The following is a 57,671-nucleotide window of genomic DNA, read 5'->3' as shown; positions in this document are numbered from 1 at the left end:
CGCCGGCGATCCCCGCCTGCTCTGGCTCGGCCGGCAGCCCTACGAGGCCGTGCCGGCGCTGCTGCGCGGCGCGCTCGCCGCCCTTTGCGTCATCGAGGACCAGGACGGCCGCTCGGCCTCGGGCGTGGCCCCGCTGAAGCTGTTCGAAGCGATGGCCTGCGGCGTGCCCGTGATCGTAAGCGACCTGCCGTTCCAGTCCGATATCATCCGCGCCCATGAAGCCGGGCTGATCGTGCCGGCGGCGGCGCCCGGACCCCTGGCGGCCGCTGTCCGCGAGCTCGGCGAGGCGCCGCAGGCCGCCCGGGCGATGGGCGCCAATGGCGCGCGCTATGTCGTGCGGGAGGCGAGCTGGCGCCGCCGCGGCGGCGACATCCACCATATTCTGGAAACGGTCCTGAGCCGTTGAGGCCGCCAATCTCCGCTTGGAAACATCCGCAAGGCCCTTTACACGCCCCGGAAAGCTGAGGCAGGACACGCCCGCACGCAAAAGAATGTGCACCTTCGAAGGGCCGGGAACCCGTTCATGAACGCAGCGAACATCAGGACGGCCGGGCCGCGCCCCGGGACCGTGGTGCTGTCGTTCTCGCGGATCGCGCGCGATCGCCGCGTCCTGCGCCAATGCGAGCTGCTCGCCCAGATGGGCGCCTCCCCGCTCGTGCTGGGCTACGGCGAGCCGGGGGATGAGATTCCCTATGCCTTCGAATGCCTTCCGGTGCCCCGGCCGACGCCGCGGCATCGCGCCAGCACGCTCATTCGCCAGCTGCCCGGCCGCCTCGGCCTCTGGGCTGCCGAGCTCGGCTTCTGGGCAGGCGCCCGGCATCGCTGGGCGCTGGCGCGGCTCATCGCGTCCGATGCCCGCGTCGTCATCGCCAACGACTGGCCGGCGCTCGTCGTCGCGATCCGATGGAAGGCGATGACCGGCGGCTACGTTCACTACGACACGCACGAGTTCGCCACGCTCGAATTCGACGAGCGCCGCGCCTGGCGCATCATCTACAAGCCCTTCGTCAAGCGGCTCGAGGCCGCCGCCATCGTAGCCGCCGACGCGGTCTCCACGGTCGGGCCGCGGCTCGCCGACGAATTGCAGCGCCATTACGGCCTGCCCGAGCGCCCGCTCGTCATCCGCAACATCCCCAACCGGATCGCGCTGCCGCCGGAAAACGCGACGCAGTGGCCGCTGCGGCTGCTCTATCACGGCCAGATCCTGCAGGATCGCGGGCTGGAAGCCCTGATCGACAGCATCCCGCACTGGCGGGTCCGGCACGCGCTGACCATCCGTGGCGATGGCGATCCGGCCTATGTCGAACGCCTGCGCCAGCGCGTCGGGCAGCTCGGCGTGTCGGAGCTCGTGACCTTCGAACCGGCCGTGGCGCCCGAGCGGGTCATGCCGATCGCGGCGGGAACGGCCGATATCGGCGTGCATTTCACCCCGCTCGAAACCAAGCAGCGGCATTTCAGCCTGCCGAACAAGCTGTTCGAATATATCGGCTCCGGCCTCGCCGTCGCGGTCTCGCCCGGAGCGGATCTGCGCGAGATCGTCGAAGGCTACGGCGTCGGCGTCGTCAGCGCCGGCACCAGCCCTCTCGCCGTCGCCGGCGCGATCAACGGCCTCGACGCCACGCAGATCGAGCGCTTCAAGGCCGCTTCCCGCCGGGCGGCGGACGAATTGTGCTGGGAGCATGAGCGCGGCATCCTGCGCGCCAATCTCGAGCCCGTCCTGGAGGGCCGCGTCAGCCCAGGCTGACCCGGAAACGCTCGGCCCAGAGCCCGAGCGAAACGATCCGCCAGAGCGTGAAATCGAGCGGCGCGCGCCCGTCGAGCATGTCGGCGGCGAGACGGCGCGTGCCGGCCGCGTCGAGGAGGCCCGGCAGCGTCCTGAGCGTGCGCTCGACGCCCTCCTCGACCAGCCCCCGCAACGGCCCGCGCATCCAGGCCGCCTCGGGCGTGGCGAAGCCGAGCTTGTCGCGGCGCTCGCTGACCTCGCGCGGCAGCAGATCGGCCATCGCCCGGCGCAGGACCCGCTTGGTATCGGCGCCGACGAGCTTGTGCCGGTTGCCGAGCGCCAGCGCGAAATCGGCCAGCGGCGGATCGAGGAAGGGCACGCGCGCCTCGATGCCATGGGCCATGCTGTTGCGGTCTTCCCAATGCAGCAGCATCGGCAGGTTCGAGGCATGCGCCATCACGAGGCACAGCGAGGCGACGTCGCGCGGCGGCGCAAGCCCGAGCGATGCGGCGGCCGTATCGAGCGCCGTCGGCTGCAAGTCGAGCTCCGCCAGCGCCTGCGACGACAGCCAGCCATGCTGCACCCGGCCGCGATGCGTGCGCCGCGCCAGGGCCTTGGCCCGGTCCGGCGCCAGCGAGAAGGCGAGCCTGGCGAGCTGGCCGCCATAGCCCTGGCCGTGCAGCGCGCGCCGCGCGGCGATCGTCCGGCCGAGCGTCAGCAGGCGCGCCGAACGCGCGAGCTCCGCGAGATAGACCGGGAAGAAGAAATGGTAGCCGGCGAGCAATTCGTCGGCGCCCTGCCCGTCCAGCATCACCTTGACGCCGGCCGCCCGCGCCGCCTCGAAAACGCACCACTGCGCGAAGATCGAGGTCGAGCCGAACGGCTCGTCCTGGTGCCAGGTGATGTCGGAGGCGCGCGCGAACACATCCTCGGCGCGCGGGAAGATGAAATGCGCCCGCGCACCCGTCTTCGCCACGACCGCGTCCATGAACGGCTTCTCGTCCACCGCCTTCTCGGCATAGCAGGCCGAGACCGTATGAAGGCCCGGCGCGTCCGGCGGCAGCATCGCAGCCATCAGGCAGACGATCGAGGATGAATCGAGCCCCCCCGACAGGCAGGACCCGACCGGGACATCGGCGCGCAGATGCAGCCTGACCGAATCGGCGAGCAGGTCGCGGAAGCGCTCGGCGGCGGCCCGTTCGTCGATCGCGCCGAGGGCCGGCAGCGCCACCGCGTGCCAGCGCGCGATCCGGGGCTCGCCCGCGTCCGGGCCCCGCGCCGGGACGGTGCAGCATTCGCCGCCGCGCAATTGCCGGATGCCCTGAAACAGCGTCTCGGCCGTGTGGTCCGACATGCCGCCGGCGAGGAAATCGCGCGCCCGCGCGAGGTTGACCCGGCGCACTCCGCCCGGCAGGTCGAGAAGCTGCTTGATCTCCGAGGCGAAGGCGACGCCGCCTTGCAGGGCGGTCAGGTAGAGCGGCTTGATGCCGTAGCGATCGCGCGCCGCGAACAGGACCTTGTCGCGATCATCCCAGATCAGGAAGGCGAACATGCCGCGCAGGCGCGCCAGGCAATCCGCCCCCCACAGCATGTAGCAGCGCAGCAGGACCTCGGAATCCGACGCGCTGACGAAGACCTCGCCCTGCGCGCTGAGCTCCTCGCGCAGCTCGATGTAATTGTAGATCTCGCCGTTGAAGACGAGATGGTAGCGCCCGGACGCATCCGCCATCGGCTGCAGCCCGGCATCCGAGACGTCGATGATCGCCAGCCGCCGATGGCCGAGCGCGACCGGCCCGGCAGGGCTGCGATATTCCTGCCAGCCGCGCCCGTCGGGGCCGCGATGCGCCACCATGTCGATGCGCTCCGGCGTGACCGGAAACCCCACCGATGCGAAGAGGCCGCACATTCGGTTCGCTCCTGCGTTGTTCCAGGCCGCCGGCCGTCAGCCGCGATAGGCCCTGATCGCGTCGAGGACGGCCGCCGCGGCCTGCCCCGTCCCGTAATCGGCGATATCGGAGCGCGGCTTCCAGTCCGGCACCGTCCACAACCGGTTCCAGCCATGATCGAGCGTCTCGGTCCACTCGGTCTCGTCACGCAGGGTGACGCAGGGACGCCGCGCGAAATAGGCCTCCTTCTGCAGGCCGCCGGAATCCGTCAGCACCAGCTTCGCCCCGTCGAGCAGGCGGACCATGTCGATATAGCCGACCGGATCGATCGTCCGGATCGGGCCGAGCCGCGTCGCATGGCGCGCGATCGCCTGCCGGGTGCGCGGATGCACCGGCAGGACGACGGGCAGCCCGCCGGCGGCGTCGACGATCGCGTCCATCACCGCCTGCAGGCGGGCCGGATCGTCGGTGTTCTCGGCGCGATGCACCGTCGCCAGCGCGAAGCCGCCCTCGCTCAGCCTGAGATCGGCGAGGATGGTCGAGGTCTCGCGCGAGCGCTTCTGCGCATGCAGCATCGCGTCGTACATCACGTCGCCGACATGATGGACGCCGCGCGTGATGCCCTCGGCCTGAAGATTGCAGACGCCGGTCATCGTCGGGCTCAGCAAGAGCGCCGAGACGTGATCGGTCAGGACGCGGTTGACCTCCTCCGGCATGCGGCGGTTGAAGGAGCGCAGGCCCGCCTCGACATGCACCACCGGGATATGCAGCTTGGCGGCGGCGAGCGCGCCGGCGAGCGTCGAATTGGTGTCGCCATAGACCAGGACCCAGTCCGGCCTGCGCTTGATGAGGCAGGCCTCGATGCCGGCCAGCATCTGGCCGGTCATCGCGCCATGCGTCCCGCCATGGATGGCGAGGTTCACCTCGGGCTTGCCGATCTCCAGCTCGCGGAAGAACACGTCCGACATCATCTCGTCGAAGTGCTGGCCGGTATGGAGCATGATCTCGCTGAAATCGTCGCTGGCGCGGATGGCGCGGCTGACGGCGGCCGCCTTGATGAATTGCGGGCGCGCGCCGACGACGGTCAGGACGGTGATGGGAGCCATTGCATTTCCTCACGCCAGCGCCTGCGCAAAGCCGCCGGGCTGCGCGCTGAATGCCGGAAGAGCACGCGATACCGATCGACCGTCAATAGCGGTGCCCATAATACATCGGATGTATATTGAGAACGATCTTGCTGCCGCGCGGCACCTGCAACAAGGCCGGGAAGAGATCATCGTAGTCGATACTGGAAGCGTTGTTCAGGAAGCGCCGGCTTCCGGCGAGCTCCCAACGCCGTCCCATGACGATCGAAAAGCTGATGTCGTACTGGATCCGGAAGGTCGGGTGACGGTCGATGGTGAAGCCATAGGCCGAGACCGTCGGATCGGCGGGCCGGGTCGCCGTCGTCAGCAGGAAATCGCAGAAATGCGCGATACCGTGTTCCGCCGCGTCGACACGGCCCAACGGGACGCGCTCCCCCCGGACCAGAACGTGATCCTGCCAGCCCATGTTGCGGCCGGCGAAGACATCCTGGTTCATCGCGTTGTAGACGGTGTTCGAATTGTGGGAGCACACGCTGTCGACATCGACGCCGAGAGAGCGAATGCGCCGCAATTCGTGCAGCATGCCCTGGATGCCGTCCACGCCGGCGCGGCCGATCAGGCCGAGCGGATCGATATGAAGGCCGACATCCTGCCCGTTCGCCGCGAGAGCGCGGATATGGCCATCGGCCGCCCCGTAGCGCTCGAAGACACCGTCCGGCAGCAGCCGCCCGTAATAGGCGCATTCGCTGTGCAGGATGAAATAGCTGCTCCGGAAGCCGAAGCCGCCCTCGACGCGGCTCATCTTCACGGCCCCGGTCAGGTCGACGTCGACGTCGTGCCGCAGGAAGACGGTGACGCGGTCGGAGTCGCAATGGTCCAGAAACCGCTCCGCCGGCACGACGGCGAACCGATCGTGCCGCTCGGCCAGAAACCCCATCAACGCGACATAGGCGTCGAGATCGCTGATGCCGCCGCTCTCGGTGAAGGCCCGCATCGGGACATTCACGTTGTTCTCGAGCTCGTCTTGCGACATCGCGTCGTTGCAGACGCTCACATAAGGTTTCAGCCGCGCGAGCGGCGGGCGAAACCGGGCCACCAGCTTCCGCAGCATCTAACCGCGCCTTCCCGAATGCGCGCGGGCCACGATGAAGTAATGCGGATCGGCATAGCCTTCCTCCTCGTCCCGCGGGACCGGGTCGCCGGCCAGGGCACGCCGCATCTCCACGGCCATGCCCATCTCCCGCAGCATGCCGACGAGCTTCAGCGGATCGATCGCCGTGCCGAAGGTGCAGCCGTCATCGGCCCGGACCGGCGCGACGAGGCCCTCGGGGCCGAAACGGGACGCAGCCCCGGTGCCCGCCATGCGCGCGGAAACCTGCGCCAGCAGCTCGTCGCCCCACAGATAGCAGCTTTCGCGCGCGAGCCGGTCCAGAACAGCGCCGTCGGCAGCGGGCAGATGCCCGGCGATGAAGGCCCTGCGGCCCTGGTGATAGTCCCCGGCCGGCGCATCGATCGTGCCGCGGCCGATCTCGTAGTCGCGCCAGCGCGCCTGCAGCATCTCGACGACATCGCGATTGCGGAGATTGTTCGCATCCGAGATCAGGAGCCAGCCATCGGGAACGAGGGCGGCATGGGCCGCCGCGAGGATTTTCGGATGGTCGTCGGGGTTGGCCGAGCACAGCACATCCATGATCACGACGAGATCGCTTCTGAAGCTCTCGGGCCGCGTCAGGAAGTCGTTGCAATGGCGCAGGGTCACACCGCCCTCCCCCATCGCGCGCAGCATGCCCGTGCCGCGCTCGAGCGCGACCGGATTGATGTCGACGCCGACGACCTCGGCCCCCAGCCGCGCCATCATGACGGACGACAAGCCATACCAGCAGCCGTAATCCAGGATCCGGCGCGGCCGCTTGCCGAGCCCGCCCTCGAAGAGCGGCTCCAGCACGTAATGATAGGCGGCGATGGTTTCGGGCTTCCGGTAATTGTCGAGATAGGACAGGAAGTTGCGCGCCTCGCGCTCGCTGTCGGCGCGAAGCCCGGAGCTCTCGATGAACCGGGCGATGTCATCGGAAAGCTGCGCCTTGTCGCGGGTCGGTCGGCGTCGCTTCAGCCAGGAAAACATCGTCGGTAACATCCTGCTCCGCCGGTTGAAAATCTGCCCGCCAGCGCGGTCCCGCCCGCATCGGGAAGGCCATGGGCTCTTGCCATATCACCCCGGGAGCGACAAGTCGCTGCCGGGCGGGCCTCGATCGGCCGGGGCCGGCCCCAGCGCGCGAAGCCATTCGGCCGCGTTGTCGGCGATGCATTGGCTGAGATTGTCGACGATATGGAAGCTCACCGCCGGCGAGCGCGCGGCGACCGAAGCCAGGAATTCGCGCGGCAACGACCGCGAGAGATGGCGATGGAACGCGACATCGAGCACTTCCTCGACCTGCGGCAGGATGCCGGCCGCCTGAAGCTGAGCGATGCGATGCCCGGCGACCGCCTCGGGATCCGGCGGGCGTTCCTCGTGGTCGATGATGCAGATGCTGTAGACGAAAGGCCGCGGATCCGCCGCGCTGCGCGCGATCTGGATCGCCTGCATGCCGGCATGACCGACGACGTTGACATAGCGATGTCGAGGCGCCTCGCTCAGCCGCACCAGCAACAGCATCGAGCGATAGAGATTCGCGATGAAAGGCATCTCCAGCGCGATCCCGTCGACATGGATGGCGCCGTCGAGGTGACGGCCGCTGACCAGGCGCTCCGCCCGCACCTGCCAATCCGCCGCCGCGACGGTGACCGACTGCTGCCCCAGCCGGATGAGCTCGGCCGAGGCTCCGAGGAGCGCCTGCCCTCCCAGGGTTTCGAAGCGGGCGATCAGCCGGTCGACCAGCGGCTGGAAGCTGTGCGGCATATAGCGGAACGCTTCGAACTCGGCCCGGTTTCCGCGACTCACGGCGAGGGCGGCGTCGCGCCCGTCCGCATGGCGGTGCAGGCCATAATATTGGTGATAGCCCATCAGATGCCCGGCCGGCCCCGATCGAGGCTCGAAAGCCGCGTCGGCGAGCGCGGCCAGCGCGTCCTGCTTGTCCTGCGTCCAATCGGCGTCCCAGAAATACAGGCTGCGCTCCTGCAAGGGGAAGCCGGCCTCCTCCAGCAGGCGATAGCAGCCCGGATAAACGCTCAGCAGATGCGCGACCATGTCGAATTTTTCCGAAGTCGAACCGTAGCATGGTCGCGCGGCCCAGGCTCCGCCGAGAAAAGGCTCCCGATCGATCACGACGACACGAAGCCCGGCCTCGAGGGCGAGGATCGCCTTGACGAGACCGTAGGGGCCCGAGCCGACCACGACCAGATCGGCTTCGAGAATCTCCTTCGGCCCGCTCCGGAACGGGATCGCGCCGCTGGCGCGCGTCAGAAGCCACCGCATTGCCCGACTAGCGCGCACGATAGGCTTCGATCACGCGCGCCGCGACGCGGCGGGGGTCATGCCACCGCCTGGCGAAGGCCGCCGATGCCAGGCCGAGCGCATGCAACTCCGCCCTGGGCTTCAGCAAGGTGCTCCTCATCACCGCGGCGATCGTCGCCGGATCGGCGTCGATCACCGGCAGCTCAGCGCGCATCGCGGGGTCGACGAAAGCGAGATCGGCCTGGCGCAGATAGGCGATCAGGGGCTTTCCGAGCGCCATCGCCTCGACGCCGAGGCCGCCATACCAGCCGGCGAGCAACTGGTCGATGATGATGTCGGCCTCGGCATAGCGCGCCATCGCCGTCGCGCGCGGCAGGCCTTCGATCAGACGCAGCTCGAACGAGAAGCCCTCGGCCTTGAGCCTTTCGGCGGCGGCGAGAACATGCTGGGTGCCCTTGGCGCCGCGATGGCTCGGGGCATGCGCGAAGACGAGCGGGCCGTCTTCTTCCGGGCGCGGGGGTGCGGCCTCGACGCGGGAAAGGTCGAGATTGGCATAAGGCAGAAAGCGGGCCTGCTCCGGCAGCACATGGAGCAGGTCCGGGTTCAAGGCGAAATGGATCGGCACATGGCGGGCGAAAGCCTGGATCGCGCGCCTTTTCCAGGCATCGGAGCCGGCTGGATAGTAGTCGCTGCCCAGCGCGGTCGCGATCGAGATGTCGAAAAGCTCCAGGGAACGATCGTGCTGGCGCGCATCGTCCCCCTGCCAGCTGACGGCGAGCCGCTTTCCCATCATGGCGAGCAGCGGCAGATCCTTGAGCCAGACGGCGCGGCAATAGAGGCGCCAGACGATATCGAGAGGATTGCTCCAGCTGATCCGGCCGAGATCGGGAAAGGCGTTGGGCACGAGACAGCTTTGCCCGAACGAGAAATGCACCACGTCGGCCCAGCGCATCGCCTGCCACAGCAGGCGCCAGCGCGCGCGCTCGCGCTGGACGATCGAAGGGGAGCGTGGAGCGAGCGCCAGATCAGCGGGGAACCCGCAGGCGGTCTCCTCGATGACCACGCAGCGGCTGTCGAGCCCCAGTTCCCGTTCCGCGGCGGCAAGCTGGGCCGACTGGCCCGCGATGTTCCAGGGACAATGCAGGACCCGCAAGGGGCGGCCCCCGACGGTCCTGGCCTGGCGCGCCTGCTCGACCACCTGGAGCGACTCAATTCCGCCCGTCGACCATGGACGCGATGCCGTCCTCGAAGCTGCGGAAGCGCGACAGGTCGAACCTGGCGGCGAGCTTCCCGAGCTCCGGCACCACCGCCGGAGGGGTGCCCTGCGCCGGGTTCCGGACGATCACCGGAACCTTGTCCAGCGCGCGCCCGATGGCATGGGCCGCATCCTCGATGCTCACGGCCTCCGGCGCCGCGAGGTTGTAGATTCCCGTCCAGCTCTGCTCGATCGATGTCAGCATGGCCTGACAGACGTCCTCGACATGGCTCGGCGCGAATCTCATCCCGCCGCCCTCGGCCGGAAGCGAGACGGCCTCGCCCCGGCGGACGCGGTTGATCAGATCCGGCACCAGGCGGCCGGCCTGCCCGGGACCGTACGGAGCGAACAGGCGCAGCGTCGACAAGGCGAACAGCGTTCCAAAGGGCCGGGCCAGCACTTCGGCCGCGAGCTTCGTCGCACCGAGATTGCCCGGCGGCGCGACGGCCTCGTCCTCCCGCAGCGGCGCCAGGAAAGGCTCGTAGACCGTGCCGCTCGACACGAGGCAGAAACGCGAGACCCGCGCCTGCGCGGCCGCGAGCAGCATCTCCTGGGCGCCGCCGACATTGACACGGAACATTTCCGCCGCGTCCTGCGGGAAGGCGCGATAGGCCCGCGACTGCGCCAGATGCGCGACCGCGTCCACCCCCTCGGGCAGATCGAGGCGCGCTCCCGAGCCGAGCGAATGGACCAGCGCCCCGCAGCCCTCCGGCGCCTGGGCCGCGTCCCGGACGACGACGGTGACGCGATATCCCTCGCCGAGCGCCAGACGCACCAGCGACTGGCCGACGAAGCCGCTGGCGCCGGTGATCAGGAGATGAAGCCGGTCGTGCATCGCATTCAGGCGGGTTTGGTGACGAGGACCGAGATGCCGTTGGGGTTGGCGTCGTTGACCTGCCATTCCTTCGCGCCGAGATCGCGCAGCCACCCCTCGACCTCTTCCTGCGAATGCTGCCAGGCATTATGCGGATGATACCAGTCGAAATTGACCATATTGTTGGTCTCGTAGTCGAACGCCTCGTTCCAGAAACACTTCAGGAAGTTGTAGTAGATCAACCGCTGGACATCGTGCGTCCCGGCGGGAATGCCCAGAACCGGGATCGGCTTCTCGAGCGTGATCTTGGCGTTCAGCCGCGACAACTCACGCCCGAGCTCGGTGATGCCCTCGCAGGCCGCGTAGCATTCGTCCGGCGACAGCGGCATGAAGTTTTCGCGGACATGAGCGTCGCAGAACACCCGCGCCGCGCCCATCTTCTTGTAGACGTAGAAGAAGAACTGGCCGCCCGGCTCGAGCTTGCGATAGAGCGCCTCGACGGCCAGACGCGTATCGGGCGTATGGTGGAGCACGCCGTCGGCGATGATGAAGTCGAAATAGGCGTCCGGGAACGGCGCTTCCATCAGATCCGCCTGAACCACCGAACAATTCGGCAGTTGCCTGGTGTTCCCGAAGGTCGTGAAGGCCGCGGCCGAGATATCGAGCGCGAAGACCTCGCCGGGGCAATTCTCCGCCATGAACTTCGTATTGAAGCCGGAGCCCGGCCCGCATTCGAGAATGCGGCGGCGCTTGCCATGGAACGCCTTGAGCTCGTCGCGCCCGGCGAGGCCGAATTTCTTGCAATACCAGCCGAACAGGAAATCCTCGTGCTCGGGTTCCAGGCCATAGCTTTTGAATCTGCGCCACTTGTCGGAGAAGGTTTCGTTGGTCTTGGCCTGCTCGGCCGCCGCCGCGCGCGCCGTGGTGACCTGATAGGGCAGCTTGTGCCGTTCAGCGAAATCGCTGAGATCCTGCTGGAGAACCCCCGTCAGGAACGACGGCACGCCATCGATGACCGGAAACCAGCGACCGTCGCGGGCCCGCAGCACACCTTCGACGACGTGATCGCCCTCGCTGCGAAACGGCTCCAGCGCAAGATCCCCCGCCGCATATCCGGACGGCGCGAGTTGGCTGACGATCGATGGACGCAAGACGTGTTCCTCCCGGATGAGATGCCGCAAGCTCGCGGCTGTCCTAGACGATGATTCCCGAAAGGGAAATCGGCATTTGCCCGCGCCACGCGGCACGCTCCACCGCGCGATGCACGCCTGCGGACGCGCTGCCGATCGCGGTGTTCTTCATGTCGCCTCGCCAAGCAGCGTGCGATAGGCCTGCGCCTGCAGCGCGACGATCCGGGGCGCTGCGTGAAAGCGCGCGATCCAGCTTGCGCCGAGAGCGCCGAGCTTCGCCCTGTCGTCGCGATCCGCCGCCACCTTGCGCAGCGCGACCGTGATCTCCTCGACCGAGCTCGCGACCAGAAGCGGCGGCGCCTCGCCGAAGAAGCGCTGCGCCGCAGCGACATCGAGCGCCGTCAGGACACGCCGGCCGAGCGCCAAGGCCTCGAACGTGACGCCGCCGAAAGCCGGGAGAGCGAATTGATCGACCACCACATGGCTCGTGAGATAGTGCCGCCAGAGTTCCGGCTTCTGCATCGGATCGACCCAGCTCACCTGCGCCTTAAGGCCCAGTTCCGCGATCAGCGCCTCGCTGGCTCCAAGGTCGCGCCCCCAGCGCACCGCGACGATCTCGCAGGCGATGCCCTCCCGCGCCAGCCCGGCCACCGCACGAAAAAAGCGGTCATTGCCCTTGGACAGGTTCGGATCGCCGTCCCTCCAGTCCTGACGCGCCGGCATGAACAGGCGCAACCGCTCCCGCGGCGGGGCAAGCTCCCGATGGGCCAGGGCGAAGTCGCGCAGCCGCTGGTCGTCGAAAGCATGCGGGAGAGCGACGATCCTCTCCGCCCCGATCCCGAGCCGGTCGGCCGCGGCGAGGCAATCGAGATTGGTCACCAGGACCTGGTCGGCGAGGCCGAACGCCAGGGCCGCCATGCGGCCGGTCGGATGGTCTTCGAACGGCAGGCTGCGCAGCGTCCCATGCTCATAGGCGCAATAACGACGCCCGGCGAGAAGCGGCCAGATTCCATCCAGAGCGTAGCCCTGGATCACGTCGTAATGCGGCATCAGCCGGGCGAAATGCGTGAAGCGCTCCCAATAGTAATCGAGGTCGTCGCGGCAGGCGGGGAAGGGCCGGCCATGGCGCCGCTCCTGCCAGACGCGATTGAGCTCTTCGAAGCCGGCCCCTCCCGCCGCAAGGGCCGCGCGCTCCGGCACATCCGCGTTCCGTCCCAGCCGGCGATCGAGCTTCCTGCGTTCATAGGCCAGTTTCCAGCCGATCTTGCGGCGAAAAAGGCCCAGTCTAGCCTTCCGCGAGCGCGAACAGCGCACGAAGCGTTCGCGGGCCAGGACCTGCCAGAGCCGGTCGGCATCCGCGTCCCCCTGGATCTCAGCCGCCAGATACCGGCAGCAATCCTCGAGCGGTCCGGAGGCGAACCAGCGCGGCCGGCGATAGCCTTTCAGGTCGACCGCGTCCCAATCCGGGAAGAAGGCATCCGCGGGCGCCTTGTCGAAGGAGGCTTCCTCCCATTCGGGCGTCGCCATGATGTGGTAGTAGTCGAAGGAGAGGACATCGGCGGCAATGCCGTGCGCGCGCTGGATCCGGGCGTTGTTGAAGCCGTTATTGGCGATGTTCCCGATATGCAGGACACGCAGCGGGCGCCCGAGCCTGCGCTGGCGGCGCTCCAGCCATGCAAGCGCGGCCTCGCCCGGCGAATCGATCGTCATGAACGGGCGGCGGGAGCGAGCGGCTGGCCGAGATCGCCGCCATAGACGCCGCAGCTCTCGCACCAGGCATCGAACGACAGGAGCGACCAGATCAGCGGCAGCCGGTTCTGCGTCCCCTCCATATGCTGATCGATGGCGCAGGAGACGAAGCCCGGGTCGAAGATGCCGCGGGCCGCGATGCGCTCCGGCGCCAGGACCCTGCGGATGAAGGGCTGCAGCGCGCCGCGATACCATGACGCGTCGGGCGGGCCGAAGCCCATCTTGGGCTTGTCGGCGATCTGGGGCGGCACCCAGCTGCGGATCGCGTCGCGGAAGGCGATCTTCCCGGTCTCGCCATCCGTCAGCAGCGGCCAGTCATAGGTGAGCGCCAGATCGATCACCTCATTGTCGAGAAGCGGCACGCGCGTTTCGAGGCTGTGTGCCATCGAAAGCTTGTCCTCGACCATCAGGAGGCCCGCCAGATAGGTCTTGGCGTCGATATAGAGCAGCCGATCCCACACCGCGTCGGACGGGCACTTCGCCAGGATCGCGCGCATCTCGTCTTCCAGCGTGTAGCCGTCCGAGCGCGCCCGGAACCCCGGCTTGAAGGCGAGTTCGATCTCATGCGTGCCGACGGGGTAGGAATAGATCGCCTGCATGCGGCGAAAGGCATCGTCGCCGGCGTCGTCCGCGCGCTTGCCCCTGCCGAGCAGGCGGGCGAGCAGCGGGCGGGCGGCGGCCTGCTTCGGGAAGGGCTGGCGGACATAGTCATAGCGCGAGACATACCCGCCCAGGATCTCGTCGCCGCCGCAGCCGGAGAGCACGACCTTGCTGTCCGCGGCGACCCGCTCCGCGATCAGGTAGTTGACATAGGCCATCCCCATGCGGGGCTCTTCCAGCGCGGCGACCGTGCGGTGCAACGAGGATACCAGCGCGAGCTGGGGCAGCTCGAGCTCGATATGTTCGATGCCGAGCTCGGCCGCGACCAGCCGTGAGAATTCGCGCTCGTCGACGATCCGGTCGTCGCCGACCTGATCCAGATTGAAGATGCAGGAATAGGCCCTGACGCCGGGGTCCCGGCGATAGGCGCCGGCGACGATCGCGCTGGAATCGATGCCGCCCGAGAGATAGCTCATCACGGGCACGTCGGCGGCCAGCTGCCGCTCGATCGCGCGCTCGAGCACCTCCCTGAGCGCGAGCCCCGCATCGGCCCGCGACATGCTCCGGCGATCGAAGCGGATGTCCCAATATTGCCGGTCACGCCGGCCCGACGGCTCGTCGATGCAGATATGCCCGGCTTCGAGCTGGCGCACGCCCTTGAACAGGGAGCGGCCGGACCAGACGTTCTGCTGCAGGAAATAGGCGTAGACCGACTGGTCGTCGGGGGCGACGGGCAGAAGCCCGGACGCATGGATGCCGCGGATTTCGGAGCCGAAGACGATCCCGCCGCCCGGCAGCTCCGCGAGATAGAGCGGCTTGATGCCGAGCCGGTCGCGCGCCAGCATCAGCTTGCGGCTGCGGACATCCCAGATGGCGAAGGCGAACATGCCGTTCAGCCGTTCGGCGAGCCCCTCGCCCCATTCCTCATAGCCGTGAACCAGGACCTCGGTATCGGAATGGTCGCTGGCGAAGCGATGGCCTTTCGCCTCGAGCTCCCTGCGCAAGGGGCGGTGGTTGTAGATCTCGCCGTTGAAGACGACATGCACCGTGCCGTCCTCATTGGTCATCGGCTGGCGTCCGCCCTCGACATCGACGATGGCGAGGCGCCGGAAGCCGAGCGCGATTTCGGGGGCGGACCAGAAGCCCGCATCGTCGGGCCCGCGATGAACGATGGCGTCGGCCATGCGGACGATCCGCTGCGACGCATCGCCGATTGCGCCGCGATGCAGGATGCCGAGGATGCCACACATGGAAGATCGTCCCTGAAATCAGCTCTGGATGAGGTCGAGCGCGGCCGATGGATCGCGATAGAGCCGCGCCATCGCCCTGGCGGTCTTCATCGGATCATGCCAGCGCTCGACATAGGCGCGGGAGCGGCGGCCGGCCGCGACGAGCTCGCCCGGCGCGCTCAGGATGCGGGCGAGATCGTCCTCGAGCGTGCGCGGATCGATCCGCAGGACCGGCAGCTCATCCCACATCGCGGCCGGCACGAAATCGCGATCCTCCTCGCGGATATAGGCCGCGACGGGCTTGCCCATCGCCATCAGCTCGACGGCGAAGCCGCCATACCAGCCCGCCAGCAGCTGGTCGATCGCCAGATCGGCCCCGCGATAGAGCGCCATCGCTTCGGCATGCGGCTTGTTCTCGATCAGGATGAGCTCGAAATCGAAGCGCTGCTTCAGGCGCTCCAGCACCGGCAGGAGCAGGTTCGTTCCCTTGATGCCGCCGTTGCTGGGCGCATGCACCACCCTGAGGCGGCGCGCCGGATCGGGCAGCGAAACCTCCTGGTCCCAGATCTCGACGTTGCAATACGGCAGGAAGTCGCCTTTCGCGACGAACCGGCCGAGCTCCGGATTGAGATAGAAGACGCGGTCCATCAGCGGCAGCAGGCGCTCGATCATCGCCCGCCGCCCGTCGTCGAGCCCCGTCGTGCAGGTGGCGAAAGCCGGGCAGGCCCCTTCGCGGCACATGGTGATCGCGTTGATCGCGTGGGACCTGTCCGCCTGCCGGACGTCGCAGCCCTGAAGGGTCATGAAGGTCCTGAGGCCGAAGGCGCGGGCCAACCTGACGTCGAGCAGGGCCTTGCGGTCGTCCCACCGGCTTTTGCCGAAAGTGCCGCCCCAGTCCTCCCACAACAGGAAGCTGCGTCCGAAATAGTAATGCACGACGTCGTAGGAGGCCGGGATGCCGAGCGCGAAACCGCCGCGCCGGAGCCTGTTCCGAACGCTCTTCACGCCGTATTCGCTGAGCGTCCGGTCGGCGGGATAGCCGAGCCAGGTGTTGTAGTTGATCACCACGTCGCTGCGCAGACCGAGCTTGCGCTCGGCCCGGGACAACGACCAGGGCTGGTTCCCGACATTGACCGGACCATGCAGGATGCGCAGCGGTTTCACGTCGGCGGTCGTCCTGTCTGCCAAGGGTTGGATACGGGGATGGAGATAGAGCGGCAGCCGGTTATTGCGGCCGTGCCTCGCGAAGCCCGTCATAGACGGCGACGACCTTCTCCCATTCGCGCTCCGGATCGAGTTCCGCAAGCGCCGTACCCGTCGCCTCCCGGAAACGGGCCGCCAGGGCGGGATCGTCGATCAGCCGGTTGATCGCAGCCGCGATATCGGCCGGGTCATAGGGATCGAAGGCGAGGCCGACACCGTGCCGCTCGACCATCTGCCGCGCCTCGGGATGGGCCGCGACCAGCACGGGGAGCCGGGACGCCATGTACTCGAAGATCTTGTTGGGCAGCGCATAGGTGAAGTTGCGGCACAGGCTCGGCAGCGTCCATATCCCGGCATCGGCGCCATAGGCGGCGGCCACCACGTCGCGCGAGCGCACGGGCGGCAGCAGGATCAGCCGCTCAGCCGCGCCGACGCTGCCGGCCAGCGCCTGATAGCCGGGTCCGAACTGGTCGAGCGACGGGCCCCGGATGACGAAGGTGCAGCGCGGCGCGAGCGCCAGCGCCTCGATGATCGGCTCGATCAGGCGCGTCGGGCCGGTGCCGCCCTGCCACAGCAACACGAAGCTGTCGTCCGCAAGGCCAAGCTGCCGCTTGAGCGGCGGATAGCTCTGCGAACCCGCCGAGGGCAGCATCGGGATGTTGCGCACCACGACCGGCCGCCTTCCATGGCCGAGCTCGCTCGCCATGGCGTCCGCAATGGAATCGCAGACCGTGATGACGCTGGAGGCCTCGGCAAGGCACCGTGCTTCCAGCCCCTGCAACTGCTGCTTCCACTGGCCCTGGAACGGCTGGTAGGCCGATTGCCTCGCATCCCAATGGACATTTTCCGAGGTCCATTCGTGAAAATCCGCGATCAGATGGGCGCCGGTCATGCGTGCCGCCGCCAGACCGGCGAATGCCGTGTTCAGATCATGGGCATGATAGGCGAACGGCCGATAATCGAGGGCGCGCTCATAGAGATCATGCGCGAGGAAGCCGGGCGTTTCATTGACGAAGCTCGCCGCCGTCCAGGGCAGGATGTCGAAGCGGATGCCCGGCCCCCAGTCGAGGCCGGCGCCGGCGAGCTCGCCCTGGCCCAGATCCGGGCAGATCACGGTGATCGCGTAGCCGGCGCGCGCCAGCGCGCGTGCCTCCCGCTCGACACGCGGATCGATCCGCAGATCGGAAACGACCAGCATGACGACGTCATGGCCCTCGGCACGGCGGCCCACGCCGGGCCCGAGCGGCCAGCGCATCGCGGCCTTCATCGGCAGCGCCGGCAAGCGCCCGCTGGCCAGGCGGCGCATGAGCCGGGCCCCCGGCATCGTGGCGATGAGCCGGCGCAGCCGGAAATAGCGATCGATGCCGGCATGCAGCACCGGGCGCAGCAGGGCGCGCACCACCGGGGAATTGCGCAATCGTCTCAGCAAGCCGTCACCGGTCCGTCATGCGCCGCGACCGGCCGTTCCGGTCCGGCGCAGCCGATCGTAGATCGCCGGAATCTTGTCCCATTCGCTCTCGGCATTCAGCCGCTCCAGCGCCCCGGGGATGCGGGACCGGATGGCGGCCGCACGCTCGCCATCCTCGATCAACGGATTGATGGCGGCGGCGATCGATTGCGGATCATAGGGGTCGAACAGGGCGCCGACCTGATAGGCATCGACGATCCGGCGCACCTCGACATAGTCGGCCGCGATCACCGGCAGGCCCGAAGCCAGGTACTCGAACACCTTGTTGGGCAGCGCGAAGGTGAAGTTCCGGCACAGCTTCGGCAGCGTCCAGATTCCCGCATCGGCGCCGCGGGCGGCGGCGACGACATCCTGTGACGGGACGGGATCGAGCAGCAGCAGCCGATCGGCCGCGCCGACCCTCGCCGCGATCTCGCGATAGCCGGCGCCGAACAGATCGAGCGACGGGCCACGGATCGCGAAATGGCATCGCGGCATGAACGCCAGCGCCTCGATGATGGGTTCGATCAGCCGTGTCGGCCCGGTTCCGCCCTGCCAGAGCAGGACGAAATCATCGTCCGCCAGGCCGAGCTGCCGCTTGAGCGGCGGGTAGACCTTGCTGGAGGCTTGCGCGATCTGCGGGATGTTGCGCACGACCAGCGGCTTGCGGCCATCGCCGAGCTCTTCGCCCATCGCCTCCGCGATCGATTCGCAAACCGTGACCAGCTCGCTCGCCCGGCGCAGGGCGAAGCGTTCCAGGCATTGGAAGGCCTTCTTCTCGCGCGCCTTGTGCGGAAGCCAGGCATCAGCCTCGACATCCCAGGCGACGTTCTCGGAGAACCATTCGTGGAAATCGCAGACCGCGTGCGCGCCGGTCCGATGTGCGGCCGTCAGGGCGACGAGCGCGGAGGGAATGTCGTGGCCATGGAAGGCGAAGCATTCATGCCGGAGAGCGGCTTCCAGCATCTCGACGCCGAAAAATCCGGGGAAATCATAGATGAAATCGCCGGCCTGGGGCCGCAGCGGCTCGAAGGTGACGCCATCCCCCCAGTCGAGCCGGACATGCTCGCCGTCTTCCATCCAGTAATCCGGCCAGATCACGACGACCTCGTAGCCGGCCTTGCTGAGCGCCCGCGCCTCCCGCTCGATGCGCGGGTCGATGCGCATGTTCGACACCGACAGCATGACGATCCGGCGTCCGGCGGCCCTGGCGCCGATCCCCGCCGAGGGAAGCGAGCGCCAGTGACGCACGAAGCTCTGCGCGGGATCCCGTGCGGGCCCCGCCGTCTCGATCGGCGCGGAGGCCGGCGCCACGGCGGGAGCGGGATCCGCGCGATCGGGGCCGAAAGCACGCCCGATCCAGCGAAAGGCGGTGTTCAGGGAGGACAGGACCATGATGTCGATCAGAGGGAAGCCATGCCGCGTCCGTCCGCGGCGAGACGACGATAAGCGGCGAGTTGGAGCGTGACGATACGCTCCGCCGAATGATAGCGGCTCATCCAGTCCATGTTCCCGTCGCCGTCGCCGGCCTCGTCCGCCGGATCGTCGATCACCCGGATCATGGCCGCGGCGATCTCCGCCGGCTCCCGGCAATTATAGATCGGCGGGGCCGCTCCGAAGAATTCCGCGGCCTGGGACGCATCGATCGCCGAAATCACCCGCCGGCCCAGCATCATCGCCTCGAAGGTGACGCCACCCATCGCCGGAACGACGAACTGGTCGATGACCGCGTGCGCGGCGAGGTAGCTCGCCCACAGCGCCCGCTTCTTCATCGGCGCCACCCATTCGACCATGTCGGCGACGCCCAGCTCCGCGGCGAGGCCGCGGCTCGCCTCCAGATCGCTGCCCCATGCGACCGCCTTGAGCAGGCAATGCCGGCCGCTCTGCCTGACCAGGGCCAGGGCCCTGAAAACCCGATCGTTGCCCTTCGCCCAGCCCGGGTCCTGGTCGACCCAGTGCTGCCGTGTCGGTGTCAGGAAGCTCACCGGCCGTTGCGGCGCAAGCGCCACCTGCGCATGCGCCCTGAAGCGCAGGAGCTTGTCGCTGTCGAAGGCATGGGGAAGGTAGATCACCCGGCCGGGTTCGAGCTTCATGGCCCGGCTGGCATCGATATTGTCGGTGTTCGTCACCAGAACGCATGCAGCGGATTTGTACGAGGCGAGGCACATCCGGCCTTCGTCGGTATCCTCGAACGGAATCTTCCGGATCGTCCCGTGCTCATAAGCGACGAAAGGATGCGCGATGATGAACGGCATCGCCGTATAGGTCGCGTAGCACTGGACGACGTCGTATTTGCTCAGCAGCAGCTTCAGATACGGGTGATACCACCAGTTATAGAACCACTCCAGGCTCGGCATCGGATCATGCGGCTTCACGGCCGCGAGCGCCGAGGCGATGGCGCTCTCGACGCGGCCACGATAGCTTCCGGCGCGGACCTGGTGGCGAGCGCCGTCGCGGGCGATGTCCGCGGTCCGTGCCGCCGCGCCCAGGCGCGTGAGACGGCCGTTGAGAGAGGCGAACAGGCCGGACGGCAGAAGCCGCCTCAGGCGACGCAGCTTTGCCAGCTTCCCCGCGAGGTAACCCATGAGAACCGCATTCGCAGGGTCGGTCACATAGCGGATCGGCCGGCCGGTCGACTTTTCGATGCGATCGACCACGAAGCTGCGGGCCCGGCCGCGCCGGCAGAGCAGCCAGCGTTCCAGCTCCAGCCAGCGCCACAGCCAGCGCTGGCCCGGCGCATCGGAGGCGCGCGCGAGGAGATAACGGACGCAGGCGTCGAAAGGCCCCTGCGCGAACCACCGCGGGCGCCGGAAGCCGCGCAGCTCGACGCTCCACCAGTCGGGATAGTGCTGGTCCGCGATCTCGCCGGCGAAATCGGCGTCCTCCCATTCGGGGCAGGCCATGATGTGATAATAGTCGAAGCACAGCACATCCGCTTCGATGCCGTATCGGTTCTGTATCTTCGCGTTGTTGTAGGCGTTGTTGGCGATGTTGCCGATATGGAGCACCCTGGGCTTGCGGCCATGCGCAGCCTGGAATTCCTCGAGCCAGAGCGCGCTCTCCTTGTCGGACAGCGGCGCGACGGGAGCGTCCGTGGCTCGTGGCGGCCGGGTCATCGCGACCATGCTAACCTTGCGCCTGCATGTCGGCGCCGCTCGCGCGGGCGACGCGGTCCCATGCGACGGGAGCCGGCCCGCAGATGGCCGGCGGCAGCTCGGCTTCCAGTGCATCGACACGGGCGGTGATGGCCGCGAGAAGCCCGGCCGGCCAGCCGCTCGTGTCGACATAGAGGCGCCCCAGCCGCGCGGCGACCGCGCCGATGGCGTAGTGCCGCTCGACGAAACGCCGGCTGCGCATTCCGAGATCCTGAAGATCGAACTCGCCGTCGAGGATGGATTTGAGCGTCGCGTGGACGAGCTGCGGCGGCGTGTTGATGATCGGTGTTTCCTCCGGCGCGATCGTCATGGTCGGATCGCGCAGGAAGCACAGCACCGGCCGGCCGAGCGCCATCGCCTCAAGGGCGGTGTAGCCGTGAAAGCCGCCGATGAACTGGTCGGCGACGAGGCTGACCGAACGAAACATCTCGAGGACGGTCGCGTTCGGAACGCCGGAGATCTTGACCATCTCGACGTCGTAGCCTTCGGCCCGCAGCCGCGTGAGGGCCTCTTCCAGATGGTGGGTGCCCTTGAAATGCGAATGATTGGGAGCGTGCGCGATCCGTAGCGGCTGCCCCGGCTTCCAGGTGATCGGCGTCGGCTGCAGCCGCTCGAGATCGAGCGGCCAGTAATGCATGTTCCGGCAACCGGGAATGTAGGCGAGCATGTCTCCCATCGCGATCCTGGCCGTGACGCGCTGGTCGAGCGGCGCCAGCGAACGTGCCAGCTTGTCGTCGTCGCAGATGCAATAGGCCCCCGGCTCGGGACAGTCGGTGCAGAAATTGACCGGCCCGAGCGCCAGGGTGCGCGCGCGCGTTCGGACATCCGCGCCATAAGCGTATGTATAGATTTTCAACCCGGCCCGGCTGAGCAGATCGATCTCGACATCCTCGATGCCGAAGCGATGCAGGCCCGGCAGAACGCCGTGATCGTAGAAGTAATGCACCGCGTCATAGCGCAGCATCACATAAGCCAGAACGGCGAAACGGAAGCGGCGGTGCGCAGACCACATGAAGCGGGACAGCTTCCCGGCGATCTTGTCGGGAATGGTCAGGTTGATGCTGAAATTTCGCGTGATGTAGTAGGTGGTGAAGACGAGCGAATCCGACCGCAAGCCGAGCATCGCGTCGCAGCGCGCCAGAATCGGCAGGGTCAGGATCGGCGTCGTGCCCCACAGCGTCCTGACCCGGCCGCCGGCGCGGCGCCGCTCGCCGCGACGCCGCGCCGTTTCGACGAGCAGCACCAGCGTTCGCCGCTTGACGGCCGCGATGGTGGATCGCAGCTTCGCACGAACGACCGAGCGGCCGATGCGGGACACCGCCCGCAGCGCCAGCGGAAGCTGCCAGGCGCGGGCGAGCAGCCCTTCGTTCGCAGCGCGCGCGCCGGAGGGATCATCGAGCGCGGCGGCCCGCGCCGCGATCCTGTCGCCGAGGCGAGCGGGGAAACCGCCGGTTTCCAGGTAGAGCCGCGCCATGCCCCGCGCCCAGGCGGTGATGCTGTAGTTCTTCTCGACATAGGCCCGGCCGCGGCTGGCGGGGCCGGGAAGTTTTCCACGGTCGGCGACGAGGCCGCGCAGCACGGCCTCGATCGTCTCGGGATCGGCCTTGATGATCGGGCAGTTCTCGAGATCCGAGAGAGCGACATCGTCATGCAGGTAGCAGATCACGGGCAGGCCCAGGGCCATGCCTTCCATCGCGGTGGTCCCGAAGCTGCCGCTGACGAGCTGGTCGACCAGCACGTCGAGGCCCCGCATGGCTTCGAGGATCTGCGCGCGCGGCAATCCCGACAGCAGGACGAGCTCGATGCCCAGCCCTTCGGCCTTCAGGCTCGCCACCGCCGCTTCGAGGTATTTCGTGCCCTTGAAATAGGGATGGTTGGGAAAGTGGCCGACGCGCAGGGGGCCGGTGCCCTGAAATGGCTGTCGCGGCGGTCCGATATCGTCGAGATCGATGGAAGAGCTCGGGATGTCGCTGCGACCATGGACGATGGCATAGGAAAGGCCGTGCGAGATCATCGCCGTCGCATGCTGGCGTATCGTCGCCAGCATGCGTTCTCCGCCCTCGTCGTCGCAGACGCAGAACTTTCCCGGCTCGGGGCAATCGCTGCAGAAGGTCCAGCGGCCGGCGGCCGAGGCTTTCCGCCTCAGCCTGTGGTCCGCGCCGTAGGTGTAGGTGTAGAGGCGCTTGCCGGCCTCGCGATAGGCGCGCATCTCGTCGATCGCGATCCCGAGCCGGGCGCCATAGCCCCCGATGACATCGATGATGCCGGCATCGTTGTAGAGATGGAACACGTCGTAGCGCAGCAGCGCCCATCCGAGGACCAGCCATCGGAAGGAATGGATGAGCGAATAGCGCCCGGCGATCAGCTCCTCCTGCATCTCCTTGAGAACATGATCGAAATTCGAGCTGATGTAGTAGTAGTCGAAGACGAGCGATTCAGCTTCCGTTCCCAGAAGCCTGTCCGCGCGGACCCCGGCCGCGAGATTGACGATGGGCGTCACGCCCCACATCGCCCGCAGCCGCCCGCTCTCCTGGCGCGCGCGCGTCATGTCGGCGGCATCCGCGGATAAGGCGCGCCAGAAGGCTTGCGCGGCTTCCGTTTCGCGCGCTTCGAGCAGGGGGCCGAGCGCCGCGAGGAAAGCCCGGATCGCCGGAGCCTTCCGTTCGATCACGGCGCGGTTCAGGTGGCGATAGAAGGTCTGGCCGAAGTTCCCGTGCCCCGCGCCGATCAAGGCGCAGAGTGCTGCGACTTCATCGGGGTGCTGCCGCGCGAAGGCGTTCAGGCTGCCGAAGGCACCCCGCCGCTCGCAATCGGGATCCCAGCTTGCGAGAAAGGACGAAAGACGGGCCAGCATCGGCGGTCGAATCCCGAACGATCAGGCCTTGAGAGCGCCACGCAGCTCGCTGACCACGCGATCCTGGTCGGCCTGCGCCATGAAGGGGATGATCGGCAGCGTGATCGTCGTGTCCTCGGCGAGAGCGGCGTTCGGATATTGCTCGGCCGCCAGCCGGTATTTGTCCTTGTAGTAGCCCAGGCGGTGGACGGCGTGGGTCCCCGGGCGGGTCTGCATCTCAGCGCCGGCGAGAGCCGTCATGACCGCGTTGCGGCGGGCCCGCCCGCCCTCGGCGATGCGGATCACATAGGATTGGAAGGTGTGGCCCGCGTGGTCGCCCGCGAGCGGCAGCACGATATCGTTCAGGTCGTGCAGCTGCTCGGTGTAATAGGCCGCGCTGGCCCGCCGGGCGGCGACCAGCCGTCCGAGCTTCGCCATCTGCGCGACCCCGACGGCCGCCTGGATGTCGGACAGGCGCAGATTGTAGCCGATGCGGTTGAAGCTCGCCATCGTCCACGGCCCGCGCGGCTCGCCATCGTCCGGCAGCCCGGTCGCGCCATGGTTGCGCAGCGAGCGGACGGCGGCGGCGAGGTCGTCGTCATTGGTCGTGACCGCGCCGCCTTCTCCCGTCGTCACGATCTTGCGCGGATGGAAGGAGAAGCAGGCGAGATCCCCCAGCGCCCCGACAGGCTCGCCCTTGTAGGTCGTCGCGATCGCGCAGGCCGCGTCTTCGATGATGCGGATGCCGCGCGGCGCGCAGATCGCCCGGATCTCGTCCATCGGCGCGGCCAATCCGAAGAGATGGACAGCCACCACCGCACGGGTGCGCGGCGTGATGGCCGCCTCCAGCGCCGCGGGTGCGATGTTGTAGGTCTCGAGGTCGATATCGGCGAAGACGGCTTTCGCGCCGGTATACTCGGCCGCATGCGCGCTCGTGATCCAGGTGAAGGCCGGAACGATGACCTCGTCGCCCGGCCCCAGGCCCAGTGCCATCGTCGCCAGATGCAACGCGGCGGTGCAGGAGGTGCAGGCGAGCGCATATCTGGACTTCTGGTTCGCGGCGATCAACGCCTCGAACTTTTCCGTCATCGGTCCCTGGGTGACCCAGTTCGAGTCCAGGACGGCCCGCACCATCTCGATTTCGGATTCGTCGAAGCTGGGCTCGGTGATGCTGATCATGGCGGGATACCTTGCTGCGTATGAGAGGATGCGGCCGAAGAGGCGCCGCGTCGTATGGTGTCTACCGATACCGATCCATCTGTTCGGCGACATGGCGCCGAAGCGCCTCCGCCGTATCGGGGGCCAGCCGCACGGTATCCGTGCCGGCGAGGCGCTCGGGCAATCGCGCCAGGATGTCGCCCGATGCGGCGGCGGCGCCGAGGGCTCTGCCGATAATCCCGCCGATCGTCTCCCGCGGGCTGCGGGCCAGCGCGTCATAGGGCACGCGGATGATCCGCGCCGTGCCCGCTCTCGCCAGGCTGGCCGCCATTCCCGTCGCGATCGAGACCGCCTGCGCGGCCACCTGAGCCAAGGGCGGCAGCTTGACGATCTCATCATGGTCGGCCGGGCGCACCGACCACCACCTGCTGGCGTCGCCGAAGAGATCGAGCCTCTGGAGCCAGATCGACTGGGCGACGAAGAACGGCTCGCGTTCGCACACCACCAGGACACAGCCGGGAAACGCCTCGGCCAGGAGATCGGCATTGAGGGTGAACCAGCTGTTGTTCTTCATGGCGAGGGGAAGGCCGGCCACCTGCTCCATGGCCGCGAGGCTGCGGCGCAGACCCACCGCATCGAAGCGCCGCCGCTCCGCTTCGCCAAGCGCATGGGTCGGCTGGCCGAGGTCGAACCAGCGCGACCAGAAATAGCCGAACTCGCTCGGCTCGGTCCAACCCTTGGTCACGCCTCGCTTGGAGCTCAACGACGACTCAACGCCATCCTTCGCAAGGCCGAGGGCGTCCTGGATCATCAGCCCGAGGGCGGGAGCCTGCCAGAACCGGGCAACGAAATTGGTCGCCATCCCGAACCGGCCGGTCGAAGCCAGCAGCTGGCTGACGACGGTCGTGCCGCTGCGGGGCGGGCCGAGAATGAAGACCGGGGGGATCCGGGGCTCGGCGCAATCGGCTTCGAGCGCGGCCTGCACCGGAGCGACGATCGCGTTCAGCCTCGCCAGGCTACCCTCGAGGCGCATGTCCTTGCCGTAGCGGCTGGTCAGGCCGGCGAATTGCGGCATCGCCTTCTCGTCAGGCTCGGTCATCAGGCCAGGATCTCGGTTGCCGCCTGCATGACCGCCACCGCGTCGTCATCGTCGAGCGCGGGATATAGCGGCAGCGACAGGCTTTCGTCGAATAGGCGCTGCGCAGCGGGAAAGGCCCGCCCGGCCTGCCGGATCTGGTGCAGCATGACGGCGACGGGACGCCTGACGGCAATGCCGCGACGCGCAAATTCGGCGATCACCGCGTCCAGGCGGCCGGCATCTCGCCTCAGGCGGACCACATAACGGAACGGGGCGACCGCCGGGTCGCGCTTCGGGATTCCGATCCCGTCGAGCCCCGACAGGGCCCGGTCATAGTCATCAGCCAGTTGCCGTCGCCTTTCCAAAAACTCCGGAACCTGCCTCAGCTGCGACAGGACCAGCGCCGCCTGAAGGTCGGACATCGGGTAGAGATTGAGCTTGTAGCGAGAGCCCGTCACGCGCTTCATCGCGCGGATCGCATCGGCCTCGGCCGCGGATCGGCACAGGATGGCGCCGCCTTCTCCGCCCGCCAGCATTTTGGTCGCCTCGAAGGACATGATCGCCAGATCGACGCCTTCATCGCGAGGCACCAGCGTGGCGGGAAAATACTGCGCCCAGTCGACGATGATTGTCGAAGGGCTCGCATAGCGATGCATGTCGAGCCGATGGCCGAACAGCCATGGCAGCACGACGACAGGTGCGCCTGCTCCCTGCGCCAGGGCGATGTCGCCGGGGTCTATTCCATAGGTCTCGTCGCAATCCGCCAGAACTGGCTCGGCCCCCAGCGCCTCCGCAACACCGAGGACTTCGGGACAGACATAGGTCGGGAGGGCGACGCGGGAACCGGCCGTCACGCCTCGCAGGCGTAAAGCCAGCATCAGCGCCTGACAGCCGGAGCCGACGACGACGGCATCCGCGAAGCCACAAAGCCTCGCAAGCTCCTGCTCCAGCATGGCCGCCGCCGCGCCTTCGGCGAGCATGCCGCTGTCGATGAGCTGTTCCAGGGCCCGCGCGTCGCGGCCCGTCAGCGTCGGCCTGCTATGCGGGATCATCGAGCAGACCGTAAGGATAGGCGTAGAAGAACGGAAACAGGTCGCCCAGCTCGCGCTTGCGCTGCCTGAACAGGGCGAGGCCCCTGGCGGATGCGCGGATGAGATAGGTGTAAGGTCGGTCGTCCGCGCCGAAACCGGCCTTGAAGTGATGCAGCGAGGTCTGCGTCAGGCCGGTCCCACCCCAGTTCCAGACCCGCTCGCCACGCCGGACCGCCTCGCGCATCCCGTTCAGGATCAGGAAGGAGAGCGGCTGCCGCGGCCGGTCCTCGACCCGGATGGCCGGCGTCAGATACTCCACCGTGCCGTTGAAGCTGAGCGTCAGCATGGCCGCCACCGGGCGCTCCCCATCCATCGCCACGGCGAGCCGGCGCATGGCCGGGGGGATGGCTTCGCGCAACGCCGTGAAATGGCTCCTCGGCTTGGACCGGCCGCCCAGGGCCGCGATGTTCTGCGCATGCGTCTCAGCCAGAAAATCCCAGGCCCATTCCGCGTCGGTCGAGCGTTCGACGAAGCCCTGCTTCAGGCTCTTGCGCACGAGGTTGCGTGTCTTCTGGCCAAACAGCGCGAGCAGCCTCTCGTCCAGATCCGCCCCGTCCTGCGGCAATGTCGTCATCTGGCCGATGCGGCCTTCGGTGATGTCCGGCCGGTACGCGCGTTCGTAGACCGGGCGCGAATCGTTCTCCGCGGGCAGCAGGATGAGGGTCGAGGACAGCGCTCCGATCTCTTCGGCCGCGTCGGCGAAAGCACGCGCGAGAGCCGCCCGAACGGCATCCGCATCAGGGCTCGTCCGATCGAGCAGGACGGATCCGTGCGATCCCCACCACGGCAGGCTGTTGACGACCGGGCCGAGATCGGCGGCCGTGGAGATCGCGAAGGCGAGCGCACCGACGAGCTCCCCCTCCCGCCGCGCCAGCAGGATCCGCGTCTCGGCACCGGTGGCCCTTCGCAGAAAGGACAGGAACTCCGGCGTGCCGTAGATCAGGTTGCCGGGATCGCTGGCCAGAAGGGCCTGATAGGCAGCCGCATCCAAGCCAGCGTTCTGCGTGCTGAGGCAGACCTCGATCACGCCCCGAGCCTCACGACCAGCGGGGCGAGGACGGCGTCGAGACGGCGCTCCAGATCGGCCGGCGTCACACCGGCCGGCGTCGAGCCGTCGATCCGGGCATCGGGTGTCTGCGGCGCCTCATAGGGGCTGGACACACCGGTGAAATTGGGGATTTCCCCGCGAAGCGCGCGCGCGTAGAGGCCTTTTACGTCGCGTCTCCGGCACTCCTCGAGCGGCGTGTCGACGAAGACCTCGATGAATTCCTCCGGCTTGAACAGCCCGCGCACCATGTCCCGCTCGGCCTGGAAGGGCGAGATGAACGAGCACAGCACGATCAGGCCGGCCTCGGTCATGAGCTTGGCCACCTCGCCGGCGCGCCGGATGTTCTCCACCCTGTCCGCGCTCGTGAAGCCGAGATCGCCGTTCAGCCCCAGGCGCAGATTGTCGCCGTCGAGCAGCATCGTGTGCCGCCCGAGCTCGTGCAACCGCTTCTCGAGCCCCTTCGCGAGCGTGGACTTGCCGGATCCGGACAACCCGGTGAACCAGACGCAGCAAGGCTGCTGCTGCTTCAGCGCGGCCCGCGCCTGCTTCTCCACCAGCGTATGTTCCGGCACGATGTTGAGCGCGCGCCGCAAGGGATGGCGAATCATGCCCGCGCCGACCAGTTCGTTGCTGAAGCGGTCGACCAGGATGAAGGCGCCGCCACGGCGATTGTCCGCGTAGGGGTCGAAGGCGGCCGGGCTCGCGAGCGAGAGATTGGCCACGCCGATTTCGTTCAGCTGCAGCGTGGTGGCGGCGAGCTCCTCCTGCGTATCGACATTCAGCTTGTGTTTCAGCAGCGTCACCGATGCCGGCACCCAGCGCGGGCCGATCCGCATCAGGTAGCCGCGGCCCGGCAGAAGCGGCTCGCTCGACATCCAGATCAGATCGGCTGTGAACTGGTTGGCGACGACGGGGCGATTCGCGGCCGTCGCCAGCACGTCTCCCCGGGACAGGTCGATCTCATCACTGAGGACGAGCGTGACCGCCTCGCCCGCGCTTGCCTCGTCCTGGTCCGCATCCGGGCCGAGAATCCGTTCCACCTGCGTCGTGACGCCCGATATGGCCGAGATCACCGCATCGCCGACGCCGACCCGGCCGGAGCTGACGGTCCCCGCATAGCCGCGGAAATTCGCGTCGGGACGATTGACCCACTGCACCGGAAAGCGGAACGGCCTTTCGCCGGGATCGGCCGTGACGGAAACGCTTTCCAGATAGCTGAGCAGGGGCGGCCCGTCATACCAGGGCAGCGAGGCCGACGGCGCGGCGATATTGTCGCCATAGCGGGCGGAGATCGGGATCGCGGTGACGCTGCCGAGCCCGAGCCTGCCCGAAAGCCCCTCGAAATCGCCGACGATCTTGCGGAACACCGCTTCGTCGAAGCCCACCAGGTCGATCTTGTTGACCGCCAGCACATAGTGCCGGATGCCGAGCAGGGAGCAGATCGTGGCGTGGCGGCAGGTCTGGACCAGGAGGCCCTTGCGCGCATCGACGAGCAGGATCGCCAGATCCGAGCCGGACGCCCCGGTCGCCATGTTGCGGGTATATTGCTCGTGTCCGGGCGTATCCGCGACGATGAAGCTGCGTCTGGAGGTTGCGAAGTAACGGTAGGCGACATCGATCGTGATGCCCTGCTCGCGTTCCGCCTCGAGACCATCGACGAGCAAGGCGAGGTCGGTATCGGCGCCGGTCGTGCCGTGGCGCCGCGAATCGCGCTCCACGGCGGCGAGCTGGTCGTCGAAGATCTGGCCCGCCTCCAGCAGGAGCCGGCCGATCAGCGTCGACTTGCCGTCGTCGACCGATCCGCAGGTGAGGAAGCGCAGCAGTGAGGGATCGCCCGTGCGCATCAGAAATAGCCCTCGCGCTTCTTTTTCTCCATCGACGCCGCTTCGTCGTTGTCGATGAGCCGCCCCTGCCGCTCGGAGGTCGAGGCCGCCTTCATTTCCGCGATGATCGCATCGAGATCGGCGGCGCTGCTGTCGATCGCCCCGCTGAGAGGGTAGCAACCCAGGGTCCGAAACCGCACCAGGCGCATCTCGGGCGTCTCGCCCGCCTCCAGCGGCAGCCGCTCGTCATCCACCATGATCCAGGTGCCGGAGCGCCGCACGACGGGACGGGGCTTGGCGAAGTAGAGCGGCACGACCGGAATCGCTTCGGCCTTGATGTAGGTCCAGATGTCGAGCTCGGTCCAATCGGACAGCGGAAAGGCCCGTACGCTCTCGCCCGGCCGGATCCGCGTATTGTACAGGTTCCAGAGCTCGGGGCGCTGATTGCGCGGATCCCAGATGTGCCCGGCCGAACGGAAGGAGAGCACTCTCTCCTTGGCGCGGCTTTTCTCCTCGTCGCGACGTGCGCCGCCGAAGGCCGCGTCGAAACCATGATGATCGAGAGCCTGCTTCAGCGCCTCGGTCTTCATCACCTGGGTATGCACGGCGGAGCCGGACGCGATCGGGCCGATGCCCCGGCGAAGCCCCTCGGGATTGATATGGACGATGAGGTCGAGACCGTGGCGCTTGGCCACCATGTCCCGGAAGGTGATCATCTCCCTGAATTTCCACCCCGTATCGACATGCAGCAGCTTGAACGGCAGCGGGCCCGGGCGGAAGGCCTTCAGCGCCAGGTGAAGCAGCACCGACGAATCCTTGCCGATGGAATACAGCATCACGATATTGCTGAATTCGGCGACGACTTCCCGCAGAATCTCGATCGAGTTCGCTTCGAGCGCTTTCAGATGCGCGGTTTTCAAAGCATGTATTCCTGAAATGAGAGGCGAACGCGTCTGTCGCCAGGGCGACACGGCTTCATTGGCCGCCGTTCCGCAGCAATCGCAGCATCCCGGACTTCAAACGCGCCAGGGCCTTCCTGCTTCCGGGGGGAGGCCCCCCCGTGGCCGATCCGGGTTGTGTCGTCGCCGGTTGGGATGTCTCGTTGCCGCCGGCGAACCAGTCGATGCATTCCTGCAGCGTCCAGGCGACGAAGCCCTCCCGGACGAGTTCCAGGGCGGCATCGTGAAGCCCTTTGGTCTTGGCGACGTTCTCGGGATGCAGGTTGAGCACGATCACGCCCGGCACCCCGCTCTTGCGGATCCTGTCGGCAAGCCGCCGCACGCAATCCGCCGACTGCGCATCGTCCCAGCCGTGAACGAAGACGACGCCGTCGCCGATCGCTGTCAGGATGCTCCAGTGCTCCGTCAGCTGGCCGTTCAGCAGCAGGCGCCCCGGAAGGAGCGAGCCGTTGATCACCCGGCCATCCAGCCCGGGAAGGTTCGAGCTCACGGCCACGCCGTGCCTGATCCAGGACGATGCGTGGCCCCAATAGCCGTCGTTGAGGAAACCGTGGTTCCTCACGCTGCGCGCCGGCGCGCCGGTCAGTTTCTCGAACCAGGCGGCCTGCTCGTCGAAGAGCTCGCCATACCGATCCGGCGCATCCAGCGCATCGGGATGCAGGCCGAACTCCACCTTCCGGCCACGGCCCGCGGCCTCGAGCGAAGCTCGGTCGTGCTTGGTCAGCGGATGCAGGAAATAGGTGATCGGGAGATCGCCCAACATCTCGGCCTGCATGGCATAGGCCGAAAGCGGAGCCTGATCGTCGTCGCCGGTGATGACGATGGCCCCTGGGGCGCCGCCGGGCAGGACGTCCCGCGGCGACAGGCCGGCATGGCGCGCCAGCGCGTCCCGCAGCGCCCAGAGCCACCAATCCGCCATCCGCTCATGCGGGGCATCGGCATCGATCTGCTGCTCGAACAGGTAATTCGGCCGCTCGCCGGCGAAGCCCCATTGCGCCTGCGTCGGCCGGCTGTTCGCCGCTTCCGGCCGGCCCTGGCGGATCAGGGTGAGATCCGCGGCCAGATCGGTCCCGATCAGAAAAAGCCCGCCGCCTGATTGATCCGGCCGGAACGCCCAGATCATCGTCCCGTCCGCATCGGTGACGAGGGGGATGAGGCCCTCTCCTTCGAAGCCGACGACGGGATGGAAGCTGCGCAGATGCTCCCAGGCCGCTCCCGGCGAGGCTGCCGTCAGCCGCGCCGGACTTCCCTTCGGCCGGACCGTCACACCCATCGCGGCGGGCAAGGCGCAAGGCAGGACCGCGACGACCGCCCTGCCGGCGGCCAGAGCACGCGAGATCGCCGGCCCCTGAACCGCCGAAGGACGCTCGCAGAGCGCGATCCGGCTCGTGGCGCCGATCTGGCCGGCATCGAGGCCGACGAGCGAGAGCTGATGGACCAGCGCCTCGGCCGTCACGCTCTCCCGGACAGGCCCGCCCGCGCGGCTGCGGCTGAGCTCGGCCAATTCATCGAGCCGCGCCGACAGCGTCGCGACATAGGCTTGCGGCTTGCGGTAGAGGCTGCCTTGCACCATCGGAACCGCACGCCCGCCGAATTTCGTCTTGAACTGCGAGATCCGTGAGATCGGCCAGTCGGCGGGCACCTCGGGGAAGCTCGGCCCGAGACGATAGACGTCGCATCCCTGATCCCTGGCCCACAGCATGAAGGACCAGTGCAGGAAGTCGTTGGGTCTGATGTGGAGGGCGGCGGGCTCCGAAACACCGGCGAGATAGGAGACGGCGCCGCGATCGCCCAGGAATATCAGCCCCGCAACCGGCTCGCCGCGATGATGCGCGAAGGCGATGCCCGCGCCACGCATCTCCGCCAGCCCCGTCAGAACCTCCGTGTAGTAGTCCAGCGGGGGCAAGGGCTCGCGCGTCCGCTCCGCCGAACGGCGCGCCAAGGCGAAATACCGGTCGAGCTCGGCGCTGCCGTAACCGCAGGAAAACGTCAGATCGTTCTGCTGCGCCTTGCGGATGGCGCGGCGGCAGGCGGGGTCCAGGCGCTCGAACAGGACGTCGTCGCTGCCGGCCAGATCGACCTGCTGGTCCGCCGCGACCGTGCTCAGACCCGGAATCGCCCACATCCCGTTCGCGGAGAAGGAAACGCCGAGCTGATAGCCGAACTCGCTGACCCAGAAGGGCAGCTCGGCACGCTGCGCCGCGCGGAATCCCGGCGCCAGCGTGCTCTGTGACATCTGGATGCGATCGGCGTCGGCAAGCGCGGCGAGCGCTTCGACATGCTTCAGGGCAGAAGTCTGGATCTGTCGGCGGCTCGCAGGCTCGAGGTCCGGCGCCAGCACGAGCCCGGCATGGCGATGAATGCCGCTATGGACCAGGATTTCCCCGCCGGTGCCGGTCGCGGCATCGCTCAGATAGAGCGGAAGGCAGGCGACCAGCTTGCCGCGATCCTCGACGGCGAAGGACAGGTTCGCGCTGGCGAAGAAGCGGGCTTCGATCTTCACCCAATCCGCGCGATGGGTGAGCCAGGCATCCGGGGAGCGCAGGACGAGGTCGTCCCACGCCTCATGGTCGCAGATCCCGAAATCCAGGGTCTTCATCAGAGCGGCCGCGTGAAAACCGCGTTGAATCGGAAGCCGTGATAGGGGTTCAGCGCATGAATTTCGCGGATGGCCGTCTCGGCTCCGAGGCGCCGGCCGAGCTCCCTGAAATCCTCGCGGGCAAATTCGTAGCAGATGATCTCCGGCGGCGCAGCCGGAACCGGCACTGGCGCCGGCGCCGCTGCGGGCGGCTTCGCCTTGCCGCGCCCGAACAGCCGGCCGATCCTGGCGAGCCATCCGCCATCGACCGCTTCCACGGCAGGCTCTTCGGTCGCAGGCGCCGCCGGGGGCGGCCCGAACTTCGCTTCGAGCTCCGCGCCGACCTCCGTGACCCGCCGCTGAAAACGCGCGCTCTCGGCGCTGTCCGGGATCGACCCGATCATGACGCGGCCGCCCGGCTTCACGACGCGAAGCATCGCCGCGATCAGCGGCTCGCCATCCTGGAAGGTCGGGAAATTCGTGAACACGTCGTAGCAGAAGGCGGCATCGAAAGTGCCATCCGGAAACGGCAGGGCTTCCCCATCCGCCTGGCGGAAACCGGCATTGGGCAATTCCAGCTTGCGCGCGACCTCCAGCGGCGCGGCCGCGAGATCGATGCCGTCATAGCGACCGACGCGCGGCGCCACCAGGGCCGCCAGGAAGCCCGCGGCGCAGCCCACCTCCAGAACGGTCGCGCTCCCATCCGCGCCGAGCTGCTCGACGATCGATTGCCCGAGATCGTCGCGGAGGGCAGCTGATCCCCAGAGCCGGGGATCACGCCCGGAGACATAGCAGAGATCGTCGAGTGACGGCTTGCTCATCACTTCGATGGCGCGGCCATCGAAGAACGATTGCAGCTTGTCTTTCCAGGTGAACGCGTCAGCCGGCATTTTTGACTTCCCAGTGATACTCCGGATCATAAATATAATTGAAAGACCAAAGGCTATCCCTAGACACTGAAAATTGGCAGGCCTTTTCTACATAATGGAGAATCGCCTCCTCGCCTTTTGGAAGCATATGCTTGCATAGCGAGGCGCTTATCCAATAGATCCCCTGTCCGAGCGCGCATTTTGAAATGGTATAGATCACCGATCCCGTTTCGGTGATCGAGCCGTCGGCGTCGAGGAACGCGCCGATATCATAGCCCTCGACGCCGGTGACGGCCTGAAGGCGCTGTCCATCGATCCGCAGGCTGCAGTAGAGCTTCTCGGCGGTCGTCGCCCCCTGCCAAGAAATGCGGATGCGCAGGTCGTCTCCCGCTTCGACATGGCCGCTGACCTCACCGGCGGCATCGATGACATCGACGGAAGTGATGCGGATCTCGCCGCCGCCGAGCTCGTATTTTCCGGTCTCCGCCGTCTCGGCGAGCTTGCGCGACGCGATTTTCGTTTCGCGGAGATTGGCGGCCTCCTGCCGGTCCCAGACGCTCTGGATATAGGCCTTGCCGAGCGGCTCGGCCGCCCCCTTCATCACGACCTCGCCGTTCTCGATCCAGATCGCGCTGTCGCAGAGCTCGCCGATCAGCCCCTCGGAATGGGAAACGAAGAGCACGGTCGCCCCGCCCGTGCAGATCTCGCGGATCCGCCGCATGCATTTGGCGACGAAATAGGCGTCTCCGGCCGCCAGCGCCTCGTCGACGATGAAGATTTCCGGATCGACGGAAATGGCGGTCGCGAATGTCAGCCGCGCCTGCATGCCGCTGGAATAGGTCCGAAACGGCTGGTCGATGACGGCATGCAACTCGCTGAAATCGATGATCCAGGGGATCTTGTTCTCGATCTCCTCGCGCGTCATGCCGAGGCACAGCCCACCGGTGACGATGTTCTCCCGTCCGGTGAAATCCGGATGAAAGCCGGTTCCGAGTTCCAGGATGGCCGAAATCCGCCCGTTGACCTCGACCGATCCCGCCGTCGGATCGAGCAGGCCGGCGATGATCCGCAGCAAGGTGCTCTTGCCCGAGCCGTTCGGCCCGATGATGCCGACGACCTGCCCGCGCGGGACCTCGAACGATACGTCGCGCAGCGCCCAGTGATCGCGATGCCGCTTCCTGCCCGTGAAGATCTCCCTCAGCATGTCGCTGTTGCGGTCGTAGATCTTGTAGGCCTTGGCCACGTTGTTGACGCGGATGGCGATCGCATCCCCGGTTTCCTGCCGGTTGGACATATCCATCACAGGACGTTCCCGTAATAGGGCTTCAGGCGACGGAAGATCGCCGTCCCGCCATAGATCGCGGCGATCGCCATGACGGTGGAGACGCCCCAGGCGAACGGATGCCGGATTTCGCCGAAGAACAAGGTGTCCTGATAGATCCAGGTGATATAGCTGAACGGGTTCATGTAGATAAGCGGCCGAAGCAGTTTCGGAACCCAATCAGGCAGATAGATCGCCGGCGTGAAATACATCGCCACCACGCAGAAGACGTTCACCAATTCCTTGACGTCGCGCATGAACACCGTGATCGCCGCGAGAAGAAAGCCGAGGCCCAGCACAAGCGTGAAATGGATCACGAGAACGAACGGCAGCAGAATGATCGTCGACGGAATGCCGCCACCCAGGAAAAGCTTGTAGACGAGCACCAGCGAGAAGGCCGGCAGGAACGTCAGGAAGATCGAGACGGTGATCGCCGTCGGAATGATCTCGATCGGGAAGACGACCTGCTTCACCAGCCCCGCCTGGCCGAGCAGCGCGCCCGCGCCGCGGATCAGCACGCTCTGCGTCACCAGCCAGGGCACGAGCCCCACCAGGATGTAGCTCGGATAGTCGCCGGGGAACGAGCCCGAAACGGCGATCCGGCTGCCGAGCACGAATCCGAGGATGAGCAGGTACGACCCGACCACCACCAGCGGGTGGATATAGATCCACTTGCCGCCGAGGCCGTGCCCGGCGTGCCCGGCCTGAAGCTCGCGCTTCGTCATCTCGCGCAGCAGCTCGCCGCGCCGCAGGCACAGAGCCACGAGCTGCAGCGGCCCCTTGATGCCGCCACCCGACTGGAAATCAGTGGTAGAACTCATGCGTTCATCCTCGCAGCGGCAGATTTCGACGCCGCTGCTTCACAGATAAGCTTCGCAGAACTGCTCGAGATTCAATAGCGACCAGATCAGCAGGCGGCGGTTCTGCCGGCCTTCGAGGTGATCGTCGATCAGGGCGGTCACCGCCTTGCGGTCGAGATAGTCGTAAACGCGCGCGTTCCGGGTCGTGAGCCGGCGCTTCACATAGTCGATGCTCTCACCCTTGAACCAGCTCGCATCCGGCGCGGAAAAGCCCTGCTTCTCGCGCTCGGCCACCTGGCTGGGAATGTGCCGCGTCATCATGTTGCGCAGGATCAGCTTGCCGTCGCGCGTCTTCTCGAAATAGCGCTGCGCCTTGCCGCCGGGCTCGTTCTCGTTCAGCCGCACGACCTCGGTGAGGTTGCCGAGCTTCATCCTGGCCGGCAGCCGCATGGCGAAGTCGACGAGGTCGTTGTCGAGGAACGGCACACGCCCCTCCAGCCCATGCGCCATGCTGAGCTTGTCGTCGACGACGAGCAGCCCGTTGAGGAACGTCTTCGCCTCGAAATAGAGCGAATGGTTGATGTAGTCCTCGGGCCGGGTCAGCTGCGAGGCATGCTCGTGGAAGACACCGCGGAAGATCGCCATCGGGTCGCTCTGCCGGGCTTCGCCCCAGACCGGTGCCATCACCTGCGGCAAGATCTCGGTGGGGATCAGCCGCTGCCAGAAGCCGTAGTACTTGCCGACGTAATGGTCGAAGTCGTCGTTCACGACGGCGCGGTAGTAGCGCCACGGATAGCCGGCGAAGAGCTCGTCGCCGCCGGTTCCCGACAGCACGACCTTGACGAATTTCGAGGCGAGCTTGGCCGCATACCAGTTCGGATAGGACTGCCCGACCCGCGGCTCCTCCAGATGCCAGGCGAGCTTGGGGATAGCCCGCTCCATGTCGCCGGCCTTCAGCACCATCTCGTAATGCTCGGTCTTGAACAGATACGACATGTGCTCGGCCTTGGAGCGCTCGTCGTATCCGAGCTCGACGCCCGAGGCGGAGTTCAGGTCGAAGCCGACCGTGAAGGTGCGCATGAAGGGCAACTGCTTGGCCGCCAGCGCCGTGATCGAGCCGGAATCCATGCCGCCCGACAGATACGAGCCGACATCGACGTCCGAGATCATCTGGCGCGAGACGGCCTGGCGGAACAGGCGGTCGAGCTCGTCCAGCGCCTCGTTCTCGTCCGGCGCCTGCTCCGGCTCCTGGAAGTGGAAGTCCCAGTAGCGCTGCGGCTCGAACGCCCTCTCGCCGAGGCCGATCTGGAGATATGAGCCGGCGGGCAGGAGCTTGACGTTCTCGAACAAGGTGTCGTCCGAGAAGAAGTTCTGGAAGGTCAGGTATTCGGTAAGCCCGCCGACATTCATCCGCGCCTGGAAGCCCGGGAAGCCGCGGAACGCCTTGATCTCGGAGGCGAAGAGGACCGCCCCGTCGACCGCCGTGTAATAGAGCGGCTTCACGCCGAACCGGTCGCGGGCGAGCGTCAGCACCTTCTGCTCACGGTCCCAGATGCCGAAGGCGAACATGCCGTTGAGCTTGTAGAGCGCCGAGATGCCCCATTCGGCGAAAGCCGCGAGCAGGACCTCGCTGTCGCCTGTCGAATGGAAGAGATGGCCGCGCGCCGAAAGCTGTGCCTTCAGCGCCTGGAAATTATAGATCTCGCCGTTGTAGGTGATCACATAGCGGCCATCGCGCGTCGTCATCGGCTGGCGCGCGGCGTCGCTCAGGTCGATGATCGACAGGCGGCGATGGCCGAGCCCGACCGGCCCGTCGCAATAATGGCCTTCGCCGTCGGGGCCGCGATGGGCGATGATGTCGGTCATCGCCTTCAGGATCACCGGCGAGGCCGGCCGGCCGTTCCGGTGCAGGACGCCTGCAATACCGCACATGACGCTATGGTCCGATCAGGAAACGGGGCCGGCGCGTCAGATCTGGGCCTTGGCCCGGCGCTGCGCGACCTGCTCGATATGGTTCTTGCGCCACTCGATCAGCTGCTTCAGCCCTTCATCGAGGTCGATCCTCGCGGTGAAGCCGATCTCCTTGCTCGCCTTGACCGGCGAGCCGATGCGGTTGCGCACCAGCGTCGCCTGGCTGCGCGGGGCATAGTTGATCGGCTGGTTGGAGCCGGTGAGGTTCAGGAGCTTCTCGGCGACTTCCTTCAGCGAGGTCCGCTTGCCGGTGCCGACATTGTAGAAGCTGTCGGTGGCGGTCGACTGCATCGCGCAGAGATTGGAGCGCGCGCAATCCTCGACCGCGACGAAGTCGAAGGCTTCGGAGCCGTCGCCCATGATGGTCGGGCCCTCGCCGCGATCGATCGCGTCGAGCATCTTCATGATCACGGCGATATAGGCGCCGCGATAGTCCTGGCGCGGCCCATAGACGTTCATGTAGCGCAGGCCGACATAATCGAGCCCGTAGCGGAAGTGATAGGCCCGCGCCATCGCCTCGCCGCAGATCTTGGTCGCGCCGTAGAAGTTCTTGTTGTTGAAGGGATGGTCCTCGGTCATCGGCTCCTCGACGGCGTCGCCGTAGACGGAGGCCGAGGACGACCAGACCAGACGCTTGACGCCGTTGCGGACGCAGCCGTCGAGCACGTTGAACATGCCCCGCACATTGGTCTCGAAGGCCGTGCGCGGATATTCGTGGCATTGCAGCAGCCACAGGGCCGCGAACTGGAAGACGCCGTCCGCGCCTTTCAGCGCCGCGTCCAGGATGTCGGTCTGGGTGATGTCGCCGCCGGCCTCGAAGATCTTGACGCGCGGATCCTTGAGCGCCTCGGCGAGGTTCTCATGCGTGCCGCGCACGAAGTTGTCGTAGATCACGATCTCGCCGACATCCGTCCTGGTGAGCTGATCCACGGCATGGGAGCCGATCAGCCCCGCCCCACCGATGACGACGACACGTTTTCCGTTGAGTTCCACGGCATGTTTCCCTTGCGACCGACGCGACGGCGGCGCCGGCGCGGAAAATACCCAAGCTACCGCAGTCCGGGTGCGACGACGGCGCCCGAACCGCAACCATCTTCACAAGCCGAACCGCCGCTCACGCGGCCTTTTCGACCAGATCCTCGTCCAGCACCACGCGCACCTTGCCGCCGAGCAATTCGAGCAGCACGGCGACGCGGTCCTGGTCCCTGAAGCCCTCGAACAGGCCGAGCGTCTCGGCGAAGCTGCCCGAGCGGATGCGGATCGCCTCGCCCGGGACGAAGCCCGGCCGCTGCGACAGCGCGATATAGCCCTGCGCGTCGGCGCGCGTCCTCAGCGCGCCGACGATGCCGCTCGCGACCGGCACCGGCCCGTCCTCGCCGGCGATCACGCGCGCCACGCCATAGGTTCCGTTGATCGAACGCCAGCGCTGCCGCGCCGGATCGAACGAGACGAAGAGATAGCCGGGAAACAGCGGCGCGGCGACGAGGCTCACCTTGCGGGCATGCCGGCGCTTCCTGAGATAGCGCGGCAGGAAGACCTCGAAGCCCTGGTTGGCGAGCTCCTGCGCCGCCCGCATCTCGCTGAGATGGCGCGTCTGGACGACATACCAGCGCGCGCCGGCCAGGCTGTGGACGGCCGTCGCGCTCAAGCGCCCGCCTCCGCCGTCCGCACCGACAGCATCGGCGGCGCCAGGATCCGGGCGGCGCCGAGATCGGCGGCCGCCAGGTCGTACCAGCGCTGCGCCTCGTGGATGCCGGTGACGATCGCCCCGTCCGGGCGGGCCGGGGCGGCGCCGAGGCTGGCGACCACGGGGATGTTGAACAGGCTCTGCCGGCGCATCCCGCCATCGACGATCGCGACGATGGCGATGCCGTGCTCGGCCGCGCAGAGGATGGCGATTTCCGTGAGGTCGCTGCCGCCATAGAGCGCGACGGCGCCGAACTTCCGCTGGCGGGCCTCCTCGAACAGCGCCGAGCATTCCGAGCGGGCCCGGCGGAAGAAGGACAGCGACCAGGACAGGTACTCGGCCGTGAGCCGGGATTTCTCGGCGAAGCCCGAGGGCGTCAGGTAATAGGCGTAGCGGCGCGACGGCACATGCTGGACCTTGATCAGGCCCTTCTTCACGCAGCGCTTGACATAGGTGTTGACGAGACCGAGAGCGACGCCGAGCTCGCTGGCGAGCGCGCGCTGCGAGACATGCGCCTCGCGCTCGACGAAGGCGAGCAGCCCGGCGATATGGCGCCCCTCGCTGTGGGCGGCGTCGGGGCCTGGAGCCACACCGCCCACCGCGGCGGCATTGTTAGATCCTGCGACCATGGCGCGGGGGCCTATCACGTTCATGGCGTGAACGTCAAATCCCCGGGCCCGAGCGCGGCCGGCGAACTGAGCCTGTCACCCCGCTCCGAGCTATGCCAGATTGCGCCGTCGCTGCCGCCGTCCGGCAGCGTCGCGACCAGGACCTCGGAAACACCATGCCCGCAACCGCCTCCACCGACCGCCGCCTGATCGGCACCTTCGATTACGTGGTCATCGGAGCAGGCTCCGCCGGCTGCCTCGTCGCCAACCGGCTGGCGGCGGATCCGAACACGCGGGTCCTTGTCCTCGAAGCCGGCGGCAAGGACGACTGGATCTGGTTCCACATCCCGGTCGGCTATCTCTTCGCCATCGGCAACCCCCGCGCCGACTGGCTGTTCAAGACCGAGCCGCAGGCCGGGCTCGGCGGGCGGGCGCTCGCCTATCCGCGCGGCAAGGTCGTCGGCGGCTCCTCGGCGATCAACGCCATGATCTACATGCGCGGGCAGGCGGCCGATTACGACGGCTGGCGCCAGCGCGGGCTCGAAGGCTGGGGCTGGGACGAGGTGCTGCCATTCTTCCTCAGGCACGAGGACCATGTCGCGCCCCCGCCCGGCGGCCTGCACAGGGCGGGCGGGGAATGGCGCGTCGAGCATCCGCGCGTGCGCTGGGCGATCCTCGATTCGATCCGCGACGCGGCCGAGGCGGCCGGCATCGCCAGGATCGCGGATTTCAACACCGGCGACAACGAAGGCTCCTCCTATTTCCAGGTGAACCAGCGGCGCGGGCGGCGGCTGAGCAGCTTCGGCGCCTTCCTGAAGCCGCTGCTCGACGAGAGGGACCGCGACAATCTCAGGGTGGAGACGCGGGTCCATGTCGAGCGCATCCTGTTCGAGGACGGCCGGGCGCGCGCGGTCGAGTTCACCCATGGCCTGGGCACGCCGGCCGAGGAGAAGCTGCGCGTCGAGATCGGCGGCGAGGTCGTGCTCTCAGCCGGCGCCGTCGCCTCGCCGCTCCTGCTCGAACGCTCCGGCATCGGCGCGGGAGCGCGGCTGCAAGACCTCGGCATCGAGACGCTGGTCGATGCGCGAGGCGTCGGCGAGAACCTGCAGGACCATCTCCAGATCCGCCCGGTCTACAAGGTCGAGGGCGTCAGGACGCTGAACAGCGACTATGCGAAGCTGTGGCGCCGGCCGCTGATGGCGCTGCAATGGGCGGCGCTGCGCAGCGGGCCTTTGACCATGGCGCCATCGCAGCTCGGCGCCTTCGCCCGCTCGGCGCCGCATTACGCGACGGCGAACCTGCAATTCCATTTCCAGCCGCTCTCGCTCGACAGCTGGGGGGCGGGCCTGCATCCGTTCGATGCCTTCACGGCGAGCGTCTGCAATCTCAGGCCGACGAGCCGCGGCAGCGTGCATCTGCGCTCGCCCGACCCGCGCGACGCCCCGTCGATCTCGCCGAACTACCTCGACACGCAGGAGGACCGGCAGGTCGCGATCGACGCGCTGAAGCTCACGCGCCGGATCGTGGCCCAGGCTCCTCTCGCCCGCTTCCGGCCGCAGGAATACCTGCCGGGCGAGGCCGCCTGCTCCGACGAGGAACTGCTGGAGGCCGCAGCCACGCTCGGCACCACGATCTTCCACCCCGTGGGCACGGCCCGGATGGGCGCCGACGGCGATCCGGGCGCGGTTCTCGACGGGCGGCTTCGGGTGCGCGGCGTCTCGGGCCTGCGCGTCATCGACGCCTCGGTGATGCCGGCGATCACCTCCGGCAACACCGCCAACCCGACGATGATGATCGCGGAGAAAGGCGTGGCGATGCTGAAGGAGGACGCGCGCTCCGGCGGCGCATGATGCCGGCCCGGCGCGGCAGGCTCAGACGCGGCGCAGGCGCGCCAGCAGCATCAGCGCCACGGCGGCCAGCGCCGAGACGGCGATCAGCAGCAGCGTCGAGACCACGACGCCGCCCCGCTCCAGCGAGACGACGAAGATGAACGGCGCCGCCGCCCTGGTGACGAGGCCGGGCGCGGCGAGCTTGCCCAGCATGGCGCCGAAGCCCGTCGGCCCGAAGAGCTGGAGCGGAACGGTGCCGCGCACGATCGAGGTCAGCCCCATGCTGACACCGAAGGCGACGGCGAACAGCCCCGCGACGATCGGCAGATCCCCGCCGACCAGGAGCAGGGCGAAGCCGAACGGCATCAGCCAGGCGCAGAACCAGGCCGTCGTCACCGGCTCGACGCTGCGGCCGAACAGCATCTCTCCGAGCCGCCCGACCACCTGCCCCGGCCCGATTATCGCGCCGACAGCGACCGCGGCGGTGGCGGCGAGCCCGAAGCCCTGCAACAGCGCCAGCATATGCATGGTCACGGCCGAAATGGCGAAGCCCTGCAACGAGAAGGCCAGCGCCAGCAGCAGGAAGGCGCGGCTGCGGCGCTTGCCCGTCAGATAGGCCGGCTCGGGCGCCGGCACCGCCGCGGCGGCGGCAGCCGCGACCGGCGGGACGACCGGCCGCTTCACCCGCCCCGGCAGGAAGACCAGATGCAGCGGCAGGCAGACCAGGAGCTGCGCGAGGCCGTAGAGGCGATAGATGCCGCGCCAGTCGAGGATCGCGAGCAGGGCGCTGGTGAGCGGCCAGAACAGGGTCGAGGCGAAGCCGCCGATCAGGGTGATCTGGCTGATCGCGCGGCGCGCCTGCTGGCCGCGCGCCTGCGTCAGCGCGGCGAAGGCGGCATCGTAGAAGACGGCGGTGGTCACGGCCTGCAGGGCGACCATCGCCAGGATATAGCTGACGATGCCGCGCGCCTCCGCCAGCGCCAGCAGGGAGAGCCCGGCGGCTCCCGATCCGACCGTCATCACGAGCCGCGTGCCATAACGGTCGATCAGGCTGCCGGTGAGCGGAGCGACGGCGCCACCGAGCAGGAGCCCGGCCGCCAGCCCGCCGAAGGTCCATTCCGGCGCCCAGCCGAAGGTTTCGGTGATATGCGGCGCCAGCACGGTGAAGGGGTAATAGAGCGTGCCGTAGCCGAAGGTCTGCGTGACGCCGAGCGCCACGATCAGCGAAGGCCCGCCGGGCCGCAGGAATGCTGGCGAAAATGCGGGCGAAGCCATGGCCGCCGTCCGACCCCGCTCAGACGATCTGATTCAGCAGGCCCGCTTCCCCGTGTTCGAGGCGATGCAGATTGTCGAGCAGGATATCGATCACCCGGCCTTCATAGGCGCGCGTCTCGCCGGCGCTGTGCGGCGTGACGATGACCTGCGGCATCCGCCAGAAGGGCGAGGCCGCCGGCAGCGGCTCCTCGTGGAAGCAGTCGAGCCCGGCGCCGGCGATGCCGCTGTTGCCGAGCGCATCGATCAGGGCCACCTCGTCGACGACGCGGCCGCGCGCGACATTGACCAGGAAGGCGGAGGGTTTCATCGCGGCGAGGATGCGGGCATCGATCAGCCCGTCCGTCTCGGGCGTCAGCGGGCAGGTCAGCACGACGAAATCCGCCTGCGCCACCGCCTCGGCGAGCTTGTCGGGATGGACCACCGCCTCGGCATGCGGCTGCGGTGCGGCGCTGCGGCGCACGCCTACGACGCGCATGTCGAAGGCGGCGGCGAGCTTCGCCAGCCTCAGGCCGATGCGGCCGAGGCCGACGACGACCAGCGTCTTGCCGCCGAGTTCGTCCTCGCGGGCCGTCAGGTCGCCGATCATCGGGCGCCAGTACTGCCGCGCCTGGTTGTCGCGGGCGAAATGGATCTGGCGGGCGAGCGCGAGCATCAGCGCGATCGCATGCTCGGCGACCGCCCGCTCGTTGCCCCCCTGGGCGCTGGCGAGGCGGATGCCGGCCGCCGCGATCGCCGCCTTGTCGAACTGGTCGGTGCCGGCGCTGACCGACTGGATGAAACGCAGCTTCGGCAGACGCGCCATGAGCTCGTTGCGCCACAGGCCGGAAACGACGAGCACGTCCGCTTCCGGCGCGCGCTCGCGCAGCTCGTCGAGGCTGCGGACCTGGAAGCTCCGGGCGCCGTGCCCCCGCGCGAGGAACAGCTCGCGCAAAGCATAGACGGGGTGGGCGAAGCCGATCGTCAGGTCGCCTTCCGGCGGCAGGAATGCCATGCTCTCGCTCTCCCCGAATGCGCGCTCGGCGGAGGTTAGCCGGCACGCCGGTCCCTGTCCCCGCTCTCGTTGCATGCGCCCCTCACGCTGGCGGGGATGCTCAGGCCGCATCGGCAGCCAGCGCCGCGCCGAGACGCGCCCAGGCCCGCGCATCGCCCGGCAGGCCGAAGCGCAGCCGCCGCGGCGCATCCCGGAAGCGGCGCACATAGATGCCGTGGCGGCCGAGGCGGGCAAACAGCGCCGGCGCGGCCGGCGTCTCGACGAGGCGGAACAGGCCGGTGCCGCCGATGATGCGGCCATGCGGGGCGATGAGCGCGTCGAGGCGCGCGGCATCGCCGGCGCGGGCCTCGCCCGCGGCCGCAAGCCAGCGCCGGTCCGCCAGGGCCAGCGCGCCGACATGAAGCGCGGGGCCCGCGACCGACCAGGGACCGAGCGCCGCCGTAAGCTTCGCCGCCTGCTCCGGCGCGGCGATGGCGAAGCCGAGCCGCAGGCCCGCCAGGCCATAGCTCTTGCCGAAGGAGCGCAGCACGATCGTCGCCTCCGGCAGTTCCGGCACGATGCTGAGATCGGGCGTGAAATCGGCGAAGGCTTCGTCGACGACGACGAGGCCGCCACGGGCGGCCGAGCGTCGGGCGAGGCGCTTCAGATCTTCGCGCGGCATGACCCGCCCGTCCGGATTGTTGGGGTTGACCACGACGACGGTCGCGGCCGCCTCGGGCACCGCCGCCGCCTCCTCGACCGCGAAGCCCGCCTTGCGCCAGGCATGGCCGTGCTCGGCATAGGTCGGGCCGAGCACGGCGACGGGGCCGGCCGGCGCGAGGCGCGGCAGCAATTCGATCAGGATCTGCGTGCCGGGCGCCGCGACGATTGCCGCATGGTCCGGCACGCGATAGGCGGCGCGGGCGGCGGCGGCGAGCGCCGCCTCGTCGTCGGCGCCGGGCAGGCGCGTCCACAGGCTTAACGGCAGCGCCGGAAGCGGGTAGGGGATCGGATTGATCCCGGTGGAGAGATCGATCCAGGGCTGCGGCGCCTCCGGAAAGAGCGCGCGGGCCGTGGCGAGATCGCCGCCATGCCAGATATCCTCCTCGACCGCGACGCGCATGACCCTCTCCGCCAGCCTGCCGCTGCTCATCATCGCGCTGACGCTCGAGGCGGCCTTCGGCTATCCGCAACGCTTCTATGCCGCGATCGGCCATCCCGTCACCTGGATCGGCAGGCTGATCGGCGCGCTCGACCGGGCACTCAACCGCGACGGCGCCGCCTTCGCCGCGCGCAAGGCGGCAGGCGCGCTGGCGCTCGCCCTCATCATCGCCACGGTCGTCGCCGTCGCCGCGCCGGTCCAGCGCCTGTGCCTGTCCATCGGGCCGCTCGGCCTCGTTCCGCTCGCGCTCCTCGCCGCGACGCTCATCGCCCAGCGCAGCCTGCACGAGCATGTCGCCCGCGTCGCCGAAGGGCTGGAGCGCGAGGGGCTGGAAGGCGGCAGGCGGGCGGTCGCGATGATCGTCGGGCGCAATCCGCAAACGCTGGACGAGGCGGGGGTGGCGCGCGCGGCGATCGAGAGCCTGGCCGAGAATTTCTCGGACGGCATCGTCGCGCCCGCCTTCTGGCTGGGGCTCGGCGGGCTTCCCGGCATCGCCGCCTACAAGGCGGTCAACACCGCCGATTCGATGATCGGCCACCGCACGCCGCGCCATCGCGCCTTCGGCTGGGCTTCCGCCCGCCTCGACGACCTCGTCAACCTGCCGGCCTCGCGGCTCGCGGCGCTGCTGCTCACCGCCTCGGCCGCGCTCGATCCGGCGGCGGATGCCGGCGGCGCCTGGCGCACGCTGCGGCGCGACGCCGGCAGGCACCGCTCGCCCAATGCCGGCTGGCCCGAGGCGGCGATGGCCGGGGCGCTAGGCTTGAGGCTCGCCGGGCCGCGCGTCTATGGCGAGACCCGCGTCGAGGACCACTGGATGGGCGACGGCCGGGCCGATGCGACGGCCGCCGACATCCGCCGGGCGCTTAGGCTCTATCGGCGTGCCTGCCTGCAGCTCCGGGGGCTGGCAGCGCTGGGGGCGGTGGCTGTGCTGATCTAGCCATCAGAACTCGATTCCCGGCTGCGCCTTCACACCGGCGGCGAAATGGTGCTTCACCAGCGTCATCTCGGTGACGAGATCGGCCGCCGCGATCAGCTCCGGCTTGGCGTTGCGGCCGGTGACGACGATATGCAGGTCGGGCCGGCGCTGCGAGAGCGTCGCCACCACCTCGGCGAGCGGCAGGTAATCGTAGCGCAGCGCGATGTTGAGCTCGTCGAGCACCACGAGCCGGATCGCGGGATCGGCCATCAGCTCCTTCGCCTTGGCGAAGGCGCGCTCGGCGGCGGCGATATCGCGGGCCTTGTCCTGCGTCTCCCAGGTAAAGCCCTCGCCCATGCTGTACCATTGGATCTGATCGCCGAACGCCTCCAGCGCCTTGCGCTCGCCGGTCGACCAGGCGCCCTTGATGAACTGCACCATGCCGACGCGCCAGCCATGGCCGAGCGCGCGCAGCATCAGGCCGAAGGCCGCCGTCGACTTGCCCTTGCCGGGGCCGGTGTTGACGATCAGGAGGCCTTTCTCGACCGTCTTGGAGGCGACTTCGGCGTCCTGCACCGCCTTGCGCTTCTCCATCCTGGCCTTGTGGCGCGCGGCATCCTCGGCATCGGTCATCATTTAACCCATCTCATTTTACTTGCATCGGCAATCCGGCGACCATGAAGACCACGCTGGCCGCGCGCGCCGCAAGCGCCTGGTGCAGCCGCCCGGCCTCGTCGCGGAAGCGGCGCGCCAGCACATTCTCCGGCACGATGCCGAGGCCCACCTCGTTGCCGACCAGCACGAGCGGGGCGCGGACACGCTCGCAAGCGCCGATCAGGGCCTCGCGCGCCGCTTCCGTATCGCGCTCCGCGAGGATCAGGTTGGTCAGCCACAGCGTCAGGCAGTCGACCAGGATCGGCCGCCCGGCCGGCGCGCCCGTAATCGCCTCGGGCAGCGCGAGCGGGGCATCGATCGTGCGCCAGCCCGAGGGGCGGCGCGCCCGGTGCTCTGCGATGCGCCGGGCCATCTCCGAATCATGGGCTTGCGCCGTGGCGATATAGGTCCAGGGCGCCGGCAGCGCCTCGATCAGCGCCTCGGCATGGCGGCTCTTGCCCGAGCGGGCGCCGCCGAGCACGAGGGTGAGATCTGGGATCGGAGACGGCTGCATCGGTGGCCCGGCTTTCCCTCGCGCTCATTCCCGGCCGCGAGCGGAGCTTTCCTCCATTGCACAGCGGCCCGCGGAAGGCTAATGATCCCGGTGACGGTGCCTCCGCGAGGAGGTGAAAAGGGAACGCGGTGGAAAACCGCGGCTGCCCCCGCAACTGTAAGCGGGTGTTCCCCGCCATCGGCCACTGGAGCGCTGCTCCGGGAAGGCGGTGGGGACATCGAGCCCGCGAGCCAGGAGACCTGCCGTCGACCCGCAGAAATCCAACCGGCTGCCGGCGGGGCGGCCACGGAGAGCACCATGAGCACCGCTTCGGTTTCCACTACCGGACTCAGCGTCTCGGAACGCGTCAAGGCCGTCGCCGCCGCGCTGATCGTCGGCATCGCGCTGGTCTATACGACCGGCTTCGCGGCCTCGACCAACGTGCACAACGCCGCGCACGACACCCGCCACGGCCTCGCCTTTCCCTGCCACTGAGGCAAGCGATCCATGGTCACGCGCATTCTTGCGGTCAGCATCCTGGCCGGGCTTCTGGCTGGGCTCATCGTCGCCGCTCTCCAGCATGTCACCACCACCCCGCTCATCCTGAAGGCGGAAACCTACGAAACCGCCTTCGCCGCGCCCGCGCCGGCGCAGGCCGCCTTCACGGACGGCGCGCGGATCATCCTCGCCCATGGCGGGACCGATCACGCCGGGGGCGCGGAGCCCGACGAATGGAAGCCTGAGGACGGCCTCTCGCGCCTCGTCTTCACCAGCCTCGCGACGATCGGCACGGGAATCGGCTTCGCGGCGCTGCTCATCGCCGGCATGCTCGCGGCGGGCGACGCCATCGATCCGCGCCGTGCGCTGATCTGGGGCGCCTGCGGCTTCCTCGCCTTCGGCCTCGCGCCGGGCATGGGGCTGGCGCCCGAGCTGCCGGGGGCGGCTTCCGCCGCCTTGCAGGAACGCCAGCTCTGGTGGCTCGCGACCGTGATCGCCACGGCAATCGGGCTCTTCCTGTTCCTGCGCTTCGACGCACCCTGGCTCAGGCTCATCGCGATCGCGGCGATCCTCGCGCCGCACATCGTCGGCGCGCCGCACGCGCCTGCGCCGGAGAGCAAGGTGCCGGCGGAGCTCGCCGCGCATTTCACCTCGCTCTCGCTCGGCATCCAGGCCGCGCTCTGGCTCGTCACCGCCTTCGCGGTCGGCACGCTCTGGCCCTGGCTGAGCCGGCGCGCCGAAGCAGCCTGAGCCATGCCCGGGGGCGACCTCGCCATCCATGTCTGCACGGCCTGCCGCCGCGCCCGCGCCGATTTGCCGGAGGGTTACGACCAGCCGGGGCTCGCGCTCGCGGAGGCGCTCGCCGCGCGGCTTTCCGCCAGGGGCAGCACGATTCCCGTGCTGCCCGTCGAATGCCTCGCCGTCTGCAAGCGGCCCTGCACCATCGCGCTCAGCGCCGACGGCAAATGGACCTATCTGATCGGCGACCTCGACACCGACACCCATCTCGACGAGATCGTCGGCGCGGCGGAGGCTTATGCCGCCAGCGCCAACGGCATCGTTCCCTGGAAAGAGCGGCCGCAGTCCTTCCGCAAGGGCGTGGTCGCGCGCGTGCCGCCGCTGCCGGCGCGCCGGCAAGGATGACATCATGACCGCTCCGCTCGAAAAGACCCCCTGCACCATCGTCACCGGCTTCCTCGGCGCCGGAAAGACAACGCTGGTGCGCCATCTCCTCGAGAATGCCGGGGGCAGGAAGCTCGCCGTGCTCGTCAACGAGTTCGGCGATCTCGGCTTCGACGGCTCCTTCCTCGCCGGCTGCGGCATCGAAGGCTGCACCGAGGACGACGTGGTCGAGCTGCCGAACGGCTGCATCTGCTGCACCGTCGCCGATGATTTCGTGCCGGCGCTGGAGAAGCTGCTCGACCGCCCGAATCCGCCCCGGCACATCCTGATCGAGACCTCCGGCCTCGCTTTGCCGAAGCCGCTGGTGCAGGCCTTCAACTGGCCGGCGATCCGCTCGCGGGTCACGGTCGACGGCGTCATCGCCGTGGTCGACGGCCCGGCGGTGGCCGAGGGCCAGTTCGCCGACGATCCCGCCGCCCTCGCCGCGCAGAAGGCGGCCGATACCTCCGTGGAGCACGACAACCCTTTGGAGGAAGTGTTCGAGGACCAGATCCTCTGCGCGGACCTGATCCTGCTCAACAAGAGCGACCTCGTCGACGCAGCCGGCCGGGCCAGGGTCAAGGCCGAGATCGCGGAGCATCTGCCGAAGGCGATCAAGATCGTCGAGACCGCCCATGGCAGGGTCGAGCCGGCGCTGATCCTGGGCCTCGCCGCCGCCGTCGAGAGCGATCTCGCCGCCCGCCCCTCGCATCATGGCGAGGGCGGGCACGACCACGACCATGACGATTTCGACTCCGTCGCCCTGCCGCTGCCGGCGGGTCTCTCGCCGGAAGAGCTGTCGGCGCGCGTCGCCAGGGCGGCGGAAGCCGAGGGCGTGCTGCGCCTGAAGGGCTTTGCCGCCGTACCGGGCAAGCCGATGCGGCTCGTCGTGCAGGGCGTCGGCCGGCGCCTCAGTCATCATTTCGACCGGCCCTGGGGCGCGGACGAGGCGCGCGACGGGCGCCTCACCGTGATCGGCCTCAAGGGCTTCGACCTGAAAGCCGTGGAAGCGGCGCTGACGGGGGCGTGACATCGCGCGATGCATCTTCTCCCGACCAGCGAGATCAGGCTGGACGACGGCGAGGACGCCGTCGATCTCGCCCTGCCGCCGGGAGACGTGCTGGTCCTCTCCTTCAGCGACAGCGACCTCTCGGCGCTGGCGGCGGCCGGTAGCGCCGGCGCGCTCTCGCTGAGGCTCGCCCCGCTCAGGCGGCTGAAGCATCCGCTCTCGGTCGATCTCCTGATCGAGAAGACGGCGGCGCGGTGCCGCTTCGTGCTGCTGCGCTGCCTCGGCGGGCTCGACTACTGGCGCTACGGCGTCGAGCAGCTTAGCGCCGCCTGCCGCGCGCGCGGCATCCCGCTCGCGATCCTGCCGGGCGACGAGCGCGACGATCCGCGGCTCAGCGAGCATGCGACGGTGCCGGCGGCGTTCACGGCCGCCCTCACGGCCTATTTCCGGGCCGGAGGCGGAGCGCAGAACATGCACCGGCTGCTGCGGCGGATCGCAGGCTATCTCGAGGCTCCGCGGGACACTCGCGATCTCGCGCCCGTTCCGCTCCCGGCCTTCTTCGCGCTCGGCCGCGACGGCGCGGCCCAGCCCTGGCACGAAGCCCTCGCCGCCCTGCCGGACAGGCCGCTTGTCCCGCTCCTGCTCTACCGCTCCGGCGTCGCGGCGGGCGATACGGCCATGGCCGACGCCATCGCCGCTGCCCTTGCCGCCCGCGGCCTCGCCGCCCTTCCGCTGGCGCTGACCAGCCTGAAGGACCCCATCGTCACGGCGGAACTCGCCGCGCTGATCGCGACCCGCAAGCCGGCGCTGATCGTCGCCACCACCGCCTTCTCGGCTCGCGAGGGCGGCGATTTCGTGCTCGACGGCGCCGATTGCCCGATCCTGCAGGCCATCCCCGTCGGCAGCCCGCGCGAAGCCTGGGACGCCTCGCCGCGCGGCCTCTCCGCCGCCGATCTCGCCATGCAGGTGGCGCTGCCGGAATTCGACGGGCGCATCGGCGCGATTCCGGTGGCTTTCAAGGCCGAGGAAACTGATCTCGCCATCCGCCGGCTGGTGCCCGATGCGGAAGGCATCGCCGCGCTGGCCGATCTCGCGGCCGGCTGGATCGCGCTGGCGCGGAAGCCCGCGGCCGGGCGAAGGCTCGCGCTGGTGATGTCGGATTATCCCGCGCGCGGCGGCCGGGCCGGCTTCGCGGTCGGGCTCGACACGCCGGCGAGCGTCGCGGCGATCCGCGACCTGCTGGCGGGAGCGGGCTACGCGGTCGGCGAAGCCCGTCCGGGCGGGGCTGTCCTGATGACGGCCCTCACCGCCGGACCCGCCGATCTCACGATCCCGCTATCGGCCTATCGCGACTGGCTCGCCGCCATCCCCGCCGCAGCCCGCGACGCTCTCCTCGCCGCCCATGGCGCCCCTGAGGCCGATCCGGCCTGCCGCGACGGCGCCTTTCGCTTCCGGGCCGTGCGCTACGGCCGGCTCACCGTCGCGCTGCAACCGGCCCGCGACGCCACGCCCGACCGCAAGGCGCGCTATCACGACCCCGACGCCCCGCCGGCACACGGCTATCTCGCCTTCTATCGTGCGCTCAGCCAAAGCGAGGCGATCGACGCGCTGATCCATCTCGGCACGCATGGCACGACGGAATGGCTGCCGGGCAAGGCGGTGGCGCTCTCCGCCGCCTGCTGGCCGCGCCTCGCGGTCGGTGGGCTGCCGGTGGTCTATCCTTATGTCGTCGACGATCCCGGCGAGGCGGCCCCGGCCAAGCGGCGGCTCTGCGCCGTGACGCTCGGCCATCTGCCGCCGCCGCTCGCTGAGACGGAAGCGGCCGGCGAAACCGCGCTGCTGCGCGACCTCGTCGAGGAGTTCTCGCAGGCGCAGGTGCTCGATCCGCGCCGGGCCGAGATCGTCGCCGGCGAGATCCGCGCCCGCGCCGCCGAAAGCGGGCTCGCGGCCGCCTGCGGCGTCGCGCCGGAGATGGCGATGAACGAGGCGCTGACGCGGCTCGACGCCCATCTCTGCGACATCGCCGAACTGCCCTTCCGCGAAGGCCTGCACGTCTTCGGCCGCTCCGAGGCCGATCCCGCTTCCGCCCGGAACGAATGCGAAAACCTCATCGCCGCCCTCGACGGGCGCTTCGTGGCGCCGGGCCCGGCCGGCTCGCCGCATCGCGGCCGGCCGGACGTGCTGCCCACCGGGCGCAACCTCTCGACGCTCGATCCGCGCGCGATTCCGACGCGCGCCGCCGCCCGGCTGGGGGCGCTGGCGGCGCAGGCGGTGGTCTTCCGCCATCTCCAGGAGCATGGCGATTATCCGCGCCGGATCGTCATGGACCTCTGGGCCTCGCCGACATTGCGCTCCGGCGGGGAGGATATCGCGCATGCGCTCGCGCTGATGGGCGTCGCGCCGCTCTGGGACGACGCCTCGACCCGCGTCACCGGCTTCGCGATCATCCCGCAGCCGAAGCTCTCCTTCCCGCGTCTCGACGTGACGCTGCGCATCTCCGGCACCTTCCGCGACACCTTCCCCGGCCAGATCGCGCTGATCGACCAGGCGGCGCGGGCGGTTGCCGCGCTGGACGAGCCGGATGACGAGAACGAGCCGGCCGCCGCCCGCCGGCGCGGCGAAGATGGCGCGCGCATCTTCGGCGCCGCGCCCGGCCGCTATGGCGCCGCGATGGCCGACCGCGCGCTCGACGGCGACTGGACCCGGCGCGCGGAGCTGGGCGCCGCCTATCTCGCAGCTTCCGACCACGCCTATGGCGGGCCGGAGGGCGCGGCCGCGAGCGACGCCGGCTTCGCCGCGCGCATCCGCGCGTCCGACGCCTTCATCCATGTCAGCGACACGCCAGGGCGCGACATCCTCGAGGCGAGCAGCGCCGCCGACGTCATCGGCGGGCTCGCCGCGGCGGCGAGCGCGCTCGGCGCCGATCCCGCGCTCTACAGCCTCGACAGCGCCAATCCCGAGACCCCGAAGGCGCGCACCCTGGCTGAGGACATCGCCCGCATCGTCCATGGCCGGCTGACGCATCCGCGCTGGATCGCCGCCCAGCTCGCCCATGGCTGGCGCGGCGCGGCGGAGCTCGCGGAGGCGGTCGATACGCTCTTCGTCTTCGCGGCCGGCACGGACGCCGTCGCGGACGGGCTGTTCGACGCGGTCTTCCAGGCCTATTGCGCCGATCCGGCGGTCTGGTCCACGCTCGAGGCGGCCAATGCGCCGGCCGCCGCCGCGATCCGCGCACGGCTGGATGAAGCCGCACGGCGGGGCCTGTGGACCAGCCGGCGCAACTCGGTCGGCGCCTTCCTGGCACGGGAGACGGCAGAATGAGCCACCCACCGAAGGAAGCGCTGCGGCGCGGCTGGTGCCCGGGCACGCTGAAGCCGATGGAGACGGGCGACGGCTGGCTGGTCAGGCTGCATCCGCCCGGCGCGAGGCTGACCTCGGCGCAACTGCGGCGGATCGCGGCACTGGCGGCCGATCACGGCAACGGGCTGATCGAGATCTCGGCTCGCGCCAATCTGCAGCTGCGGGGGGTTACGGCCGCAAGCCACCCGAAGCTGGTGGCCAGCCTGCTGGCCGAGCATCTCGTCGACGAGCACGAGGGCGAGGGGCCGCAGCGGCTGACCTTGCTCTCGCCGCTGGCGAGCCCGCCCCGGCATGACGGCGGCGCTCCGATCGATACCATCCTCCTGGCCGAGCGGATCGAGAGAGCCGCCCGGACCATCCCCGGCCTGCCGGCCAAGTTCGGCATCGTCGTCGACGATTGCCGCCTGCAATCGCTCGATGGCTTCACCGGCGATATCAGGCTTTTCGGCACCGATGCCGGCCGCGTCATCCTCTGCCTGGCGGATCGCCTCTGGCGCGGCCCGCTCGACGAAAGCGAGGCCGCCCCGGCTGTCGAAGCCATCCTGCGCGGTTTCTCCGCGCTGCGCCGCGACGCGCCCGAGCGGATCCGCCGCCTGCGCGACCTGCCGCCGGACGCCCTGGCGGGCCTCACCACCCTCCCCGAGGCGAGCGCCCCCGCGCCGCGCCCGCCGCCCCGGCGCGCCGGGCTGTTCGCGCTGGAAGGAAACCGTTTCGCGGCGCTGATCGGCCTGCCTTTCGGCCGCTGCGATGCGGCGACGCTCGACCGGCTCGGCGCTCATGCCGAAGCGGGGGCCGAAGTCCGGTTTTCGCCATGGCGGGGGCTCGCCTTCCGCGATCTCGGCCTTGCGCAGGCAGAGAGGCTGCTGGCTCTGGCGGGCGAGCTCGGGCTGGTCACGCGCGACGACGAGCCGCGCCTGTCCGTGCAGGCCTGTACCGGCAGCCCCGCCTGCTCCCGCGCCGAGACACCGGCGATGGCGGATGCGGCCGCGCTCGCGGGCGCGGCGGCCGATCTCATCGCGCGGGGCGCGACGTTCCACGTCTCCGGCTGCGTCAAGGCCTGCGCCCATCCGGCCGCGGCCGATCTCACCCTGGTCGGCCGGGCGGGGCGCTACGACGTGGTCTGCGGCGGCACGGCGCGGGACGAACCCATCGCGACGCTTGACCTTTCCGCCATCGTGGCGCGATTGCAGCCCGGACACGAGTTTTACGCGCGGCTGACCGAGGCCGCGCATCCGACGGAATCGCGCGCTTGAGCAAGGCATACGACTACATCCGCGACGGGGCGGCGATCTACGGGCGCTCCTTCGCGATCATCCGGGCCGAGGCCGATCTCGCCCGCTTCAGCGGCGCGGCCGAGCGGGTCGTGGTGCGGATGATCCATGCCTGCGGCATGACCGACCTGCCCGGGGACGTCGAGATGTCGGCGGATTTCACCGAGGCCGCCGAGGCCGCGCTCAAGGCCGGCGCGCCGATCCTGTGCGATGCCAAGATGGTCGCCAACGGCGTGACGCGCGCCCGCCTGCCGGCCGGCAACGAGGTCATCTGCACGCTGGACGACCCCGAGGTCGCGGCGCTGGCGGCGCGGATGGGCACCACCCGCTCCGCCGCCGCGATGGAATTGTGGAAGCCGCGTCTCGCCGGCTCCCTCGTCGTGATCGGCAACGCGCCGACCTCGCTGTTCCGCCTGCTCGAAATGCTCGATCAAGGCGCGCCAAGGCCCGCCGCGGTGATCGGCATCCCCGTCGGCTTCGTCGGCGCGGCGGAATCGAAGGCGGCTCTGGCGAAGGACGGACGGGTCCCCTTCCTCGCCGTCCATGGCCGGCGCGGCGGCTCGGCCATGGCGGCGGCGGCCGTCAATGCGCTGGCGCAGGACAGGGAATAGCGCCGTGGGCGGGATGGACGAGACCCAGCTCTACGGCGTCGGCCTTGGGCCCGGCGCCCCGGACCTGATGACCCTGCGCGCCCGCGAGATCATCCTCTCGGCCGACCGGCTGGTGCATTTCTGCAAGCGCGGCCGGCGCGGCAATGCCCGCACGACCGCCGATGCGATCATCGCGCACGATCCGGCCCGCGAAATCGCGCTCGCCTTCCCGGTCACGACCGAGGCGAATGTCGGCGAGCCGGACTACGACGGGCCGATCGCCGCCTTCTACGAGGAAGCGGCCGAGCGCCTCGCGGCGGAGATGCGGGCCGGCCGGGTGCTCGCCGTGCTCTGCGACGGCGATCCGTTCTTCTACGGCTCCTTCATGCATCTGTGGCGGCGGCTCTCGCCGCGCTTCCCGACCGAGGTCGTGCCCGGTGTCACCGGCATGACCGGCGCCTGGGGCGAGGCGGGCGCGCCGATCACCTGGGGCGACGACGTCATGACCGTTCTCCCCGGCACGCTGCCGGAGGCGGAGCTTGCGCGCCGGCTCGCCGACACCGACGCCGCCGTGATCATGAAGCTCGGCCGCAACCTGCCGAAGGTGCGCCGCGCGCTCGTGACGGCCGGGCTCTTGGGCCGGGCGATCTATGTCGAGCGGGCGACGATGGCACGGCAGGTGGTGACGCGGCTCGCCGACAAGGCCGACGACGAGGCGCCCTATTTCGCCATGGTGCTGGTGCCCGGCGAGGGACGCCGGCTGTGACCGGCGCGCTCACCATCGTCGGCCTCGGCCCCGGCACGCCGGACTGGATCACCCCGGCCGCGCAGGCCGCGCTCGACGCCGCGACCGATCTCGTCGGCTACGGCCCCTATCTCGAACGGCTGCCCGAACGGGAGGGGCGGGTAAAGCACGCTTCCGACAACCGCGTCGAGGTCGAGCGCGCCGCCCACGCGCTGCGGCTGGCGGCGGAAGGCCGCAAGGTCGCGGTGGTCTCGGGCGGCGATCCCGGCGTCTTCGCCATGGCGGCGGCGGTGTTCGAGGCGCTGGAGGCCGGGCCGGCGGAATGGCACGCGATTCCGATTTCGGTCGAGCCCGGCATCACCGCGATGCTGGCGGCGGCGGCGCGGGCCGGCGCCCCGCTCGGCGGCGATTTCTGCGCGATCTCGCTCTCGGACAATTTGAAGCCCTGGGAGGTGGTGACGGCGCGGCTTGCAGCGGCGCTCGCCGCCGATTTCGTGATCTGCCTCTACAATCCGATCTCGAAGGCCAGGCCCTGGCAGCTCGGCGAGGCGCTGGAGCTGGCGGCGAAGCATCGCGAAGCGGATACGCCGGTTCTCTTCGCCCGCGCGATCGGGCGGCCGGACGAAAGCCTGCGCGTGCTGACGCTGGGCGAGGCGACGGCCGCCGCAGGCACGGCCGACATGGCGACGCTGGTGATGATCGGCGCTTCCTCGACGCGGCTGATCGCGCGCGAGGGTGGAGAGTCTTACGTCTACACGCCGCGCTCGGTGGCGAAGAGCCCCTGCGCCACCAGCCAGGGCAGGACCTGATCGATATGCTCGACGGTCTCGACATCGGGCTTCGGCGGGCGCTCGACCATCACCACCGGCAGGGTAAGCCGGCGCGCCGCCGTAAGCTTGCCGACCGTCGCCGGCCCGCCGGAATTCTTGCTGACCAGGATCTCGACGCCCTCGCGGCGCATCAGCTTCTCCTCCTCGTCGGCGTCGAAGGGGCCGCGCGCCAGGATGACGTCGACATGCGGCACGGGCAGCCGGTCGCCGATCGGCTCGATGGCGCGCACGAGATAGCGATGCTGCGGGGCATCCGCGAAGGCCGGCAGTTCGAGCCGGCCGACGGTGAGGAAGACGCGCCGCGGCGTCTCGCCCAGCGCCCTGACCGCCGCCTCGATGTCCGGCACCGATGTCCAGCGGTCGCCGGCGCGCGGCTTCCAGGAGGCGCGGCGGATTGCCAAGAGCGGCACGCCCTCC

48 protein-coding genes and 1 riboswitch (2 of these 49 running past the window's edge) are annotated in these 57,671 nt (G+C 68.8%); of the genes, 13 read left to right on the top strand and 35 right to left on the bottom strand.

The features are described from left to right. Both M9917_RS06670 and M9917_RS06665 read left to right on the top strand, forming a co-directional pair. Positions 1–406: the end of a glycosyltransferase gene (locus M9917_RS06670; RefSeq protein WP_297252038.1), read on the top strand. The gene continues 692 nt to the left of window position 1, outside the view; 406 of the gene's 1,098 nt are visible here — the last part of the coding sequence; its start codon lies off the left edge, out of view; it ends in the stop codon at positions 404–406. Between the two features lie 117 nt (positions 407–523). Next, positions 524–1,744: a glycosyltransferase gene (locus M9917_RS06665; RefSeq protein ID WP_297252036.1), complete on the top strand. Its 1,221-nt coding sequence runs from the start codon at positions 524–526 to the stop codon at positions 1,742–1,744. On the opposite strand, the gene asnB (M9917_RS06660) is transcribed toward M9917_RS06665, so the two are convergent. The 29 genes from asnB (M9917_RS06660) to M9917_RS06520 all read right to left on the bottom strand — a co-directional run bounded on the left by asnB (M9917_RS06660) (position 1,731) and on the right by M9917_RS06520 (position 40,512). Then, the gene (gene asnB / locus M9917_RS06660) at positions 1,731–3,629 is read right to left on the bottom strand and encodes an asparagine synthase (glutamine-hydrolyzing) (RefSeq protein ID WP_297252034.1); all 1,899 of its coding nucleotides are present in this window, start codon (positions 3,627–3,629) and stop codon (positions 1,731–1,733) included. The genes M9917_RS06665 and asnB (M9917_RS06660) overlap by 14 nt on opposite strands. A gap of 36 nt (positions 3,630–3,665) precedes the next feature. Continuing rightward, on the bottom strand, positions 3,666–4,715 hold the full coding sequence (gene wecB / locus M9917_RS06655; RefSeq protein WP_297252032.1) for a non-hydrolyzing UDP-N-acetylglucosamine 2-epimerase: 1,050 nt from the start codon (positions 4,713–4,715) through the stop codon (positions 3,666–3,668). Between the two features lie 82 nt (positions 4,716–4,797). Beyond that, positions 4,798–5,805, bottom strand: a complete 1,008-nt coding sequence (locus tag M9917_RS06650; RefSeq protein ID WP_297252030.1) for a polysaccharide deacetylase family protein — start codon at positions 5,803–5,805, stop codon at positions 4,798–4,800. Then, a complete protein-coding gene (locus M9917_RS06645; RefSeq protein ID WP_297252028.1) occupies positions 5,806–6,816 on the bottom strand; it encodes a class I SAM-dependent methyltransferase in 1,011 nt (336 codons plus the stop codon). A gap of 87 nt (positions 6,817–6,903) precedes the next feature. Then, entirely contained in the window at positions 6,904–8,106 is a 1,203-nt protein-coding gene (locus M9917_RS06640; RefSeq protein ID WP_297252026.1) for an FAD-dependent oxidoreductase, read from the bottom strand. Positions 8,107–8,113: 7 nt separating this feature from the next. After that, positions 8,114–9,283, bottom strand: coding sequence for a glycosyltransferase family protein (locus M9917_RS06635; protein WP_297252024.1), 1,170 nt, complete (start codon positions 9,281–9,283; stop codon positions 8,114–8,116). A gap of 10 nt (positions 9,284–9,293) precedes the next feature. Then, positions 9,294–10,175 carry an NAD-dependent epimerase/dehydratase family protein gene (locus M9917_RS06630; RefSeq protein ID WP_297252023.1) on the bottom strand — a complete coding sequence of 294 codons (882 nt, stop codon included), beginning with the start codon at positions 10,173–10,175 and terminating at the stop codon, positions 9,294–9,296. Between the two features lie 5 nt (positions 10,176–10,180). After that, positions 10,181–11,305, bottom strand: coding sequence for a class I SAM-dependent methyltransferase (locus M9917_RS06625; RefSeq protein WP_297252020.1), 1,125 nt, complete (start codon positions 11,303–11,305; stop codon positions 10,181–10,183). Positions 11,306–11,452: 147 nt separating this feature from the next. Next, positions 11,453–12,994, bottom strand: coding sequence for a glycosyltransferase family protein (locus M9917_RS06620; protein WP_297252018.1), 1,542 nt, complete (start codon positions 12,992–12,994; stop codon positions 11,453–11,455). After that, positions 12,991–14,883: an asparagine synthase (glutamine-hydrolyzing) gene (asnB, locus tag M9917_RS06615; protein WP_297252015.1), complete on the bottom strand. Its 1,893-nt coding sequence runs from the start codon at positions 14,881–14,883 to the stop codon at positions 12,991–12,993. Before asnB (M9917_RS06615) ends, M9917_RS06620 begins: the two co-directional genes overlap by 4 nt. Before the next feature lie 18 nt (positions 14,884–14,901). Next, positions 14,902–16,026: a glycosyltransferase gene (locus tag M9917_RS06610; RefSeq protein ID WP_297252013.1), complete on the bottom strand. Its 1,125-nt coding sequence runs from the start codon at positions 16,024–16,026 to the stop codon at positions 14,902–14,904. A 61-nt stretch (positions 16,027–16,087) separates the two neighbouring features. After that, positions 16,088–17,494, bottom strand: a complete 1,407-nt coding sequence (locus tag M9917_RS06605) for a glycosyltransferase (RefSeq protein ID WP_297252011.1) — start codon at positions 17,492–17,494, stop codon at positions 16,088–16,090. Positions 17,495–17,509: 15 nt separating this feature from the next. Next, a complete protein-coding gene (locus M9917_RS06600; protein ID WP_297252009.1) occupies positions 17,510–18,907 on the bottom strand; it encodes a glycosyltransferase in 1,398 nt (465 codons plus the stop codon). An 8-nt stretch (positions 18,908–18,915) separates the two neighbouring features. Further along, positions 18,916–20,637, bottom strand: a complete 1,722-nt coding sequence (locus tag M9917_RS06595) for a glycosyltransferase family protein (protein WP_297252007.1) — start codon at positions 20,635–20,637, stop codon at positions 18,916–18,918. A 1-nt stretch (position 20,638) separates the two neighbouring features. Further along, complete coding sequence (locus M9917_RS06590; RefSeq protein ID WP_297252005.1) at positions 20,639–23,521, bottom strand: glycosyltransferase; 2,883 nt, start codon at positions 23,519–23,521, stop codon at positions 20,639–20,641. Between the two features lie 21 nt (positions 23,522–23,542). Next, positions 23,543–24,679 carry a DegT/DnrJ/EryC1/StrS family aminotransferase gene (locus M9917_RS06585; protein ID WP_297252003.1) on the bottom strand — a complete coding sequence of 379 codons (1,137 nt, stop codon included), beginning with the start codon at positions 24,677–24,679 and terminating at the stop codon, positions 23,543–23,545. A gap of 61 nt (positions 24,680–24,740) precedes the next feature. Further along, entirely contained in the window at positions 24,741–25,757 is a 1,017-nt protein-coding gene (locus M9917_RS06580; RefSeq protein WP_297252001.1) for a sulfotransferase, read from the bottom strand. Continuing rightward, on the bottom strand, positions 25,757–26,788 hold the full coding sequence (locus M9917_RS06575) for a DegT/DnrJ/EryC1/StrS family aminotransferase (RefSeq protein ID WP_297251999.1): 1,032 nt from the start codon (positions 26,786–26,788) through the stop codon (positions 25,757–25,759). The genes M9917_RS06580 and M9917_RS06575 overlap by 1 nt, the downstream gene beginning before the upstream one ends. Further along, positions 26,775–27,818 (bottom strand): GNAT family N-acetyltransferase, encoded by a 1,044-nt coding sequence (locus M9917_RS06570; RefSeq protein WP_297251997.1) that lies wholly within the window; start codon positions 27,816–27,818, stop codon positions 26,775–26,777. The genes M9917_RS06575 and M9917_RS06570 overlap by 14 nt, the downstream gene beginning before the upstream one ends. A 32-nt stretch (positions 27,819–27,850) precedes the next feature. Further along, positions 27,851–29,719 carry a sulfate adenylyltransferase subunit CysN gene (cysN, locus tag M9917_RS06565; protein ID WP_297251995.1) on the bottom strand — a complete coding sequence of 623 codons (1,869 nt, stop codon included), beginning with the start codon at positions 29,717–29,719 and terminating at the stop codon, positions 27,851–27,853. Next, complete coding sequence (gene cysD, locus M9917_RS06560) at positions 29,719–30,627, bottom strand: sulfate adenylyltransferase subunit CysD (RefSeq protein ID WP_465246368.1); 909 nt, start codon at positions 30,625–30,627, stop codon at positions 29,719–29,721. Before cysD ends, cysN begins: the two co-directional genes overlap by 1 nt. Positions 30,628–30,673: 46 nt before the next feature. After that, entirely contained in the window at positions 30,674–33,256 is a 2,583-nt protein-coding gene (locus M9917_RS06555) for a lipid II:glycine glycyltransferase FemX (RefSeq protein ID WP_297251992.1), read from the bottom strand. Beyond that, complete coding sequence (locus M9917_RS06550; protein ID WP_297251990.1) at positions 33,256–34,125, bottom strand: class I SAM-dependent methyltransferase; 870 nt, start codon at positions 34,123–34,125, stop codon at positions 33,256–33,258. The genes M9917_RS06555 and M9917_RS06550 overlap by 1 nt, the downstream gene beginning before the upstream one ends. Then, on the bottom strand, positions 34,115–35,308 hold the full coding sequence (locus M9917_RS06545) for an ABC transporter ATP-binding protein (RefSeq protein WP_297254753.1): 1,194 nt from the start codon (positions 35,306–35,308) through the stop codon (positions 34,115–34,117). Before M9917_RS06545 ends, M9917_RS06550 begins: the two co-directional genes overlap by 11 nt. A gap of 95 nt (positions 35,309–35,403) precedes the next feature. Next, positions 35,404–36,246, bottom strand: a complete 843-nt coding sequence (locus M9917_RS06540) for an ABC transporter permease (protein ID WP_297251987.1) — start codon at positions 36,244–36,246, stop codon at positions 35,404–35,406. Between the two features lie 39 nt (positions 36,247–36,285). Then, positions 36,286–38,157, bottom strand: coding sequence for an asparagine synthase (glutamine-hydrolyzing) (gene asnB / locus M9917_RS06535; protein WP_297251985.1), 1,872 nt, complete (start codon positions 38,155–38,157; stop codon positions 36,286–36,288). Between the two features lie 36 nt (positions 38,158–38,193). Further along, a complete protein-coding gene (locus M9917_RS06530) occupies positions 38,194–39,189 on the bottom strand; it encodes an NAD-dependent epimerase/dehydratase family protein (RefSeq protein WP_297251984.1) in 996 nt (331 codons plus the stop codon). Positions 39,190–39,310: 121 nt separating this feature from the next. Further along, positions 39,311–39,844, bottom strand: coding sequence for a transcription termination/antitermination protein NusG (nusG, locus tag M9917_RS06525; protein ID WP_297251982.1), 534 nt, complete (start codon positions 39,842–39,844; stop codon positions 39,311–39,313). Next, on the bottom strand, positions 39,841–40,512 hold the full coding sequence (locus M9917_RS06520) for a winged helix-turn-helix transcriptional regulator (RefSeq protein WP_297251980.1): 672 nt from the start codon (positions 40,510–40,512) through the stop codon (positions 39,841–39,843). The genes nusG and M9917_RS06520 overlap by 4 nt, the downstream gene beginning before the upstream one ends. A 155-nt stretch (positions 40,513–40,667) precedes the next feature. Between M9917_RS06520 and M9917_RS06515 the strand changes: the two genes are divergently transcribed. Continuing rightward, entirely contained in the window at positions 40,668–42,341 is a 1,674-nt protein-coding gene (locus M9917_RS06515) for a GMC family oxidoreductase (protein ID WP_297251978.1), read from the top strand. 21 nt (positions 42,342–42,362) lie between these two features. On the opposite strand, the gene M9917_RS06510 is transcribed toward M9917_RS06515, so the two are convergent. The 3 genes from M9917_RS06510 to cobD form a co-directional block, all read right to left on the bottom strand. Continuing rightward, positions 42,363–43,595 carry an MFS transporter gene (locus M9917_RS06510; protein ID WP_297251976.1) on the bottom strand — a complete coding sequence of 411 codons (1,233 nt, stop codon included), beginning with the start codon at positions 43,593–43,595 and terminating at the stop codon, positions 42,363–42,365. A gap of 19 nt (positions 43,596–43,614) precedes the next feature. Next, entirely contained in the window at positions 43,615–44,586 is a 972-nt protein-coding gene (locus M9917_RS06505) for a D-2-hydroxyacid dehydrogenase (RefSeq protein ID WP_297251973.1), read from the bottom strand. A 100-nt stretch (positions 44,587–44,686) separates the two neighbouring features. After that, positions 44,687–45,688 carry a threonine-phosphate decarboxylase CobD gene (cobD, locus tag M9917_RS06500; RefSeq protein WP_297251971.1) on the bottom strand — a complete coding sequence of 334 codons (1,002 nt, stop codon included), beginning with the start codon at positions 45,686–45,688 and terminating at the stop codon, positions 44,687–44,689. Between cobD and cbiB the strand changes: the two genes are divergently transcribed. Further along, positions 45,687–46,664, top strand: coding sequence for an adenosylcobinamide-phosphate synthase CbiB (gene cbiB, locus M9917_RS06495; protein ID WP_297251969.1), 978 nt, complete (start codon positions 45,687–45,689; stop codon positions 46,662–46,664). The genes cobD and cbiB overlap by 2 nt on opposite strands. A gap of 3 nt (positions 46,665–46,667) precedes the next feature. On the opposite strand, the gene cobO is transcribed toward cbiB, so the two are convergent. Further along, the gene (gene cobO / locus M9917_RS06490) at positions 46,668–47,276 is read right to left on the bottom strand and encodes a cob(I)yrinic acid a,c-diamide adenosyltransferase (RefSeq protein ID WP_297254751.1); all 609 of its coding nucleotides are present in this window, start codon (positions 47,274–47,276) and stop codon (positions 46,668–46,670) included. 13 nt (positions 47,277–47,289) lie between these two features. Then, positions 47,290–47,811: a bifunctional adenosylcobinamide kinase/adenosylcobinamide-phosphate guanylyltransferase gene (gene cobU, locus M9917_RS06485; protein ID WP_297251968.1), complete on the bottom strand. Its 522-nt coding sequence runs from the start codon at positions 47,809–47,811 to the stop codon at positions 47,290–47,292. Between the two features lie 77 nt (positions 47,812–47,888). Further along, positions 47,889–48,072: riboswitch (cobalamin riboswitch) on the top strand. A gap of 36 nt (positions 48,073–48,108) precedes the next feature. On the opposite strand from cobU, the gene M9917_RS06480 reads away from it, so the two are divergent. From M9917_RS06480 to cobJ, 9 genes are read left to right on the top strand one after another with little or no spacing between them, the layout of a single operon-like run. Beyond that, positions 48,109–48,285, top strand: coding sequence for a CbtB domain-containing protein (locus M9917_RS06480; protein WP_297251966.1), 177 nt, complete (start codon positions 48,109–48,111; stop codon positions 48,283–48,285). A 12-nt stretch (positions 48,286–48,297) separates the two neighbouring features. After that, positions 48,298–49,038, top strand: a complete 741-nt coding sequence (locus tag M9917_RS06475) for a CbtA family protein (RefSeq protein ID WP_297251964.1) — start codon at positions 48,298–48,300, stop codon at positions 49,036–49,038. A 3-nt stretch (positions 49,039–49,041) separates the two neighbouring features. Further along, the gene (locus tag M9917_RS06470) at positions 49,042–49,431 is read left to right on the top strand and encodes a DUF1636 family protein (RefSeq protein ID WP_297251962.1); all 390 of its coding nucleotides are present in this window, start codon (positions 49,042–49,044) and stop codon (positions 49,429–49,431) included. 4 nt (positions 49,432–49,435) lie between these two features. After that, a complete protein-coding gene (cobW, locus tag M9917_RS06465) occupies positions 49,436–50,479 on the top strand; it encodes a cobalamin biosynthesis protein CobW (RefSeq protein WP_297251960.1) in 1,044 nt (347 codons plus the stop codon). A gap of 9 nt (positions 50,480–50,488) precedes the next feature. Further along, on the top strand, positions 50,489–53,779 hold the full coding sequence (cobN, locus tag M9917_RS06460) for a cobaltochelatase subunit CobN (RefSeq protein WP_297251958.1): 3,291 nt from the start codon (positions 50,489–50,491) through the stop codon (positions 53,777–53,779). Beyond that, complete coding sequence (gene cobG, locus M9917_RS06455; protein ID WP_297251956.1) at positions 53,776–55,071, top strand: precorrin-3B synthase; 1,296 nt, start codon at positions 53,776–53,778, stop codon at positions 55,069–55,071. The genes cobN and cobG overlap by 4 nt, the downstream gene beginning before the upstream one ends. After that, entirely contained in the window at positions 55,068–55,700 is a 633-nt protein-coding gene (locus M9917_RS06450; RefSeq protein ID WP_297251954.1) for a precorrin-8X methylmutase, read from the top strand. Before cobG ends, M9917_RS06450 begins: the two co-directional genes overlap by 4 nt. A gap of 13 nt (positions 55,701–55,713) precedes the next feature. Beyond that, positions 55,714–56,445 (top strand): precorrin-2 C(20)-methyltransferase, encoded by a 732-nt coding sequence (locus tag M9917_RS06445; RefSeq protein WP_297254749.1) that lies wholly within the window; start codon positions 55,714–55,716, stop codon positions 56,443–56,445. Beyond that, entirely contained in the window at positions 56,442–57,233 is a 792-nt protein-coding gene (cobJ, locus tag M9917_RS06440) for a precorrin-3B C(17)-methyltransferase (RefSeq protein WP_297251952.1), read from the top strand. The genes M9917_RS06445 and cobJ overlap by 4 nt, the downstream gene beginning before the upstream one ends. On the opposite strand, the gene M9917_RS06435 is transcribed toward cobJ, so the two are convergent. Continuing rightward, positions 57,176–57,671: the 3' portion of a cobalt-precorrin-6A reductase gene (locus M9917_RS06435; RefSeq protein WP_297251950.1), read on the bottom strand. 269 nt of this gene lie beyond the right edge of the window; only the last 496 of its 765 coding nucleotides appear in the window; its start codon lies beyond the right edge, outside the window; it ends in the stop codon at positions 57,176–57,178. The genes cobJ and M9917_RS06435 overlap by 58 nt on opposite strands.

Origin of the sequence: Bosea sp. (in: a-proteobacteria), assembly GCF_023953965.1 — a bacterium.
Classification (GTDB): Bacteria; Pseudomonadota; Alphaproteobacteria; order Rhizobiales; family Beijerinckiaceae; genus Allobosea.
Note: the sequence above shows the minus strand (reverse complement) of the source record. Positions and strands in the feature narration are given on the sequence as shown.

Bases quoted from the DNA above. Each gene is read 5' to 3' on its own strand.
- asnB (WP_297252034.1), bottom strand. From the start codon at position 3,629: ATGTGCGGCCTCTTCGCATCGGTGGGGTTTCCGGTCACGCCGGAGCGC.
- M9917_RS06630 (WP_297252023.1), bottom strand. From the start codon at position 10,175: ATGCACGACCGGCTTCATCTCCTGATCACCGGCGCCAGCGGCTTCGTC.
- M9917_RS06595 (WP_297252007.1), bottom strand. From the start codon at position 20,637: ATGGTCGCGATGACCCGGCCGCCACGAGCCACGGACGCTCCCGTCGCG.
- M9917_RS06645 (WP_297252028.1), bottom strand. From the start codon at position 6,816: ATGTTTTCCTGGCTGAAGCGACGCCGACCGACCCGCGACAAGGCGCAG.
- M9917_RS06540 (WP_297251987.1), bottom strand. From the start codon at position 36,246: ATGAGTTCTACCACTGATTTCCAGTCGGGTGGCGGCATCAAGGGGCCG.
- cbiB (WP_297251969.1), top strand. From the start codon at position 45,687: ATGACCCTCTCCGCCAGCCTGCCGCTGCTCATCATCGCGCTGACGCTC.
- M9917_RS06650 (WP_297252030.1), bottom strand. From the start codon at position 5,805: ATGCTGCGGAAGCTGGTGGCCCGGTTTCGCCCGCCGCTCGCGCGGCTG.
- M9917_RS06600 (WP_297252009.1), bottom strand. From the start codon at position 18,907: ATGGTCCTGTCCTCCCTGAACACCGCCTTTCGCTGGATCGGGCGTGCT.
- M9917_RS06585 (WP_297252003.1), bottom strand. From the start codon at position 24,679: ATGATCAGCATCACCGAGCCCAGCTTCGACGAATCCGAAATCGAGATG.
- M9917_RS06475 (WP_297251964.1), top strand. From the start codon at position 48,298: ATGGTCACGCGCATTCTTGCGGTCAGCATCCTGGCCGGGCTTCTGGCT.
- cobG (WP_297251956.1), top strand. From the start codon at position 53,776: ATGAGCCACCCACCGAAGGAAGCGCTGCGGCGCGGCTGGTGCCCGGGC.
- M9917_RS06550 (WP_297251990.1), bottom strand. From the start codon at position 34,125: ATGCCGGCTGACGCGTTCACCTGGAAAGACAAGCTGCAATCGTTCTTC.
- M9917_RS06665 (WP_297252036.1), top strand. From the start codon at position 524: ATGAACGCAGCGAACATCAGGACGGCCGGGCCGCGCCCCGGGACCGTG.
- M9917_RS06575 (WP_297251999.1), bottom strand. From the start codon at position 26,788: ATGATCCCGCATAGCAGGCCGACGCTGACGGGCCGCGACGCGCGGGCC.
- cobW (WP_297251960.1), top strand. From the start codon at position 49,436: ATGACCGCTCCGCTCGAAAAGACCCCCTGCACCATCGTCACCGGCTTC.
- wecB (WP_297252032.1), bottom strand. From the start codon at position 4,715: ATGGCTCCCATCACCGTCCTGACCGTCGTCGGCGCGCGCCCGCAATTC.
- cobD (WP_297251971.1), bottom strand. From the start codon at position 45,688: ATGCGCGTCGCGGTCGAGGAGGATATCTGGCATGGCGGCGATCTCGCC.
- M9917_RS06520 (WP_297251980.1), bottom strand. From the start codon at position 40,512: ATGGTCGCAGGATCTAACAATGCCGCCGCGGTGGGCGGTGTGGCTCCA.
- M9917_RS06480 (WP_297251966.1), top strand. From the start codon at position 48,109: ATGAGCACCGCTTCGGTTTCCACTACCGGACTCAGCGTCTCGGAACGC.
- asnB (WP_297252015.1), bottom strand. From the start codon at position 14,883: ATGTGTGGCATCCTCGGCATCCTGCATCGCGGCGCAATCGGCGATGCG.
- M9917_RS06515 (WP_297251978.1), top strand. From the start codon at position 40,668: ATGCCCGCAACCGCCTCCACCGACCGCCGCCTGATCGGCACCTTCGAT.
- M9917_RS06580 (WP_297252001.1), bottom strand. From the start codon at position 25,757: ATGACCGAGCCTGACGAGAAGGCGATGCCGCAATTCGCCGGCCTGACC.
- cobU (WP_297251968.1), bottom strand. From the start codon at position 47,811: ATGCAGCCGTCTCCGATCCCAGATCTCACCCTCGTGCTCGGCGGCGCC.
- cobN (WP_297251958.1), top strand. From the start codon at position 50,489: ATGCATCTTCTCCCGACCAGCGAGATCAGGCTGGACGACGGCGAGGAC.
- cobO (WP_297254751.1), bottom strand. From the start codon at position 47,276: ATGACCGATGCCGAGGATGCCGCGCGCCACAAGGCCAGGATGGAGAAG.
- M9917_RS06545 (WP_297254753.1), bottom strand. From the start codon at position 35,308: ATGCTGAGGGAGATCTTCACGGGCAGGAAGCGGCATCGCGATCACTGG.
- asnB (WP_297251985.1), bottom strand. From the start codon at position 38,157: ATGTGCGGTATTGCAGGCGTCCTGCACCGGAACGGCCGGCCGGCCTCG.
- M9917_RS06510 (WP_297251976.1), bottom strand. From the start codon at position 43,595: ATGGCTTCGCCCGCATTTTCGCCAGCATTCCTGCGGCCCGGCGGGCCT.
- cysN (WP_297251995.1), bottom strand. From the start codon at position 29,719: ATGCGCACGGGCGATCCCTCACTGCTGCGCTTCCTCACCTGCGGATCG.
- M9917_RS06470 (WP_297251962.1), top strand. From the start codon at position 49,042: ATGCCCGGGGGCGACCTCGCCATCCATGTCTGCACGGCCTGCCGCCGC.
- M9917_RS06445 (WP_297254749.1), top strand. From the start codon at position 55,714: ATGGACGAGACCCAGCTCTACGGCGTCGGCCTTGGGCCCGGCGCCCCG.
- M9917_RS06590 (WP_297252005.1), bottom strand. From the start codon at position 23,521: ATGCTGGCCCGTCTTTCGTCCTTTCTCGCAAGCTGGGATCCCGATTGC.
- M9917_RS06640 (WP_297252026.1), bottom strand. From the start codon at position 8,106: ATGCGGTGGCTTCTGACGCGCGCCAGCGGCGCGATCCCGTTCCGGAGC.
- M9917_RS06505 (WP_297251973.1), bottom strand. From the start codon at position 44,586: ATGGCATTCCTGCCGCCGGAAGGCGACCTGACGATCGGCTTCGCCCAC.
- M9917_RS06555 (WP_297251992.1), bottom strand. From the start codon at position 33,256: ATGAAGACCCTGGATTTCGGGATCTGCGACCATGAGGCGTGGGACGAC.
- M9917_RS06620 (WP_297252018.1), bottom strand. From the start codon at position 12,994: ATGACGATCGATTCGCCGGGCGAGGCCGCGCTTGCATGGCTGGAGCGC.